The sequence below is a fragment of the Seohaeicola zhoushanensis genome (assembly GCF_014656415.1).
Lineage (GTDB): Bacteria > Pseudomonadota > Alphaproteobacteria > Rhodobacterales > Rhodobacteraceae > Seohaeicola_A > Seohaeicola_A zhoushanensis.
Genome location: NZ_BNCJ01000002.1, coordinates 333,742 through 389,724, shown reverse-complemented (window position 1 = coordinate 389,724; position 55,983 = coordinate 333,742). Strand labels below are relative to the sequence as shown.

The 55,983-nt window shown below is 67.8% G+C and carries 52 protein-coding genes (2 of these 52 cut by a window edge); 33 read left to right on the top strand and 19 right to left on the bottom strand.

Going from position 1 to position 55,983, the window contains the following annotated elements; all coding sequences use genetic code 11:
* The 10 genes from IE266_RS05900 to IE266_RS05855 all read left to right on the top strand — a co-directional run.
* On the top strand, window positions 1-1,369 hold the 3' portion of the coding sequence (locus IE266_RS05900; RefSeq protein WP_189679108.1) for a replicative DNA helicase. The gene continues 128 nt to the left of window position 1, outside the view; 1,369 of the gene's 1,497 nt are visible here — the last part of the coding sequence; the start codon falls outside the window, past its left edge; the stop codon is at window positions 1,367-1,369.
* 33 nt (window positions 1,370-1,402) lie between these two features.
* Window positions 1,403-2,233 carry a DUF1194 domain-containing protein gene (locus IE266_RS05895; protein ID WP_229863906.1) on the top strand — a complete coding sequence of 277 codons (831 nt, stop codon included), beginning with the start codon at window positions 1,403-1,405 and terminating at the stop codon, window positions 2,231-2,233.
* A gap of 188 nt (window positions 2,234-2,421) precedes the next feature.
* Window positions 2,422-3,453, top strand: coding sequence for an alanine racemase (alr, locus tag IE266_RS05890; RefSeq protein ID WP_189679107.1), 1,032 nt, complete (start codon window positions 2,422-2,424; stop codon window positions 3,451-3,453).
* A complete protein-coding gene (locus IE266_RS05885; RefSeq protein WP_189679106.1) occupies window positions 3,453-4,238 on the top strand; it encodes an MlaE family ABC transporter permease in 786 nt (261 codons plus the stop codon). Before alr ends, IE266_RS05885 begins: the two co-directional genes overlap by 1 nt.
* Window positions 4,235-4,984, top strand: coding sequence for an ABC transporter ATP-binding protein (locus tag IE266_RS05880; protein WP_189679105.1), 750 nt, complete (start codon window positions 4,235-4,237; stop codon window positions 4,982-4,984). The genes IE266_RS05885 and IE266_RS05880 overlap by 4 nt, the downstream gene beginning before the upstream one ends.
* Window positions 4,985-5,173: 189 nt before the next feature.
* A complete protein-coding gene (locus IE266_RS05875) occupies window positions 5,174-5,602 on the top strand; it encodes a paraquat-inducible protein A (RefSeq protein ID WP_189679104.1) in 429 nt (142 codons plus the stop codon).
* Between the two features lie 18 nt (window positions 5,603-5,620).
* On the top strand, window positions 5,621-6,985 hold the full coding sequence (gene radA / locus IE266_RS05870) for a DNA repair protein RadA (RefSeq protein WP_189679103.1): 1,365 nt from the start codon (window positions 5,621-5,623) through the stop codon (window positions 6,983-6,985).
* 37 nt (window positions 6,986-7,022) lie between these two features.
* Window positions 7,023-7,580 (top strand): CvpA family protein, encoded by a 558-nt coding sequence (locus IE266_RS05865; RefSeq protein WP_189679102.1) that lies wholly within the window; start codon window positions 7,023-7,025, stop codon window positions 7,578-7,580.
* 151 nt (window positions 7,581-7,731) lie between these two features.
* Entirely contained in the window at window positions 7,732-9,189 is a 1,458-nt protein-coding gene (gene purF / locus IE266_RS05860; protein WP_189679474.1) for an amidophosphoribosyltransferase, read from the top strand.
* A gap of 247 nt (window positions 9,190-9,436) precedes the next feature.
* Window positions 9,437-9,682, top strand: a complete 246-nt coding sequence (locus tag IE266_RS05855) for a conjugative transfer relaxase/helicase family protein (RefSeq protein WP_189679101.1) — start codon at window positions 9,437-9,439, stop codon at window positions 9,680-9,682.
* Between the two features lie 3 nt (window positions 9,683-9,685).
* On the opposite strand, the gene IE266_RS05850 is transcribed toward IE266_RS05855, so the two are convergent.
* On the bottom strand, window positions 9,686-10,708 hold the full coding sequence (locus IE266_RS05850; RefSeq protein ID WP_189679100.1) for a methionine synthase: 1,023 nt from the start codon (window positions 10,706-10,708) through the stop codon (window positions 9,686-9,688).
* 229 nt (window positions 10,709-10,937) lie between these two features.
* On the opposite strand from IE266_RS05850, the gene IE266_RS05845 reads away from it, so the two are divergent.
* From IE266_RS05845 to IE266_RS05830, 4 genes are all read left to right on the top strand, one after another.
* Window positions 10,938-11,585, top strand: coding sequence for an SDR family oxidoreductase (locus IE266_RS05845; RefSeq protein ID WP_189679099.1), 648 nt, complete (start codon window positions 10,938-10,940; stop codon window positions 11,583-11,585).
* Between the two features lie 64 nt (window positions 11,586-11,649).
* Window positions 11,650-12,432 carry a 5'/3'-nucleotidase SurE gene (gene surE / locus IE266_RS05840; RefSeq protein WP_189679098.1) on the top strand — a complete coding sequence of 261 codons (783 nt, stop codon included), beginning with the start codon at window positions 11,650-11,652 and terminating at the stop codon, window positions 12,430-12,432.
* On the top strand, window positions 12,429-13,076 hold the full coding sequence (locus IE266_RS05835) for a protein-L-isoaspartate(D-aspartate) O-methyltransferase (RefSeq protein WP_189679097.1): 648 nt from the start codon (window positions 12,429-12,431) through the stop codon (window positions 13,074-13,076). The genes surE and IE266_RS05835 overlap by 4 nt, the downstream gene beginning before the upstream one ends.
* 66 nt (window positions 13,077-13,142) lie before the next feature.
* Window positions 13,143-14,315, top strand: a complete 1,173-nt coding sequence (locus IE266_RS05830; RefSeq protein ID WP_189679096.1) for a peptidoglycan DD-metalloendopeptidase family protein — start codon at window positions 13,143-13,145, stop codon at window positions 14,313-14,315.
* 25 nt (window positions 14,316-14,340) lie between these two features.
* Here IE266_RS05830 and IE266_RS05825 read toward each other — a convergent pair whose 3' ends face one another.
* The gene (locus IE266_RS05825; RefSeq protein ID WP_189679095.1) at window positions 14,341-15,066 is read right to left on the bottom strand and encodes a prephenate dehydrogenase/arogenate dehydrogenase family protein; all 726 of its coding nucleotides are present in this window, start codon (window positions 15,064-15,066) and stop codon (window positions 14,341-14,343) included.
* A gap of 286 nt (window positions 15,067-15,352) precedes the next feature.
* On the opposite strand from IE266_RS05825, the gene IE266_RS05820 reads away from it, so the two are divergent.
* A complete protein-coding gene (locus IE266_RS05820; protein ID WP_189679094.1) occupies window positions 15,353-17,698 on the top strand; it encodes a Tex family protein in 2,346 nt (781 codons plus the stop codon).
* A 70-nt stretch (window positions 17,699-17,768) separates the two neighbouring features.
* On the opposite strand, the gene IE266_RS05815 is transcribed toward IE266_RS05820, so the two are convergent.
* Window positions 17,769-18,944 (bottom strand): acetyl-CoA C-acyltransferase family protein, encoded by a 1,176-nt coding sequence (locus tag IE266_RS05815; protein WP_189679093.1) that lies wholly within the window; start codon window positions 18,942-18,944, stop codon window positions 17,769-17,771.
* Window positions 18,945-19,075: 131 nt separating this feature from the next.
* Here IE266_RS05815 and IE266_RS05810 point away from each other — a divergent pair, with 131 nt between their 5' ends.
* Entirely contained in the window at window positions 19,076-19,642 is a 567-nt protein-coding gene (locus IE266_RS05810; protein WP_189679092.1) for a helix-turn-helix domain-containing protein, read from the top strand.
* A 108-nt stretch (window positions 19,643-19,750) separates the two neighbouring features.
* Here IE266_RS05810 and pbpC read toward each other — a convergent pair whose 3' ends face one another.
* From pbpC to IE266_RS05795, 3 genes are read right to left on the bottom strand one after another with little or no spacing between them, the layout of a single operon-like run.
* Window positions 19,751-21,802 (bottom strand): penicillin-binding protein 1C, encoded by a 2,052-nt coding sequence (pbpC, locus tag IE266_RS05805; RefSeq protein ID WP_189679091.1) that lies wholly within the window; start codon window positions 21,800-21,802, stop codon window positions 19,751-19,753.
* Window positions 21,795-22,352, bottom strand: coding sequence for a putative glycolipid-binding domain-containing protein (locus tag IE266_RS05800; protein WP_189679090.1), 558 nt, complete (start codon window positions 22,350-22,352; stop codon window positions 21,795-21,797). The genes pbpC and IE266_RS05800 overlap by 8 nt, the downstream gene beginning before the upstream one ends.
* Window positions 22,349-27,784, bottom strand: a complete 5,436-nt coding sequence (locus IE266_RS05795) for an alpha-2-macroglobulin family protein (protein WP_189679089.1) — start codon at window positions 27,782-27,784, stop codon at window positions 22,349-22,351. The genes IE266_RS05800 and IE266_RS05795 overlap by 4 nt, the downstream gene beginning before the upstream one ends.
* A 158-nt stretch (window positions 27,785-27,942) precedes the next feature.
* Between IE266_RS05795 and IE266_RS05790 the strand changes: the two genes are divergently transcribed.
* Window positions 27,943-30,141: a response regulator gene (locus tag IE266_RS05790; RefSeq protein ID WP_189679088.1), complete on the top strand. Its 2,199-nt coding sequence runs from the start codon at window positions 27,943-27,945 to the stop codon at window positions 30,139-30,141.
* On the opposite strand, the gene yaaA is transcribed toward IE266_RS05790, so the two are convergent.
* From yaaA to IE266_RS05775, 3 genes are all read right to left on the bottom strand, one after another.
* Complete coding sequence (yaaA, locus tag IE266_RS05785; protein WP_189679087.1) at window positions 30,129-30,899, bottom strand: peroxide stress protein YaaA; 771 nt, start codon at window positions 30,897-30,899, stop codon at window positions 30,129-30,131. The two genes, IE266_RS05790 and yaaA, sit on opposite strands and share 13 nt — an antisense overlap.
* Before the next feature lie 131 nt (window positions 30,900-31,030).
* Window positions 31,031-33,073 carry a DNA helicase RecQ gene (gene recQ, locus IE266_RS05780; RefSeq protein ID WP_189679086.1) on the bottom strand — a complete coding sequence of 681 codons (2,043 nt, stop codon included), beginning with the start codon at window positions 33,071-33,073 and terminating at the stop codon, window positions 31,031-31,033.
* Between the two features lie 96 nt (window positions 33,074-33,169).
* Window positions 33,170-33,457 (bottom strand): YggT family protein, encoded by a 288-nt coding sequence (locus tag IE266_RS05775; RefSeq protein WP_189679085.1) that lies wholly within the window; start codon window positions 33,455-33,457, stop codon window positions 33,170-33,172.
* 119 nt (window positions 33,458-33,576) lie between these two features.
* Here IE266_RS05775 and IE266_RS05770 point away from each other — a divergent pair, with 119 nt between their 5' ends.
* The 10 genes from IE266_RS05770 to IE266_RS05725 all read left to right on the top strand — a co-directional run bounded on the left by IE266_RS05770 (window position 33,577) and on the right by IE266_RS05725 (window position 43,534).
* Window positions 33,577-34,944: an MFS transporter gene (locus tag IE266_RS05770; RefSeq protein ID WP_189679084.1), complete on the top strand. Its 1,368-nt coding sequence runs from the start codon at window positions 33,577-33,579 to the stop codon at window positions 34,942-34,944.
* On the top strand, window positions 34,941-35,816 hold the full coding sequence (gene mepA / locus IE266_RS05765; protein ID WP_189679083.1) for a penicillin-insensitive murein endopeptidase: 876 nt from the start codon (window positions 34,941-34,943) through the stop codon (window positions 35,814-35,816). The genes IE266_RS05770 and mepA overlap by 4 nt, the downstream gene beginning before the upstream one ends.
* Window positions 35,817-35,912: 96 nt before the next feature.
* Window positions 35,913-36,536 carry a queuosine precursor transporter gene (locus IE266_RS05760; RefSeq protein WP_189679082.1) on the top strand — a complete coding sequence of 208 codons (624 nt, stop codon included), beginning with the start codon at window positions 35,913-35,915 and terminating at the stop codon, window positions 36,534-36,536.
* A gap of 587 nt (window positions 36,537-37,123) precedes the next feature.
* Complete coding sequence (gene arfB, locus IE266_RS05755) at window positions 37,124-37,543, top strand: alternative ribosome rescue aminoacyl-tRNA hydrolase ArfB (RefSeq protein ID WP_189679081.1); 420 nt, start codon at window positions 37,124-37,126, stop codon at window positions 37,541-37,543.
* Window positions 37,544-37,570: 27 nt separating this feature from the next.
* Window positions 37,571-38,317, top strand: coding sequence for an SDR family oxidoreductase (locus IE266_RS05750; protein WP_189679080.1), 747 nt, complete (start codon window positions 37,571-37,573; stop codon window positions 38,315-38,317).
* A 115-nt stretch (window positions 38,318-38,432) separates the two neighbouring features.
* Window positions 38,433-39,449 (top strand): P1 family peptidase, encoded by a 1,017-nt coding sequence (locus IE266_RS05745; protein WP_189679473.1) that lies wholly within the window; start codon window positions 38,433-38,435, stop codon window positions 39,447-39,449.
* Between the two features lie 61 nt (window positions 39,450-39,510).
* Window positions 39,511-39,924: a c-type cytochrome gene (locus tag IE266_RS05740; protein WP_189679079.1), complete on the top strand. Its 414-nt coding sequence runs from the start codon at window positions 39,511-39,513 to the stop codon at window positions 39,922-39,924.
* The gene (gene idi, locus IE266_RS05735) at window positions 39,921-40,472 is read left to right on the top strand and encodes an isopentenyl-diphosphate Delta-isomerase (protein ID WP_229863905.1); all 552 of its coding nucleotides are present in this window, start codon (window positions 39,921-39,923) and stop codon (window positions 40,470-40,472) included. The genes IE266_RS05740 and idi overlap by 4 nt, the downstream gene beginning before the upstream one ends.
* A gap of 53 nt (window positions 40,473-40,525) precedes the next feature.
* A complete protein-coding gene (locus tag IE266_RS05730) occupies window positions 40,526-41,785 on the top strand; it encodes a flavin-dependent oxidoreductase (RefSeq protein WP_189679078.1) in 1,260 nt (419 codons plus the stop codon).
* Between the two features lie 498 nt (window positions 41,786-42,283).
* On the top strand, window positions 42,284-43,534 hold the full coding sequence (locus IE266_RS05725) for an AAA family ATPase (protein ID WP_189679077.1): 1,251 nt from the start codon (window positions 42,284-42,286) through the stop codon (window positions 43,532-43,534).
* Between the two features lie 447 nt (window positions 43,535-43,981).
* On the opposite strand, the gene IE266_RS05720 is transcribed toward IE266_RS05725, so the two are convergent.
* Genes IE266_RS05720 through IE266_RS05710 form a run of 3 tightly spaced genes read right to left on the bottom strand, consistent with a single transcriptional unit; the run spans window position 43,982 to window position 46,276 of the window.
* Window positions 43,982-45,094: a CaiB/BaiF CoA transferase family protein gene (locus IE266_RS05720; protein WP_189679076.1), complete on the bottom strand. Its 1,113-nt coding sequence runs from the start codon at window positions 45,092-45,094 to the stop codon at window positions 43,982-43,984.
* Window positions 45,091-45,756: a DsbA family protein gene (locus IE266_RS05715; protein WP_189679075.1), complete on the bottom strand. Its 666-nt coding sequence runs from the start codon at window positions 45,754-45,756 to the stop codon at window positions 45,091-45,093. Before IE266_RS05715 ends, IE266_RS05720 begins: the two co-directional genes overlap by 4 nt.
* 13 nt (window positions 45,757-45,769) lie before the next feature.
* A complete protein-coding gene (locus IE266_RS05710; protein WP_189679074.1) occupies window positions 45,770-46,276 on the bottom strand; it encodes a DUF721 domain-containing protein in 507 nt (168 codons plus the stop codon).
* Between the two features lie 82 nt (window positions 46,277-46,358).
* Between IE266_RS05710 and mutY the strand changes: the two genes are divergently transcribed.
* The 3 genes from mutY to IE266_RS05695 all read left to right on the top strand — a co-directional run bounded on the left by mutY (window position 46,359) and on the right by IE266_RS05695 (window position 49,095).
* Complete coding sequence (mutY, locus tag IE266_RS05705; RefSeq protein WP_189679073.1) at window positions 46,359-47,441, top strand: A/G-specific adenine glycosylase; 1,083 nt, start codon at window positions 46,359-46,361, stop codon at window positions 47,439-47,441.
* 48 nt (window positions 47,442-47,489) lie between these two features.
* Window positions 47,490-48,623 carry an alkane 1-monooxygenase gene (locus IE266_RS05700; RefSeq protein ID WP_189679471.1) on the top strand — a complete coding sequence of 378 codons (1,134 nt, stop codon included), beginning with the start codon at window positions 47,490-47,492 and terminating at the stop codon, window positions 48,621-48,623.
* Between the two features lie 67 nt (window positions 48,624-48,690).
* Complete coding sequence (locus IE266_RS05695) at window positions 48,691-49,095, top strand: response regulator (RefSeq protein ID WP_229863904.1); 405 nt, start codon at window positions 48,691-48,693, stop codon at window positions 49,093-49,095.
* On the opposite strand, the gene IE266_RS05690 is transcribed toward IE266_RS05695, so the two are convergent.
* From IE266_RS05690 to IE266_RS05675, 4 genes are all read right to left on the bottom strand, one after another.
* Window positions 49,092-50,501, bottom strand: a complete 1,410-nt coding sequence (locus tag IE266_RS05690) for an adenylate/guanylate cyclase domain-containing protein (protein WP_189679072.1) — start codon at window positions 50,499-50,501, stop codon at window positions 49,092-49,094. The two genes, IE266_RS05695 and IE266_RS05690, sit on opposite strands and share 4 nt — an antisense overlap.
* Before the next feature lie 137 nt (window positions 50,502-50,638).
* On the bottom strand, window positions 50,639-51,736 hold the full coding sequence (locus IE266_RS05685; RefSeq protein ID WP_189679071.1) for a site-specific DNA-methyltransferase: 1,098 nt from the start codon (window positions 51,734-51,736) through the stop codon (window positions 50,639-50,641).
* Window positions 51,737-51,826: 90 nt separating this feature from the next.
* The gene (gene rnhB / locus IE266_RS05680; protein ID WP_189679070.1) at window positions 51,827-52,459 is read right to left on the bottom strand and encodes a ribonuclease HII; all 633 of its coding nucleotides are present in this window, start codon (window positions 52,457-52,459) and stop codon (window positions 51,827-51,829) included.
* Window positions 52,460-52,581: 122 nt separating this feature from the next.
* Window positions 52,582-53,094: a hypothetical protein gene (locus IE266_RS05675; protein WP_189679069.1), complete on the bottom strand. Its 513-nt coding sequence runs from the start codon at window positions 53,092-53,094 to the stop codon at window positions 52,582-52,584.
* A gap of 174 nt (window positions 53,095-53,268) precedes the next feature.
* Here IE266_RS05675 and IE266_RS05670 point away from each other — a divergent pair, with 174 nt between their 5' ends.
* From IE266_RS05670 to IE266_RS05660, 3 genes are all read left to right on the top strand, one after another.
* A complete protein-coding gene (locus IE266_RS05670) occupies window positions 53,269-53,559 on the top strand; it encodes a hypothetical protein (RefSeq protein ID WP_189679068.1) in 291 nt (96 codons plus the stop codon).
* Window positions 53,531-54,235: a winged helix-turn-helix domain-containing protein gene (locus IE266_RS05665; RefSeq protein ID WP_189679067.1), complete on the top strand. Its 705-nt coding sequence runs from the start codon at window positions 53,531-53,533 to the stop codon at window positions 54,233-54,235. Before IE266_RS05670 ends, IE266_RS05665 begins: the two co-directional genes overlap by 29 nt.
* A 62-nt stretch (window positions 54,236-54,297) precedes the next feature.
* Complete coding sequence (locus IE266_RS05660; protein WP_189679066.1) at window positions 54,298-54,480, top strand: DUF3008 family protein; 183 nt, start codon at window positions 54,298-54,300, stop codon at window positions 54,478-54,480.
* 5 nt (window positions 54,481-54,485) lie between these two features.
* On the opposite strand, the gene IE266_RS05655 is transcribed toward IE266_RS05660, so the two are convergent.
* From IE266_RS05655 to IE266_RS05645, 3 genes are all read right to left on the bottom strand, one after another.
* Complete coding sequence (locus IE266_RS05655; protein ID WP_308434574.1) at window positions 54,486-54,752, bottom strand: DUF2160 domain-containing protein; 267 nt, start codon at window positions 54,750-54,752, stop codon at window positions 54,486-54,488.
* A gap of 125 nt (window positions 54,753-54,877) precedes the next feature.
* Entirely contained in the window at window positions 54,878-55,675 is a 798-nt protein-coding gene (locus IE266_RS05650; protein WP_189679064.1) for a carbohydrate ABC transporter permease, read from the bottom strand.
* Between the two features lie 5 nt (window positions 55,676-55,680).
* Window positions 55,681-55,983, bottom strand: partial view of a carbohydrate ABC transporter permease gene (locus tag IE266_RS05645; protein WP_189679063.1) — the final stretch only. It continues 561 nt past the right edge of the window; only the last 303 of its 864 coding nucleotides appear in the window; its start codon lies off the right edge, out of view; the stop codon is at window positions 55,681-55,683.

Below are 55,983 nucleotides of genomic sequence, written 5' to 3'. Positions count from 1 at the left end.
CGTCGCCTCGATCATCAGCTCAAAGCATTTCCACGAGCCGGTGCATGCCCGCATCTGGGAGATCGCCGCCGCCCGCATCGCCCGCAACCAGCTCGCCTCGCCGGTCACCCTCAAGGCCTTCATGGAGGAGGACGCCGGGCTGAACGAGCTTGGCGGCCCCGCCTATCTCGCCCGTCTCGCCGGCACCGCCATCTCGGCCTTCGCCGTCCGCGACTATGCCCAGATGATCTACGACCTGGCGATCCGGCGCGAGCTGATCGCGCTCGGGCGCGACATCTCGGCCAAGGCCGCCAGCGTCGACATCGCCAGCGAACCGGCGCAGCAGATCGTCGAGGCCGAACAGCACCTCTACAAGCTCTCCGAACAGGGCAAGGCCGAATCCGGCTTCCAGAGCTTCCTCAAGGCCGTCACCGAGGCGGTCAACGTCGCCAACGCCGCCTACCAGCGCGACGGCGGCCTCGCCGGCATCTCCACCGGCCTCGTCGACATGGACGCCAAGCTCGGCGGCCTGCACAAGTCCGACCTGCTGATCCTCGCCGGCCGCCCCTCGATGGGCAAGACCTCGCTGGCCACCAACATCGCCTTCAATGTCGCCAAGGCCTACAAGCGCGGCCGCCTGCCCGACGGCACCGAGGGCGCCATCAGCGGCGGAGTCGTCGGTTTCTACTCGCTCGAGATGAGCGCCGAGCAGCTCGCCGGCCGCATCCTCGCCGAAGCCTCCGAGATCTCCTCGCACAAGATCCGCCAGGGCGACATGACCGAATCCGAATTCCGCCGCTTCGTCGATGCCGCCAAGGCGCTCGAGGCCTGCCCGCTCTACATCGACGACACCCCTGCCTTGCCGATCTCGCAGCTCGCCGCCCGCGCGCGTCGGCTCAAGCGGACCCACGGGCTCGACGTGCTGATCATCGACTACCTCCAGCTGGTGCGCGGCACCGGCCGCTCCGAGAACCGGGTGAACGAGATCAGCGAGATCACCATGGGCATGAAGGCCATCGCCAAGGAGCTCAACATCCCGGTGATCGCGCTCTCCCAGCTCTCGCGCCAGGTCGAAAGCCGCGAGGACAAGCGGCCGCAGCTGTCGGACCTCCGGGAATCCGGCTCGATCGAACAGGACGCCGACGTGGTGATGTTCGTCTACCGCGGCGAATACTACAAGGAACGCGAGAAGCCGGACGAGAACAACATCGAGGCCACCGCCAAGTGGATCGAGGACATGGAACGCCTGCACGGCAAGGCCGAGGTGATCATCGGCAAGCAGCGTCACGGCCCCATCGGCACCGTCGAACTCGCCTTCGAGGCGCAGTTCACCCGCTTCGGCAACCTCGCCAAGGCCTGGCAGACGCCCGAATCCGAACCCGCCTACTGACCGGGCGCCCGGCCGCCGCCTACGATTTCGTGAGTGGACAGGCGCCGCAGGCTCTGGCGCAATGGCGCCATGCTGCGCGCCCTCGCCCTCTGCCTGCCCCTGGCCGCCCTCCCGGCGGCGGCGCAGGAGCGGGTCGAGGTCGACATCGAACTGGTCCTCGCCGTCGATGTCTCCCGCTCGATGAGCCCCGCCGAACTCGAGATCCAGCGCCGCGGCTATGCCGCCGCGCTCGGCAGCGAGGAGGTCTTCGGCGCCATCGGCGGCGGCATGATCGGCCGCATCGCCCTGACCTACGTCGAATGGGCCGGCAGCCATTCCCAGACCGTGATCGTACCCTGGACCCTGATCGAGACCCGCGACCAGGCGCAGGAGGTGGCCGAGACGCTCTCCGGCTTCTTCCTGGAAGGGATGCGCCGCACCTCGATCTCCGAGGCGCTGATCTACGCCGCCGACAGTTTCGAGACCAACCGCTTCGACGGGCTGCGCCGGGTGATCGACGTCTCGGGCGACGGGCCCAACAACATGGGCCGCCCGGTGCTGGCGGCCCGCGACGAGGTGGTCTCGCGCGGCATCACCGTCAACGGCCTGCCGCTGATGACCCAGGACGATTTCTCCGCCCGCTGGGGCATCGAGGATCTCGACGCCTACTACCGCGACTGCGTGATCGGCGGCCCCGGCGCCTTCGTCGTTCCGGTCGAGACCTGGGACCAGTTCGCCGATGCGGTGCGCCGCAAGCTGGTGCTCGAGATCGCAGGCACCGCCCCCGCCGCCCCGCCCGAACGGCTGGTCCCGGCCGCCGGCTACGACTGCCTCGTCGGCGAGAAGCTGTGGCAGCGCAACCAGATCTACTTCAGCGAACCCTGACCCCCACGCGCCGCGCCCCGGCTTCTCTTCTTCATAAATATCTCCGGGGGAGCCGCCGAAGGCGGCGGGGGCAGCGCCCCCATGCGCCATCTCCGGGGGCGCAACCGCCCCGTTTCCGGGCGGAATGCCGCGCCCGCCGCCGCCTTTCCCCCTTGACGCGCCGCGCCCGGATGTCATGAACGGGGCCCATGAGCAGCGGACATCTCACCATCGACCTCGGCGCGCTTGCCGCCAACTGGAAAGCCCTCGCCCAGCTGAGCGCGGGCGAGACGGCGGCCGTCGTCAAGGCCGACGCCTATGGCCTGGGATCGGGCCGTGTCGCGCGCGCGCTGGCCGAGGCTGGGGCGCGGCGCTTCTTCGTCGCCGTCGCCGAAGAGGGCGCGGCGGTGCGCGAGGCCATCGGCAAGGGGCCGATGATCGGCATCCTCTCGGGCCATATGGAGGGCGACACCGCCCTGATCCGCGACCACGACCTGGTGCCGATGCTGAACTCGGTCGACCAGATGCTGCGCCAGATCGAGGCGCTGCCCAACCGGCCCTTCGGCATCCAGCTCGACACCGGCATGAGCCGGCTCGGCCTCGAACCCGGCGAATGGGCCGCGGTGCGCGACCTGGCGATGACCCGCAACCCGGTGCTGCTGATGTCGCACCTGGCCTGCGCGGACGAGCCCGAGCACCCGATGAACCCGCACCAGCTGCAGAACTTCCGCGACATGACCGAGGGGCTGGACGTGCCGCGCTCGCTCTCGGCGACCGGCGGCATCCTGCTCGGGCCCGACTACCATTTCGACCTGACCCGCCCCGGAATCGGCCTCTACGGCGGCCAGCCCTTCGCCGAATCGCGCAGCGTGGTGCGGCTCGACATCCCGGTGATCCAGCTGCGCACCATCGCCCCCGGCGAGACGGTGGGCTACGGCAACATCTGGACCGCCGCCCGGCCCTCGCGGATCGCCACCATCGCCGCCGGCTATGCCGACGGCCTGCCGCGCGCGCTCGGCGGCAAGCTGCGCCTCTACCATGGCGCCATCCCCTGCCCCGCTGTGGGCCGCGTCTCGATGGACCTCATCACCGTCGACGTGACCGACCTGCCCGAGGATCCCGCCTACCTGACCATGCTCGGCCCCCACCAGGGCGTCGACCGCCTGGCGACTGCCGCCGGTACCATCGGCTACGAGATCCTGACCAGCCTCGGCCGCCGCTACTCGCGGGCCTACGTCTGATGGGCCGCCTGCTCTCGCCGCTGGCGCTGATCGGCGCGATGACGCTGCAGGCGATGGCGATGCTCGGGCGGATCTCGCTGTTCACCGTGCAGACCTTCAGCCACCTGTTCCGCCCGCCCTTCTACCCCAAGGAACTGGCCATCGCGCTGCTCAACATCGGCTGGCTCTCGCTGCCCGTGGTCGGCCTCACCGCGATCTTCACCGGCGGCGCGCTGGCACTGCAGATCTATTCCGGCGGCGCCCGCTTCAACGCCGAGGCGGTGGTGCCGCAGATCGTCGCCATCGGCATGGTGCGCGAGCTTGGCCCGGTGCTGGTCGGCCTGATGATCGCCGCCCGCGTCACCTCCTCGATCGCCGCCGAGATCGCCACCATGAAGGTGACCGAGCAGATCGACGCGCTGGTCACCCTCTCGACCCACCCGATGAAATACCTCGTCGTGCCCCGCGTTCTCGCCGCGCTCATCACCGTGCCGCTGCTGGTGGCGGTGGGCGACGTGATCGGCATCGCCGGCGGCTATACCGTGGCAGTCAAGAACCTCGACTTCAACGCCGCCACCTACCTGCAGAACACCGTCGATTTCCTCGAGGCCCGCGACATCATCTCCAGCCTCGTCAAAGGCGCGGCCTTCGGCACCATCGCGGCGCTGATGGGCTGCTTCTACGGCATGAACTCGGACCGCGGCGCGCAGGGCGTGGGCCGCGCCACCAAGACCAGCGTCGAGGCCGCGGCCATCCTGATCCTGGCCGCCAACTTCACGCTCACGGGGGTGTTTTTCTCGGTATGATCCGGTTCGAGAACGTCACCAAGGCCTTCGGCTCCAAGAAGGTGCTGCGCGGGTTGACCCTGAACGTGCCCAAGGGCACCTCGATGGTGATCATCGGCGGCTCGGGCACCGGCAAGTCGGTGACGCTGAAATGCGTGCTCGGCCTGATCGCGCCCGACAGCGGAACCATCCTGGTCGACGGCCAGGACGCCGCCAATGCCGCCGACCGCGACGCCTTCCTCGCCCGCTTCGGGATGCTGTTCCAGGGCGGTGCGCTGTTCGATTCGCTGCCGGTCTGGCAGAACGTCGCCTTCCGCCTGCTGCGCGGCGCGCTGAAGCGCCCCGCCGCCGAGGCCAGGGAGATCGCCATCGACAAGCTGCGCCGCGTCGGCCTGACGGCGGATGTGGCCGATCTCTTCCCGGCCGAGCTTTCGGGCGGGATGCAGAAGCGCGTCGGCCTTGCCCGCGCCATCGCCGCCGACCCCGAGATCATCTTCTTCGACGAGCCGACCACCGGCCTCGACCCGATCATGGCCGGCGTCATCAACGACCTGATCCGCGAGATCGTGACCGAGATGGGCGCGACCGCCATGACCATCACCCACGACATGACCTCGGTGCGCGCCATCGCCGACAATGTCGCCATGCTGCATGACGGCGTCATCAAGTGGACCGGACCCGTGTCCGAGATGGACAATTCCGGCGACCCCTACCTCGACCAGTTCATCCACGGCCGCGCCGAAGGCCCGATCGCGGCGGTGCGCTGACGAATTCCTGCGAGGAATTCGTCCGTTTTCCGGCGCGGAAAACGCCCCCTTCCCCAACCGTTCCGCCAGGCCATAAATCCTCGCAGGATTTTTGGCGTTTTTCCGCGCCGGAAAACGACTCGCGCCCAAGTCTTGCGCCGCCCCCGCCCCGCCATTACCTCCATCCCTGCGCCACCAGCCGGGACCGACATGCTGAAATTCGCCAATCTCGCCCTGCTGGTCGTCTTCCCCGTCGCCTGGTTCGCGCCGCTGCTGCGCGCCGGCATTGACCTGCCGCTCTTCGGCACCGAGGAGGTCTCGGTCATCTCCGGCCTGCAATCCCTCTGGGAAACCGACGTGGCGCTGGCCCTGCTGGTGACCTTCCTGGCCGTCTTCGCGCCGTACATGAAGACCATCGGCCTCGCCCTCATCCACTTCGGCCTGATGCGCCGCAAGGTGCTGCCGGTGCTGGAGATCCTCGGCAAGCTCGCCATGGCCGACGTCTTCCTGATCGCGCTCTACGTGGTGATCGCCAAGGGCATCGGACTGGCCCGGATCGAGGTGGCCTGGGGCCTCTACCTGTTCTCGGCGGCGGTTCTGGCCTCGATCTCGATTAGCCATTTGACCGCGCGCCGCTGAGACGTCACAAACGCGCGCATGGCCAAGCCGAATTCCTATACCTGCACCGCCTGCGGGGCGTCCTATCCGAAGTGGTCGGGGCGCTGCGACGCCTGTGGCGAGTGGAACACCATTGCCGAGGAGGCGCCGCTCTCGGCCGGCCCCGCGGCCACCTCTCTGGGCGCCCGCAAGGGCCGCACCGTCGAGCTGACCACCCTGGCCACGCGCGAGACGCCGCCGCCCCGCACCCAATCGGGCCTCGGTGAACTCGACCGCGTTCTGGGCGGCGGCCTCGTCGAGTCCTCGGCCATCCTGGTCGGCGGCGACCCCGGCATCGGCAAGTCGACCCTGCTGCTGCAGGCCGCCGCCAAATTCGCCGCCAGCGGGCTGAAAACGCTCTACGTCTCGGGCGAAGAGGCCTCGGCCCAGGTGCGGATGCGCGCCCAGCGGCTCGGCCTGGCCGAGGCGCCGGTGATGCTCGCCGCCGAGACCAACCTGCGCGACATCCTGACCACGCTCGACGTCGAACGACCCGGCCTCGTCATCGTCGATTCGATCCAGACCATGTGGTCGGACAATGTCGAGAGCGCCCCCGGCTCGGTCTCCCAGGTCCGCGCCGCCTCGCACGAGCTGACCACCTTCGCCAAGCGGCGCGGCTGCTCGGTCGTGCTGGTCGGCCATGTCACCAAGGAAGGCCAGATCGCCGGCCCCCGCGTGATCGAGCACATGGTCGACACCGTGCTCTACTTCGAGGGCGAGCGCGGCCACCAGTTCCGCATCCTGCGCGCGGTCAAGAACCGCTTCGGCCCCGCCGACGAGATCGGTGTCTTCGAGATGACCGGCTCGGGCCTGTCCGAGGTCATCAACCCCTCGGCGCTGTTCCTCTCCGAACGCGGCGCGCCTTCGCCCGGCTCGGTCGTCTTCGCCGGGATCGAGGGCACGCGGCCTGTGCTGGTCGAGGTGCAGGCCCTCGTCGCCCCATCGCCCCATGCCCAGGCCCGGCGCACGGTGGTCGGCTGGGACGGCGGGCGGCTCGCGATGATTCTCGCGGTGCTCGAAGCGCGCTGCGGCATCCCCTTCGCCGGGCTCGACGTCTACCTCAACATCGCCGGCGGGCTGAAGATCTCGGAACCCGCCGCCGACCTCGCCGTCGCCGCCGCCCTGCTCAGCGCCCGCGAGGACGCCGCCCTGCCCGCCGACACGGTGGTCTTCGGGGAAATCAGCCTCTCGGGTGCGCTGCGCCCCGCCACCCAGACGGAAAACCGGTTGAAAGAGGCGCAGAAACTTGGTTTTAGCTCGGCCATCCTGCCTTCGGGTGGCAAATCCGGCACAGATGCCGGCTTGTCCCTGACGCGGGCCACAGATTTGACAGGATTTGTTGGCGAAGTCTTCGGCGCGGGATAATCTGCGCCAAAAACCGAAAGAAGAGGCAGGCAGAGTCATGGAAGGGTTCACCATAATCGACGGCGTCGTCGCGCTCGTCATCGTGATGTCGGCGCTTTTGGCCTACTCCCGCGGCTTCGTGCGCGAGGCGATGGCCATCGTCGGCTGGATCGCAGCCGCCGTGGTAGGCTTCCTCTTCGCTCCCAAGGTCGAGCCGCTGATCCGCGAGATCCCGGTGGTGGGCGAATTCATCGCCGACAGCTGCCAGCTCAGCATCCTCGGCGCCTTCTTCGTGGTCTTCACCATCGCCCTGATCGTCGCCTCCTTCTTCACCCCGCTGTTCTCGACCATCGTGCGCCGCTCGGCGCTCGGCGGCATCGACCAGGGCTTCGGCTTCCTCTTCGGCGTGGTGCGCGGGGTGCTGCTGGTGGCCGTGGCCTTCTTCGTCTACGACAACGTCATCACCACCCAGACCTACACGATGGTCGACGAAAGCCGCTCGGCCAAGGTCTTCGAGCAGTTCACCGCCGAGATCGAGAAACGCAACCCCGAGCAGGCCCTCGGCTGGATCACCCAGCAGTACGAAGCCCTCGTGGGCAAGTGCGGCCAGCAATAGCCGCGCAACCGTGCAATCCGGCATGATCCCCGCAGGGAGGGGGGGGTCATGTTCAGGATTGTGTGATAGTTTGATGACACCAGCGTCCCGAGCCATTATGTGAGGGCGCGAATCGCACTGGATCCGGAGCCTCCCCTTGTCCCAGCCGCACATGCCCCCCGCACATCCCTTCGACGACGACAAGCTGAAGGAAGAATGCGGGATCTTCGGCATCGTGGGCGTCACCGACGCCGCGAACTTCGTCGCACTGGGGCTGCACGCTCTCCAGCACCGGGGCCAGGAGGCGGGCGGCATCGTTGTCCACCACCCCGAACACGGTTTCAACTCGGCCCGCCGCTTCGGCTACGTGCGCGACAACTTCACCTCGCAGAGCGTGATGGAAACCCTGCCCGGCCCCATCGCCATCGGCCACGTCCGCTACTCCACCGCCGGCTCCAAGGGCGCCACCGCGATCCGCGACGTGCAGCCCTTCTTCGGCGAGCTCTCGATGGGCGGCGTCGCGCTGGCCCATAACGGCAATATCACCAACGCCAACGCGCTGCGACGCGAGCTGATCGAGCGCGGCTCGATCTTCCAGAGCTCCTCCGACAGCGAATGCATCATCCACCTGATGGCGCGCTCGATGGGCCGCTCGATCCCCGACCGCGTCGAAGAGGCACTGCGCAAGGTCGAGGGCGCCTTCTCGGTCGTCGCCATGACCCGCACCAAGCTGATCGGCGTGCGCGACCCGCTGGGCGTGCGCCCGCTGGTGCTCGGCAAGCTGGGCGAGGCCTGGGTGCTCTCCTCCGAGACCTGCGCACTCGACATCATCGGCGCCGAGTTCATCCGCGAGATCGCGCCGGGCGAGATGGTCGTCATCTCCGAGAAGACCGGGGTCGAGAGCCACTTCCCCTTCCGCCCGCAGAAGCCGCGCTTCTGCATCTTCGAACACGTCTATTTCTCGCGCCCCGATTCGATCATCGGCGGCCGCTCGGTCTACGAAACCCGCCGCCAGATCGGCGTGGAACTGGCCCGCGAGGCCCCGGTCGAGGCCGACCTGGTCTGCCCGGTGCCCGACTCCGGCACCCCGGCGGCCATCGGCTTCGCGCATGAATCGGGCATCCCCTACGGCATGGGCATCGTGCGCAACCAATACGTCGGCCGCACCTTCATCGAGCCGACCGAGCAGATCCGCAACATGGGCGTGCGCCTCAAGCTCAACGTCAACCGCGCGCTCATCAAGGGCAAGCGGGTGATCCTGGTCGACGACTCGGTGGTGCGCGGCACCACCTCGCGCAAGATCAAGGAAATGATCCTCGACGCCGGCGCCAAGGAGGTGCACTTCCGCATCGCCTCGCCGCCGACCGCCTGGCCCTGCTTCTACGGCGTCGACACGCCGCAGCGCGACAAGCTGCTCGCCGCCACCATGAGCGAGGACGAGATGCGCGACCACCTCGGCGTCGATTCGCTCAAGTTCATCTCCCTGAACGGCCTCTACCGCGCCGCGGGCGAGGCCTCGGGCCGCAACGACGCGCATCCGCAGTATTGCGACGCCTGCTTCTCGGGCGAATACCCGGTCCGCCCCGCCGACATGCTGGAACAGGGCTTCCAGATGAAGGCGGCGGAATAGGGTCAGCGGCCCAACCGCGCCCGCACCACCTCCACGGCCCGCCCCCGGCGGGCCGTTCGTCATTCCGAACGCCCCGCCGCGTCCCTCCGCCGCAGCCTGTCACGCAAGGCTTCGCCGATGCCGCGAAGGCATTCCGGCAAGGCGCCGCCGTACAGCGGCCCACCCGGCCCGCCCGGCTTTCCTTTCAGCCCAGGTACTGTCATCTGCCCGGCCTTCTGCTGCACTGCAGCGCCACCAGGACCGCAAGATGCCCAAGACCCCGGCCGATATCGCCACCGACAGGAACGCCCTCAAATCCGGCGAAACCGCCCTGCTCGGCACCGTCACCCGCCCCGATACCCGGATCGCCCTCGTCCGTCACCCGAGCGGTCGGATCAGCCGCCTGTCGCTCGGCGACAGGCTTGACGGCAATACCGTCACCGCCATCGGCGACGGTGAACTGCACCTCACCCGCAATGGCAAGACCACCACGCTCAGCCTGCCCAAGGGCTGACCTTCAGGCGCCCAGCTCGGCCCGCAGCAGCGCCGCCCCCGCCCCCAAAGCCGCGATCTTGCCCCGCGCCACGCCCATCGGCATCGGCGCCAGCCCGCAATTGGTGCAGGCCACGATCCGCTCGGGCCGCACGAATTCCATCGCCGCGCGCAGCACGGCGGCCACCTGCTCCGGCGTCTCGACCACCGGCGAGGCCACGTCGATCGCGCCCACCAGCACCTCCTTGTCCGGCAGCAGCCCGATCATCCGCATCGGCACGCGGCTGTTGGCGCATTCGAGCGAGACCTGCCCGATCCGGCTGCCGTTCAGCGCCGGGAAGAAGGCCTCGTACTGGCGCCACTCGTTGCCCAGCGTCGCCTTCCAGTCGGTGTTCTGCTTGATCCCGTAGCCATAGCAGATGTGCACCGCCGTCTTGCATTTCAGCCCCTCGATGGCCCGGTTCAGGCAGTCCACGCCCCAGGTCGCCGCCTCCTCGGTGAAGGCGTTGAAGGCCGGTTCGTCGAACTGGATCACGTCGACCCCCAGCGCCTCCAGCTCGCGCGCCTCCTCGTTCAGGATCTCGGCAAAGGCCATCGCCATCTTCGGGCGGTCGCCGTAATGGGCATCCGCGATGGTGTCGCAGATCGTCATCGGCCCCGGCAGGGTCATCTTCAGCCCCTTGGTCGCCACGCTGCGGCAGAAGGCGGTCGAGCGCGAATGCACCGGCCCCTTGCGCCGCACCGCCGAGACCACCGTCGGCACCTGCGCCTCGTAGCGGTTGTTGCGGATCCCCATCGCGGTCATCCGCTGCCAGTCGATGCCCTCGACCTCCTCGAGGAACCCATGCACGAAATGCTTCCGGAACTGCTCGCCATCGGTGACGATGTCGATCCCCGAGGCCTCCTGGAATTCGATCCATTCCCGCGCCGCGCGGCACTGCCCCTCGAACAGCGCCTCCCCTTCCAGCCGCCAGGGCGCCCAGAGCCGCTCCGGCTCGGCCAGCCAGTCCGGTTTCGGCAAGCTGCCGGCAATCGTCGTCTCGATCATCCTCAAGTCCTCCCTTTCCGGCAGTCTGGCGTGCCCTCCCCCGCCAAGGCAAGCCCCAGCGCGCCGCTCTCGCCGGTTCGCGCCCCGCCCCTGATTTCTTCTCTTCAAAAATACCTCCGGGGGTCCGGGGGCAGCGCCCCCGGCGCTCGTCGCCCGCGCCCTCGCCGGTCCCGGCGCGACGAAACAACCGCTTGACCTCGCGCCCATTCCCGCTCACAGGGTCGCCACCATGACCCAGCTCGCTCTCATCACCGGCGCCTCGCGCGGCCTGGGCGCCGCCCTCGCCGAAGCGCTCGCGCCCACGCATCACATCCTCGCCCTCGCCCGCACCACCGGCGCGCTGGAAGAGCTCGACGACCGTATCCAGGCCGCCGGCGGCAGCGCCACGCTGGCCGTGATGGACGTCACCAACGCCGCGGCGATGCAGACGCTCTGCCGCTCGGTGCATGACCGCTGGGGCAGGCTCGACCTCTGGCTGCACACCGCGATCCACGCCGCACCGCTCAGCCCCGCGGCGCATGTCGATGCCAAGGACTGGGACAAGTCGGTGGCGATCAACGCCAATGCCACCGCCATGCTGATCCCCTATATCGCCCCGCTGCTCGGGCGCGAGGGCCAGGCGGTGTTCTTCGACGACCCGCGCGCGGGCGAGCGCTTCTTCGGCGCCTATGGCGCCACCAAGGCCGCGCAGATTGCCCTGGCGCGCAGCTGGCAGGCCGAGAGCGACCGCACCGGCCCCCGCGTGCATATCGTCGAACCGGCGCCGATGCCGACCGCGATCCGCGCCCGTTTCTTCCCCGGCGAGGACCGCGCCGCCTTGGCCGATCCCAGGGAAGAGGCAGAGCGTCTCCTCAGCCTGATAAACATCAAGATCTAGCGCTCCCTGCTTGCCCTGTCGCGGCCCCTAGCCTATCAAGGCAGAAAACGGGACCAACAGGCGCATGCGCATTCTCATCACCAACGACGACGGCATCAACGCGCCGGGCCTCGAGGTCATGACGGCCATCGCGACCGAGCTTGCCGGCCCCGCCGGCGAGGTCTGGACCGTGGCCCCCGCCTTCGAGCAATCGGGCGTCGGCCATTGCATCAGCTACACCCACCCGATGCTGATCGCCAAGCTCGCCGACCGCCGCTACGCCGCCGAGGGTTCGCCCGCCGACTGCGTGCTTGCCGGGCTGCATGACGTGATGAAGACCTGCCCGCCCGACCTGGTGCTCTCCGGCGTGAACCGGGGCAACAACTCGGCCGAGAACACGCTCTATTCCGGCACCATCGGCGGCGCGATGGAAGCCGCGCTGCAAGGCCTGCCGGCCTTCGCGCTCTCGCAATACATGGGCCCGGCCAACTTCACCGAGGACAACCCCTTCGACGCCGCCGCCGTGCATGGCGCCGCCGTCATCCGCTCGGTGATCGAGGCGATGCCGAACGCCGGCGAGGACTACCGCCTCTTCTACAACGTCAACTTCCCGCCGGTCCCCGCCGCCGGGGTCAAGGGCGTGCGCGTGGTGCGCCAGGGCTTCCGCCGCGGCACCTGCTTCGGCGTCGAACCCCATGCCTCGCCCTCGGGCAAGCGCTTCCTCTGGATCAAGGGCGGCGACCAGCGTGCCGAGACCGCCCCCGATACCGACGCCCACGCCAATCTCGACGGCTACATCTCCGTCACCCCGATGCGCGCCGACCTCACAGCACACGATGCGCTCGATGCGCTTCGGGTCATCGAATGAGCGGCCCGGATCCGGAAACCAAGATGCAGTTCCTCTATGCCCTTCGCTCGCGCGGCGTCACCGACAGCCGCGTGCTCTCGGCCATGGAGAGCATCGACCGCGGCCGCTTCATCACCGGCCTCTTCGCCGAACGCGCCTACGAGGACACGCCGCTGCCCATCGCCTGCGGCCAGACCATAAGCCAGCCCTCGGTCGTCGGCCTGATGACCCAGGCGCTGCAGGTCAGTTCCCGCGACAAGGTACTCGAGGTGGGCACCGGCTCGGGCTACCAGGCGGCGATCCTGTCGCGCCTTGCCCGCCGGGTCTACACGCTCGAACGCCACGCCCGGCTGGTGCGCGAGGCCCAGGCCCTGTTCCAGGCGCTCGACCTCGTAAATATCACCGCGATGATCGCCGACGGCTCCTTCGGGCTGCCCGAACAGGCCCCCTTCGACCGCATCCTGGTGACGGCGGCCGCCGAAGACCCGCCCGGCCCCCTATTGGCGCAATTGAAAATCGGCGGTATCATGGTCGTGCCGGTCGGACAGGCCGAAACCGTCCAGACGCTGATCCGGGTGCATCGCACTGAAAGCGGCTATGATTACGACGAGATCAGGCCGGTCCGCTTCGTTCCGTTGCTCGAGGGCCTCGGGAAAGATGGCTGAGCCGTTTGGGCAAGGCCGAACCGCCACCCCCCGGCCAACAGGGGGGAGCGTATTGAGGATGACGAGATGAGATTTTGCCAGGTCCGTTTTCCCGCCCGCCTGATGGCAGGCGTTGCCTCGCTCGCGTTGCTCGCCGCCTGCGATGAACCGCTCGACTTCGACATGCGTGGCAAGGTGGGCGGCTTCTCGACCGCTCCGGCGGCCCAGTCGGCCGCGCAGAACCGCCCCGCGCCCGACGGGCGCGGCATCATTTCCTATCCGAATTACCAAGTCGCCGTGGCCCGGCGCGGCGATACCGTGTCGAGCGTGGCGAACCGCATCGGCCTCACGCCCGCCGACCTCGCCCGCTACAACGGCCTGACCCCCGGTGACGAGCTGCGCGAGGGCGAGGTTCTCGCCCTGCCCCGCCGCGTTGCCGAATCCTCGGCGGGCGGTGTCGACATCTCGGCCATCGCCGGCAGCGCCATCGACGCCTCGCCCCGTTCCGCCCCCGCGGCGGTGACCACCACCAGCCTGCCGCCCTCGGGCTCGGCTGCCGCCGCCCCGGCCACCGCGGCGCCCAAGTCCGAGCCGGTGCGCCACAAGGTGGTGCGCGGCGAAACGGCCTATACCGTCTCGCGGCTCTACCAGGTCTCGGTCAAGGATCTGGCCGACTGGAACGGCCTCGGCCCCGATTTCTCGATCCGCGAAGGCCAGTATCTGCTGATCCCGGTCAAGGGCGCCACGCCGCCCAAGGTCGCCCCTGCCGTGGTCACCAAGCCCGGCGCCGGCAGCGAGACCCCGGTCCCGCCGAGCGCCGCCAAGCCGCTTCCGAACGAGAAGATCGCCGCCAAGCCGCCCGCCGCCCCGGCGGTCTCGGTCGGCCAGCCGAGCCGCGATCCGCAGGCCTCGGCAGCCATGGCCTACCCGGTCAACGGCAAGATCATCCGCACCTATACCAAGGGCAAGAACGACGGCATCGACATCGCCGCAGCCCCCGGCACGGCGGTGACCGCCGCCGCCGACGGCACCGTGCGCGCGATCACCGCCAGCGCCGACAAGGTCGCCATCGTGGTGATCCAGCACCCCAACAACCTGCTGACGGTCTACGCCAACGTCGACGGCATCGCGGTGAAAAAGGGCGACAGCGTCAAGCGCGGCCAGAAACTCGCCCAGCTCCGCGCCGGCGAGAACGCCTATGTCCACTTCGAGGTCCGCAAGGGCTTCGACAGCCAGGACCCGACGCCCTACCTGAACTGACCGGCGGGCCTTTCGGCCCGCTGCCTCAGATCCTCGCCCGGATCGCGCTTACCAGCCGCTCGCCCATCGGCGCGAAATGGCGGTTTCCGCGGGCGATGGCTTCGAAGACCTCCGGGGCATCATTGGCCACCAGGGCCAGCCCCTCGGCGATCAGGTCGAAGCTCCGCGTGCGGATTGCCGGCCGGTCGCCCAGGCTGGCGACGACCTGGGCCAGCAGGTGCGTCAGCCCCTGCGTCATCGCGACCTGGCGGTCGTGATCCTCGGGCGTGGTGACGATGACCTCCAGCTTCAGCACCCGTTCCAGGAAACGGGCGATGCCGCGCCAGCGCGCGCCGCGCAGCGGGCAGAGCACGATCTGGCTGTTCTCCACCCCGCGCTTCGCGCTCTGCGGCCCGAACATCGGATGGCAGGCCAGGATCTCGGCATGGGGCGGCAGCAGGTCGCTCATCAGGCGCGCCGGCTCTTCCTTGACCGAGCAGACGTCGACAACCAGCTGGCCGGGCCGAAGATGCGGCGCAATCGCGCGCAGCACCTCGTCGAAGGCCCTGAGCGGAACGGCGAGGATCACCACATCGGCGCGGATGTCCTCGATCCGGGCGACAAGGTCGAACCCCAGCGCCGAGGCGGCCTCCATCGCCACGGCCGAGCGATCATGGACCGAGACGCGGGCATAGGGCGCGAGCAGCCGCGCGACGAGCTGCCCGAAGGCGCCGAAGCCTATGATGGTAACCGTGACTTTCGAGCTGGCCATGATCTGATCCTTGGGTAGAGAGGCCAGGGATCACGAGCTTGTTCTGCAGGACCGCTGGCACGTGGCAGCGGTGAACACAGGGTTTACGCCGCTACCTAAGGCAGCGGGTAATACGCAACGTTGAAGATGATCGCGTTCGTGAACATGCGCCCGATTAGTCGCGCTACGGGGTAAAAGTCAAGCGCCGCGCCATCGGCCTCATCCCGCCCGGCCCGCCTCTTCCCGCTTCCCCGCCGCGCGCGCGGCGTCTATGTAGGGCGTCCAGACCAAGGACATGAGGTTTTGCATGGATCGCGCCACCCGCATCAACCAGACCATCGGGACCGAGATCGGCGCCGCCGCCGCGCAGGTCGCCGCCGCCGTACGCCTGCTCGACGAAGGCGCCACGGTGCCCTTCGTGGCGCGCTATCGGAAGGAAGTCACCGGCGGCCTGGACGACACCCAGCTGCGCACGCTCGCCGACCGGCTCGGCTATCTGCGCGAGATGGATGACCGGCGCGATGCAATCCTCAAGTCGATCTCGGAACAGGGCAAGCTGACCGACGACCTCTCGCGCGCCATCGCCGGGGCCGCGACCAAGGCCCAGCTGGAAGACATCTACCTCCCCTACAAGCCCAAGCGCCGCACCAAGGCGATGATCGCCCGCGAGAACGGGCTGGAACCGCTACGCGACGCCATCCTCTCCAACCGCGCCGCCGACCCCGAGGTGCTGGCCGCCGCCTATGTGACCGAGGCGGTGCCCACCGTGAAGGACGCCTTGAACGGCGCGCGCGACATCCTGACCGAGGAACTGGCCGAGAACGCCGGCCTGCTGGGCGACCTGCGGACCTTCCTGCAGAGAGAGGCCATCCTCACCTCGCGCGTGGTCGAGGGCCAGGAGGAGAAGGGCGCCAAGTTCTCCGACTACTTCGCCCATACCGAACGCTGGGCCGACGTGCCCTCGCACCGCGCGCTCGCCATGATGCGCGCCTGGAAGGAGGGCGTCGTCCAGCTCGACATCGGCCCCGACCCCGAAACCGGCCAGCCCCGCTGCGAGGCCATGGTCGCCGCGCGCCTCGAAACCAACGGCACCGGCCCCGGCGACACCTGGCTGCGCACCGTCGCCAGCTGGACCTGGCGCGTCAAGCTCGCCACCTCGATGATGCTCGACCTGATGGCCGACCTGCGCGCCCGCGCCCAGGACGAGGCCATCGCCGTCTTTGCCCGCAACCTCAAGGACCTGCTGCTTGCCGCCCCCGCCGGCGCGCGCCCGACGCTGGGCCTCGATCCGGGCATCCGCACCGGGGTCAAGGCCGCCGTGATCGACGCCACCGGCAAGCTGGTGGCGACCGAAACGCTCTACCCCTTCCAGCCCAAGAACGACCTGCGCGGCGCGCAAGGCGCGATCATGGCGCTGATCGCCAGGCACGGCATCCAGCTCATCGCCATCGGCAACGGCACCGCCTCGCGCGAGACCGAGAAGCTGGTGGCCGACACGCTGGCCATGCTGCCCCCGGGCGTGCAGAAACCCACCAAGGTCATCGTCAGCGAGGCCGGCGCCTCGGTCTATTCCGCCTCGGAACTCGCCGCCCGCGAATTCCCCGACCTCGACGTCTCGCTGCGCGGCGCGGTCTCGATCGCCCGCCGCCTGCAGGACCCGCTGGCCGAGCTGGTCAAGATCGAACCCAAGAGCATCGGCGTCGGCCAGTATCAGCACGACGTCGACCAGCACCGCCTGGCCAGGTCGCTCGAAGCGGTGGTCGAGGACGCGGTGAACGCCGTCGGCGTCGACCTCAACACCGCCTCGGCGCCGCTGCTGGCGCATGTCTCGGGCCTTGGCCCCGGCCTGGCCGAGGCCATCGTCTTCCACCGCGACACCCACGGCGCCTTCGCCTCGCGCCAGGACCTGCTCAAGGTCTCGCGCCTCGGCCCCCGCGCCTTCGAGCAATGCGCCGGCTTCCTGCGCATCCGCGACGGGGCCGAGCCGCTGGACGCCTCCTCGGTCCACCCCGAGGCCTATGACCTTGCCCGCCGCATCGTCGCCGCTTGCGGCCGCGACCTCCGCACGATCCAGGCCGACCCCAAGCTGCTGCGTGGCCTCTCGCCCGACCGTTTCGCCGATGACCGCTTCGGCCTGCCGACGGTGCGCGACATCCTCTCGGAACTGGAAAAGCCCGGCCGCGACCCGCGCCCGACCTTCAAGACCGCGACCTTTGCCGAGGGCGTCAACGACATCAAGGACCTCAAGCCCGGTATGCGTCTCGAAGGCACGGTGACCAACGTGGCCGCCTTCGGCGCCTTCGTCGACATCGGCGTGCATCAGGACGGGCTGGTCCACGTCAGCCAGCTCTCGGACCGCTTCGTCAAGGACCCGCACGAGGTGGTGAAGGCCGGCGACGTGGTGCAGGTCCGCGTGACCGAGGTGGACGTGCCGCGCAAGCGCATCGGGCTGAGCATGAAGAAGGACGGCGGCACCTCGGCGCGCGAGGACCGCGCCGCCCGCGACAGCGACCCGCGCGGCAACCGCCGCGACGGGCCGCGCGGGGCGGGCAAACCGGCAGCGAAGGGCGGTGCTTCGGCCGGCCCGAAGGGTGGCAACGACAGCCCCGGCGCACTTGGCGCGGCGCTGCTCAACGCCTTCAAGAAGAACTGAAAAAGGCCAGGGGCGTCACCGCCCCCGGCCATTGTTTCCCGCAGCGGGGGCCGCGCCCCCGCCCGATGCCTCAAAGACGTTCGATTGCCAGCGCGATGCCCTGGCCACCACCGATGCACATGGTGATGAGACCGCGCTTGCCGCCGATCCGCTCCAGTTCATACAGCGTCTTGATGGTGATGATCGCGCCGGTCGCGCCGACCGGGTGGCCCAGTGCGATGGCGCCGCCGTTCGGGTTCACCTTGCCGGTGTCCAGCCCCAGTTCGCGGTTGACGGCGATGGCCTGGGCCGCGAAGGCCTCGTTGCTCTCGATCACGTCGAAATCCGCTGCCGTCAGGCCGGTCTTCTTGAACAGGTTCTGCACCGCCGGGATCGGACCGATGCCCATCACCTCGGGGCGCACGCCGGCATGGGCATAGCCGATCACCCGCGCCTTCGGCTTCAGCCCGGCCCTGGCCGCCGCATCCGCCGTCGCCAGCACGATGGCGGCCGCGCCGTCATTGATGCCGCTGGCATTGCCCGCGGTCACGCTGCCGTCCTTCTTGAACACCGGGCGCAGGCCCGCCAGCGCCTCGGCTGTGGTGGCCTTCGGGTGCTCGTCAACCTTGAACGGCACCTTCTCGCGTTTCACCATCACCTCGACCGGGGCGATCTGGCTGTCGAAATAGCCCGCCGCGATGGCCGCCGCCGCCCGCTCCTGCGAGAGCAGCGCGAAGGCGTCCTGGTCGGCGCGGGTGATCTGGTGCTCCGAGGCGACATTCTCGGCGGTGACACCCATGTGGCCGGTGCCGAAGGGGCAGTTCAGCGTGCCCAGCATCATGTCGATCGCCTTGACGTCGCCCATCTTCTGGCCCCAGCGAACCGCCGGCATGATGTAGGGGCTGCGCGACATGCTCTCGGCGCCGCCCGCCAGCGCGAACTCGGCATCGCCCAGCATCAGCGCCTGCACCGCCGAGACGATGGCCTGCGCGCCCGATCCGCAAAGCCGGTTCACGTTCATCGCCGGGGTGCTCTCGGGAATGCCCGCCTGCATCGCCGCGACGCGGCTCAGATACATGTCGCGCGGCTCGGTGTTGATGACATGGCCAAAGACGACATGGCCGATCTGCTTGCCCTCGACGCCCGAACGCTCCAGGGCCGCCTCGGTGGCCACGGTCGCCAGGTCGATCGGCGCGGTGCTGGCCAGGGCGCCTCCGAAAGTGCCGATCGCGGTGCGGGCACCGTCCAGGATCACGATGTCGGTCATGTCTTGTCCTCCTAGGTCCATGAGTCGCGGCGGACTATGGCCCTCGCCGCGCCGCAGCGCCAGCCCCATGTCATGCGACGTCGCGTGCCGGGGCGATTGACAAGCGGCGCCCGGCGGCGGATGAATCCGTCATGACGGAAAATACCGACGATATCCTGAACCGCCTGCCCGCCCGCCTCAAGGAGGCGCGCCGCGCCCAGGGCCTTTCGCTCGAAGCGGTGGCCAACCTTTCGGGCGTCTCCCGCTCGATGGTCAGCCAGATCGAGCGCGGCGAGTCGAGCCCGACCATCGCCACGCTCTGGAACCTGACGCGGGCGCTGCAGGTCGATTTCGCCGGCCTGCTCGACGCCGAGGCCGCGCGCGACCGCGTCGATGTGCTGCGCGCGGCAGCCGCTCCGACCATCGACAACCGGGGCGAAGGCTGCCGCATCCGCATCCTGTCGCCGCCCGAAGAGGCCGGCCACCACGAACTCTACGAGCTGATCTTCGCGGCCGGCGGCGTGCTCGACAGCAAGCCGCACGCCCGCGGGGCGCGCGAACAGCTGACCGTGATCGAGGGCGAGCTCACCGTCACCTCGGGCAGCGCCGAGGCGGCGCTTGCCACCGGCGACTCCGCCCGCTACGCCGCCGACGTGCCCCACCGCATCGCCGCCAGGGGCGGCGCGGCGCGGGCCTTCCTGGTGGTCAAGGACGCCTGAAATGGTGTCCTGGAAATCACTCCCAATGAAAATACAATGATTCCAGTTGCTTGCCCCCCGTCCTAGCTGGGACACCCGGCGCGGCGGGGTGAAACCCCGCCCTACGCCTCAGTCGAGCTGCACGGTCACCCGCGACGAACTCCCCGCCCGGTCGATCACCACCAGCGTCGAGAACCCCCGCCCCGGCGCGGCGATCTCGATCTCGCGGCCCTGCGCGCCCGTCGCCACCGGCCGCCCGTTCGCCAGCACCGAGAAAGGCGCCGCCCCGCCCCGCAGCTTCAGCGTCACCGGACCGCCCCCCAGCGCCAGACGCGCCCCGTCTGGCGGGAAGGTCAGCTCGACCCCGCCCGCCGCCGCCTCGAAGGCGGCATCGCGGGGACGGAACCGCTGCAACGGCAGCGGCAGCTCGGCGGCGGTCACGATCAGCGTCGCCGGCGGCGGCGGCGGCAGCCGCTCGAAGCCCTGCTTCAGCCGCCCGAAGGCATCGAACAGCACCGGCGCCGCCAGGTCGCCGCCAAAGGCGCCCGGCACCGGCGTCCCGTCGGGCCGCCCCATCCAGACCCCGATCACATGCCGCCCGTCATAGCCGATCGCCCAGGCATCGCGGTGCCCGTATGAGGTGCCCGTCTTGTAGGCCACCACCCCCGAAGGTGCCCCCGGCGGCGGCGTCAGACCGGCCAGGATATGCCCCACCTGCCAGGCCGCCTCGGGCGAGATTAGCTTCTGATGCAGCGCCCCCGCCGCGCCCAGCCGCGCGTTCAGGCCCACACCCTGCCCGCCCTCGGCCAGCGCGGCATAGAGCTGCACCAGGTCCTCCAGCGTGATCCCCAGCCCGCCCAGCGCAATCGCCAGTCCCGGCTTGCCGCCCGGAATGTGCAGCCGCGCCCCCGACCGCTCCAGCGCGGCGGTGATCCGCGCCGGGCCCAGCACCTCGGCCAGCCGCACCACCGGGATGTTGAGCGACTGCTGCAGCGCCTCGCGCACCCGGATATCGCCGCGGAACTGGCCGTCGAAATTGCGCGGCGCATAGCGCCCGAAGGTCACCGGACCATCGTGGATCAGCGTCTCGGGATGGGCCAGCCCCTGGTCGAAGGCCAGCCCGTAGATCAGCGGTTTCAGCAGCGACCCCGGCGAGCGCACCGCCTGGGTCATGTCGACATAGCCCTCGCGCGCCTCGGCCGCGTAAGCGGGCGAGCCGACGGAGGCGATGATCTCGCCGGTCTGATGATCGACCGCCACCAGCGCGACCGAGACGCGCGGACCGGCACCGCGCACCGCCTCGGCCAGCAGCCGCTCCATCGCCGCCTGCACGGTTGCATCGACCGTCAGGTCGTGGCGCGCCAGGTCCGGGGCCTCGGCCCGCATCCGGTCGCCGAGATGGGCGGCCAGCTGGGGAAACGGCCGCATCGCCGTCGGCACCGGGCTGCGCAGCGCGGCGGCGGCCTCGCCTGCCTCCAGCGCCCCCTGCGCGGCGCTGCGCGCCAGCACCCGGTCGCGCGCCGCCCGCGCCGCCGCCGCGTTGCGGTCGGGGCGGCGGGTTTCGGGCGATTGCGGCAGCGCCACCAGCAGCGCCGCCTCGGCCGGGGTCAGCCGGCGCGGCTCCTTGCCGAACCAGGCGAAGGTCGCGGCGCGCAGCCCCTCGATATTGCCGCCGAAGGGCGCGTGGGTCAGGTAGAGGCGCAGGATCTCGTCCTTGGACAGCCGCCGCTCCAGCGCCAGCGCCACCCGCATCTGCCGCAGCTTGCCGGCCCAGCGCCCAGTCGGCCCGTCCTCGATCAGCCGCGCCACCTGCATGGTCAGGGTCGAGCCGCCCGAGACGGTGTCCCCGTTCACCACCGCCTGCCCGACCGCGCGCAGCAGCGCCAGCGGGTCGACGCCCTGGTGGGTCAGGAACCGCTTGTCCTCGTAGCGCAACAGCATCCCGACATAGGCCGCATCGACCTCGGCGGGGGTCACCGCAAGCCGCCAGATGCCGTTGCCGACCTGGTAGGCGCGCAGTAGCTGGCCGTTGCGGTCGCGCGTCTCGACCGAGGTCTCGGCAAGGACCGGCGGCAGCACGGTGGCGTCAATCCAGGCGTCCGCCGCATCGCGGCTCGCCCCGGCCAGGCCGAGGGCGAGGGCAAGCCCGAAGAACCAGCGGTGGGGCGCCCCTTCAGGCATCGACCCAGCCCTCCCAGAGGCCGGAATACTGGGTGACGAAGCCAGTCGGATGCACCCTCAGCCGGGTGGAATAGCCTGTTGAGTCATAGGCGTAATCATCCTCGTCGATCCGCGTGTAGCTCTGCGCCAGCGGCCGCATGGCGTCGAGCGAAGGCACCAGCCAGGCCGCCACCACCGGCACCGGGATGGGGCCGTCGGGTACCAAACGGCGGATCGGCAGCAGGTTGGTCGCAGGGGTGAAGCAGAGGTCGAGATCGACGCAGCCGCCGGTCTCGGGCTGTAGCACGCCGTTCAGCATCCAGCCCTCCTCTCCGCGCAGCAGGCGCAGGGCGATCTCCTCCTCCCCTCGCCGGCCGGCGATATCCGCGGAGAGGCTGCGCCATTCCCTGTCGCAGCGCACCGCATAGGAGAGTTCGGTTTCCACCTCCTCCTCGCGCCAGGCCGCCTGCCCCGAGAGGAGCCAGCCGTGTTCTGCCGACCCCAGGGTGCAACGGTCGGTGCCCTCGCCGTCGATGCGGCGCCAATGCGCGGTGCAGACCGTCCCGCTCATTCCGTCACGGTCACCCGCCCCGCGTCGCTCCGCGCGCGGTAGGTCGGGCGGTACATGTCCTCGACCGAGGCCGCGGGCTGGTGGAAGCTGCCGGGGCTGACGGCACGGGCGATATAGGCCAGTCGAACCTGTTTGCCACCGCGCAGATCGACCTGGGCGAGGAAGCGGTCCGAACGGAACTCGCTATGGACCGCCTCCGATGGGTCGAGCCAGTCGAGCGCGCCGACATCGCCCGAGCGCAGCAGGTTCGGGTTGTCGATCTCGACCCCGGCGGGCAGCGGGTCGTCGACCATCAGCCGCGCCTCGGCATTCTCGAAGGGCCTCACCTCGATCACCGTGACGAAACGCTCGCCCACCTGGAAGATGGTGCCGTCGAGCGGATCGCCCTCCAAAGTGTAATAGCTGCGCGTGATCGCATAGCCGTTGCCACCGGCCGCCGGCGGCACCTCGGGGATGCCGAAGGTGGTCAGGGTGATGTCGGTCGGCTTGCCGTCGGTGGTGGTGATGCTGGCGCCCTGGCTGGGCGTGTCATCCTCGCGCACCATGACGAATGGACCGTCCACAGCGGCCCCGTTCAGCCGCAGGTTCGACTGGTTCGGCGCCCGGACCAACGCCTGTGCCGCCATCAGCGACCAGGTCGCCTCCTGCGTCGAGAGGCGGTCGGACTGCCCCGTCACCCGGTCGGTCAGGGCCGAGACGTTGATCGCCGTGCTGCCCGCCTCGGTCGCCAGCGCCAGCACCGCCGCGTTGTCGCGCAGGTAGGTGCCATAATCGGCGCGCCAGACTGGCTGTTCCGCCTGGCGGCGCTGGATCAGCTTTGCGGCACGGGCAAACATCGCATCGGCGCGGGTCTGGTCGCCATAGGCCGCCAGCGCCGCGCCCACCTGGGCCGCCGCCATCGGGGTCGAGAAGGCGTCGCCCTTGATGTCGGCGTAATAGCGCAGATCGCCCATCGCCGCCGCCCCCTCGCGTGCCAGCACCATCAGCGCATAGGCGATCTCTTCGCCGCCCTCGTCGAAATCGGCGGCATAGTTGACGTGGTTGCGCAGGTTGTCCATCGCCAGCCGGAAGGCCAGGTCGGGCACCTGGTAGCCCTCGGCGCGCGCGCGGCTCAGGAAATCAGAGGCATAGGCATCCAGCCAGAAGTCGCCCGAATCCGGCCGCCAGAGGCCGAAGGCGCCATTGGCCGACTGCCGCGACAGCACCTTGGCGATGGCCGCCTCGATGCGCTCCTTGACCGCCGGGCCATCCCCCATCCCCGCCGCCTTGGCGACCGACGAGAGATAGAGCAGCGGCATCGCCTTCGAGGTGATCTGCTCGGTGCAGCCATAGGGATACTGGTCGAGCATCGTCAGCAGGCCGGGCGCGTCGAACCGCGCCAGCGGGCCGGCTGAGAGGATCGCCTTGCCGGTGCCGGGTCGCATTCCGGTGAAGACGTCGTTGGTGAAGGCAAAGCTCTGCCCCCCGCCCAGCGCGAACCGCCGGGTCTGCGCGATCACCGGGTCGTTCGAACGCACCGGCATCCGCAGGGTCTGGCGCAGCACCTCGCCGTCGGGGGTGGTCAGCAGCACCTCGATCTCGGGATCGCTGACCGCACCGGCGGTGACGGGCACCTGGAACACCGCCTTGCCACCGGGGCTCAGGGTGAACTTGCCCGGCCCGGCGCCCAGGCTCAGGCCGGCGCCGCCGGCCAGCGCCAGTGTCATCTCGCCGGCCGGGCCATCGGCATGGACCACCTCGAGCAGCATCCGGCTGGTATCGCCCGGCGCAAGGAAACGTGGGACCGTCGCGGTGACGACCACCGGGTCGCGCACCAGCATGTCATGTTCGGCCTGCCCCACGGCCGATTTGCTCCAGGCCACGGCCATCAAGCGCACGGTCCCGTTGAAGGGCGGCAGGGCGATGTCGATGCTGGCCTCGCCATTGGCGTCGACCTCGACCACGCCGCTGAAGCTGGCCATCAGGTCCTGCGTCGGCGGCGGCGATTGCAGCCGCGCGCCCATGTCGCCGTCCCCGCCCGAGCGCACGGTGCCCATGGCCCCGTTCATCCCGTCGATGAGCCGGCCATAGACGTCGCGGATCTCGACGCCCAGACGGCGCTGGCCGAAGTAATGGCCCTGCGGGTTCGGGCTCTTGAAGCCGGTGAGGTTCAGGATCCCCACGTCGACGGCGGCGAGCGTCAGATAGGCCTGTTCGCCCGCCTTGCCGCCCTCGACCCTGACCTTGACCGACTGGGTCTGGCGCGGCTCGGCGACTTCGGGCGTTTCGATCGTCACCCGCAGCGCCTTGTCGCCGGGGTTGATGCGGGCATGGGCCAGCCCGAGGCTGCGCGCCGGGTTCTGCCCGGCGACGACATCCATCGGCCGGATCACCGTGGCGCTGACATAGGCGCCGGTCCCCCAGTCGGCGGTGACCGGCACCGGGATCAGGCTTTCGCCCGCCGGCACCTCGACCGCCTGGCGCGAGATCACGCGGTTGGACATGACCGTGACCAGCGCCACCGCCGCCTCGCGCGGGACGATGCGCAGCTGTGCGGTATCGCCAACCGCGTAGTCCGGCTTGTCGAGCGACATCTCCAGCCGGTCCGGCGTCGCCGAGCTGTCGCCCGCCGCATACCAGCCGGCGTAAAAGTCGAAGGCGGCCGAAGTAAAGTCACCGTCCACCCGTTCCACCACCAACTCGTATTGCCCCCATTCCACCGGATTCTGCACCGTCAGCGAGGCCGAACCGATCGTGCCCTCGCCACTGGCGACACGGGTGCGGCGCACGGTCGGCTCCCAGTTCCAGTCGCCATACAGTTGGTACCACTGGTAATGGGTGCGGACGCGGTTGAGCGTCCATTTCACCTGCATCGGCACCTGTTTCAGATCGGGGCCCAGCGCGATCACCTCGAAGGCCGCTTCCGACCCTTCGGCCACCACGTCCTCGAACAGCGGCTTGATGCCGATCACCGGGCCATCCGGGCGCACCGGCGCGATCAGGCGGCGTTCGACCGGGCGGGCGGAACCGTCCGCCACGCGGGTAACGAACCGCGCCTCCATCGGGAAACCGGTCGCCTCGATCTGCGGCAGGTCGACGTAGAGGGTCGCGTTGCCCCCGGCATCGGTGCGCTCGCCGCCGAAATAGTCGGACCGGGGCGAGGTATCGGCGTCATAGCGGCCAAAGCTGTAGCCCGGCCACTCGGCGACGCTGCGCACGGCGGCAAGGGTCACGTTGCCCTCGACCGAAAGGTCGGCGCCCGGCGCGCCGAACAGATACTTGGCAGCGACAGTCAGCGGCGCCTGATCGCCCGCCATCAGCGGCGCATCGGGCAGCGAGAGGGTGAAGTCAATCCGCTCGGGCAGGAAGTCCTCGACCAGCACGGTGGTGCTGGCCAGCGCCGGCGCATCGGGGTCGGTCTTGATGTCAAGCCGCCAGGACCCGCGCGGAACCGTCGTGCCCACCGGAATGTCGAAGACATGCCCCCCCTGCACCCCGCCGCCCGAGATCAGGCGGCGGTATTCCACCCCGTCGGGGCGGCTCAGAATGGCGATCAGCGGCAGCCCCTCGATGGCCTGCACGGTGCCGTCGCGCGACAGCACGGTGGCGTGGATGGTCTCGCCGGCGCGATAGGCGCCGCGGTCGGTGGTCAGGAACACATCGACTGGCCCGGCGGGCGCGCGGCCCTCGACGCCCCGGTCTGACAGGTCAAAGGCCGGCTCGGTCAGGCTCAGGAAACCGATGTCGCTGTCGCCCATGTTCGCCAGCACCAGCGCCGGCGCCGCGCCCGAAGTGCCGCGCGTCAGCCCCGGCTCGAAATGCGCAAGGCCCTCGGCATCGGTCACCGCCTTGCCCAGCACCGCGTTGGCGCGCGAGACCAGCGTGACCTCGACCCCCGCACGCGCCTGCGCGTCCGACAGGCCGCGCACCGTCACGTCCAGCCCCTCGGTGCCCGACAGCGTCGAGAGGCCGAGATCCGACAGCACGAACCACTGCGTCGCCCCCGGTTCCTCATAGGGATCGGCCCCCGGCACGCTCGCACTCAGCGCATAGATCCCCGCCGGCTGCCCGGCAATCGCCTCGCCCATCGGCAGGCGGGTGGTCATGTCGCGGTTGAGCTCGGTCGAGACCTCGGCGGTGCCGCTCCAGACGTCCTGCGCGATGTTGCCGGCGAAATCCTCTTCCTGCCAATAGGACAGCGGCCGCCCGAAATAGCCGCCCTGGAAAGCGCGCAGCAGGTTGCGGTCGCTGACCCGGCGCAGCTTCAGGTCGAGCTTGGTCAGGTTGACCGTCTCGATCGGCAGCGCCGCGTCGGCCGACTTGGGCAGCACATAGGCCCGGCCGGGGAACCGCACGGCGGGCGAGCGGTCGCGCACGTATTGGGTGATCTCGACGTCCTTCCACAGCGTCTCGCCATCGCCCGCGGGCAGGCCGCGCCGGAAGGTGATCCGATAGCGCTCCCCATGCTCCACCCCCTCGACGCAAAGCTGGTTGCCATCGGCCGAGACCGCCAGCCCCGACGACTCGGAGCGCACGAAGGGTTCGTAATCCACCCCGATCTTCGCCAGCGGCTCGGAGAACTGGGCGCAGATGCGCGGCGCGGCGGTGTCGCTCTCGACCGTGGTCTCGGTGATGCGGAAGCCGTATTTCCCCACCGCCTTCTCAAGCGCCTGTTCGATGTCGTCGCGCGCTTGCTCCTCCGAGGCCAGCCGCAGCGCCGGGATCATGTCGCGCCCGCGTTGCAGGCCCTCCAGCCCCTCGGACATGGTCAGCAGCGCCGAGGCCCGCAGCGCCGGGCTTTCGGCACGCAGGTAGGCATTGGCCGCCGATTGCACCGCGCGCCGCAGGTTGTCGCGCCGGTCCGAGCCGTTGTTCGTCCGGATCGCCACCAGCAGCCGGGCGTAATCGGCCCAGAGATCGGCGCGGTCGCTCGCCGCGACGGCGGCCCCGGTCCAGCCCATCGCCTGCGCCGTATTGCCTGCCGTCTCGCGCGCGCGGGCGGTGGCCAGCAGCGCATCGAGGTCGATCCCGCCGCCCTGGTGCCGCAGCCCGATGTTGCGGGCGATGGCCTCGGCATCCGCGAGATCCGAAGTGCCGAGGAAGCCAAGCCGGGCCGCCCGTTGGGCCGCCGCCGCGCGCACCGCCGGCGCGGTGGCGATTTTCTCGGCCGAGAGCGCCCCGACATAGGGCTTCCGGTCGGTCACGCCCCGCTTGGGAAAGCAGGCGTTCGACCGGGAGTTGAAGGTGAAGGCGGAACAGGCGGCATTCGCCGAACAGGCCCGTTCGCACGATTGCAGGGTCGTGTCGAAGACCGCGTCGAGGTCGGCGCCATAGAAGTCGATGTCACGGGTGACGACATAGCGGAACTCGGGAACAGCGCTCTGCGCCGAGACCGAGGCAGCCGTGACCAGGGAAAGAACAAGGGTGAAAAATGTTACGCGAAAACGAGTCATGAATGCCTCCTGCAGTTGCCGCGCAGGGTCGCACGAGCGGGCCGAAGCTGGCAACCGTTTCCCCCGGACAGCGCAACTTAAGCGGTTGTTTACCGTCCGTGGCGAAGGTGAGGCCGGGCCGCCCGGCGCGCCCGTTCACCCGAGGGGGGCCCAGGGCCATGAGCCTTGCCAACAAACTCGCCGAAGAGCGCCGCGCGCGCCTCGCCGCCGAGCGGTTGCTCGAACTCAAGCAGGCCGAACTCTCGGCCGCGAATCGCAAGCTCGGCCGCCACGCGCTGGCGCTGACCCGGCAGATCGGTGAGACTCAGGCCGAGGTTGCCACCGTCAGGGACGAAAACGCGCGGGTGAAATCCGACCTCACCGTCGCCCAGGAAAAGATCCAGATCGCCGAGCGGCGGCTCTGGCATTCGATCCAGACCATCGAGGACGGCTTCGCCTTCTTCGACGCCGACGGGCTGATGATCGGCGCCAATACCGCTTGGGTCGGCGCCTTCGACGGGCTGGAGGAGGTGGTGCCCGGCGTCTCCTACGCCCGCCTGCTGCAACTGCTGACCGACGAGGGGTTGGTCGATACGGAAGACCTGACGCCCACCGAATGGCGCGCCATGATGACCGAACGCTGGATGTCGCCCGCCCCCGATCCCATCGTGGCGCGCTGGTGGAACGACGAATACATCAAGCTGATCGACCAGCGCGGCCAGGACGGCGACGTGGTGAGCCTTGCGCTCAACATCACCGCCGCCGTGCATTACGAAACCAACCTCAAGACCGCCCGCGCCCGTGCAGAGGCGGCCAACCGCGCCAAGTCGGCCTTCCTCGCCAACATGAGCCACGAGATCCGCACCCCGATGAACGGCGTGGTCGGCATGGCCGAACTGCTGCTCGACACGCCGCTTGACGAGGAACAGCGGCTTTACGCCAGCACGATCCGAAGCTCGGGCGAGGCGCTGCTGGTCATCATCAACGACGTGCTCGACTACTCCAAGATCGAGGCCGACAAACTGGTACTGCACCCCACCGACTTCGACCTCGAACGCTGCGTGCACGAGGTGGTGCTGCTGCTGCAGGCCAGCGCCCGCGACAAGGGGCTGGCGATCCTCGTCGACTATGACCTTTTCCTGCCGACCCGCTTCCGCGGCGATCCCGGCCGCATCCGCCAGGTCCTGACCAACCTCGCCGGAAATGCGGTCAAATTCACGCGCGCGGGGCAGGTTCTGATCCGCGTGACCGGTGTGCCCGACCAGGCGACGGGCCTCTGCGAAATCCACGTGACGGTCGAGGATACCGGCATCGGCATCGCTGCCGACAAGATCGAGCACATCTTCGGCGAGTTCAACCAGGCCGATGACGAGCAATCGCGAGAGTTCGAGGGCACCGGCCTTGGGCTGGCCATCACCCAGCGCCTGATCGCGCTGATGGGCGGCAGGGTCTGGGTCGACAGCACCGAAGGCAAGGGGTCATGCTTCGGCTTCCAGGTGCAACTGCCCGCGCTCGACATGGCAGAAGGGCCACCGCTCCGCTTGCCCACGCACATGCGCAAGGCGATGGTGGTCGCGGAACAGCTCGCCACCCGCCGGATCATAGCGGGCCAGCTCACCCAGCTCGGCCTCGAGGTCATTGCGGCCTCCGGCAGCGCCGAGGCGCTCGACCGGATCGACTCCTCGGTCGACCTGATCGTCGCCAAGCACGCCATGAGTGGGATGGACGGGCTGGAACTGGCCGAGGCACTGCGCGCGGCGGGCTGGGACAGCCTGCCCTTCCTGCTGATCTCGGCCAACCCGGTCAGCGCGCAGAACGACCCGGCCTTCCCGCTGGTGCAGGGCATGCTGCAATACCCCTATTCCCGCGCCGGCCTCTTTTCCAGCCTCTCCGCCCTTGCCGGAGAACCAGCCGTGACGGCGGAACAAACGAATGAGCCCCCCCGCGCCATGCCTGCCCCGGACCCCGAGCTGCGGCTGATGCGGGTTCTGGCAGCCGAGGACAACCGCACCAACCAGCTGGTGCTCGCCAAGATGCTGAAACACTGCCGGATCGACCTGCATTTCGCCGCCAACGGGCAGGAAGCGGTGCAGGCCTTCCGCGAAATCGCCCCGGACCTCGTCCTGATGGACATCTCCATGCCCCGGATGGACGGCCGGGCCGCCACTCGCGAGATCCGCGACATCGAGGCCGAAAGCGGTGGCCATGTCCCCATTGTCGCGCTCACCGCCCATGCGATGGAGGGCGACGACGAGACCATCCTCGAAGCCGGGCTCGACCACGTGCTGACCAAGCCCCTGCGCAAGGCGCCGCTGCTCGAACGCATCGCCGCCGCCGCGCCACCCGACGCGGCGCCGCCGTTCGATCAGCTCGAATAGGGGCGCACGAAGACCGGGCGGTCGGGCGTCGACTGCTCGCGGTCGAGCGCGTAGCCGCCGCTGTCGAAATCGGCCAGCGCCGCAGGGTCGGTCAGCCGGTGCTGGATGACATAGCGCGCCATCGCGCCCCGCGCCCGCTTGGCAAAGAAGCTGACCACGCTGGCCTTGCCATCCTTGTCTTCCAGGAACACCGGCGTCACCACCCGCAGTTTCAGCGCCTTGAGATCGACGGCGCCGAAATACTCCTGGCTCGCGCAGTTCACCAGCACATCGGTGCCAAGCGCCTCAGCCTGGGCCCTCAACGCCTTGGCCGGCGCGTCGCGCCAGTAATCATACAGGTTCGCCCCCCGCCGCGTCTTCAGTCGGCTGCCCATCTCCAGCCGGTAGGGCTGGATCGCGTCGAGCGGGCGCAGGATGCCGTAGAGCCCCGAGAGGATGCGCAGATGCTCCTGCGCCCAGGCCATCTCCTCGGCATCGAGCGAGGCCGCGTCGAGCCCCTGGTAGGTATCCCCGGCAAAGGCCAGCGCGGCGGGGCGGGTGCTGCCGCCCTCGGGCGCCTCGGCGAAATCGCGGAAGCGGTCGCGGTTCAGCCGGGCAAGATCGGCGCTCAGCCCCATCAGCGCCCGCAGCGCCTCGAGCGTCAGCCCGCGTGCCGTCTTGGCCAGGCGCACCGCGTCCTCGGCGAAATCCGGCGTGGTCATCGCCACGTCACGTTCCGTCCAGTCCAGCCGCTTGGCCGGAGAAATCACCACCAGCATTCCAAATCTCCTGTCTTCGGGACGGAATTAGCCCGCGATGGCGCGGGCATCAACGTTTGAAGCCCGCACCCGAGCGGCAAAAAATTCCAGGAATTTTTTGCCAAAGTTTTCCTGGAAAACTTTGGCACCCTTCATCGCGCCCCGCTCAGCACCTCGAGGAACGCGGCGCCAAAGCGTTCCGCGCGGCGCTCGCCCAGCAGCCGTTCCAGCGCGCGGGCATCGCATTCGCCCAGTTGCGCCACCTTGGCCAGTTCCGAGGCGGTGCAGCTCATCACCTTGTCGATACCACCCTCGCCCCGCGTCAGTTCCGCCTGCACCGCCAGCAGCCGGTCGAACACCGCTCCCGCGTCGCGCCCGGCCAGCTTGCGGCGCGCCGGATGCACCACCTCGGCCGCGCCAGTAATGACCTCCAGGAAGGTCGCGCCATAGCGTTCCAGCTTCTTCGCCCCCACCCCGGCGATCCGCGCCATCTGGTCAAGCGTCTGTGGCCGGGTCTCGGCCATCTCGACCAGGGTGCGGTCGGGGAAGATCACGTAGGCCGGCACCCGCGCCGCCTCGGCCAGCGCCCGCCGCTTGGCCTTGAGCGCCGAAAGCAGCGGCGCGTCCTCGTCCGAGACCATGGCCCGCACCGCCGGCGTCCGCGTGGCCGCGCGCGAGATCGCCTCCTTGCCCAGCGTGATCCCCGCCTCGCCGCGCAGGATGGGCCGCGCCGCCTCGGTCATCCGCAGCGCGCCGTGGCGGTCCGGATCGGGGCGGACCAGGTCATGTCCCAGCATCTGCCGGAAGATCGCCGCCCACTGGCGCTTGTCATACTCCTTGCCCACGCCGAAGGTCGGCAGCAGGTCATGCCCTCGCGCGCGGATCTTGTCGGTGGCGGTGCCGGTCAGGATGCCGGTCAGATGGCCGGCGCCGAACCATTCCTCGGTGCGCAGGATCGCCGAGAGCGCCTTGCGCACCGCCGTGGTGCCGTCAAAGGTCTCGGGCGGGTTCTCGCAGAGATCGCAGTGGCCGCAGGGCTCCGCACTTTCGCCGAAATAGCCGAGCAGCACCTGGCGGCGGCATTTCAGTGCCTCGGCAAGGCCCAGCAGCGCGTTCAGCCGGCCATGGTCGGCGGCGCGGCGTTCCGGCGGGGCCTGCCCCTCGTCGATCTGGGACCGGCGCAGGCGGATGTCGTCGGGGCCGAACAGCGTCATCGTCTCGGCCGGGCCGCCATCGCGGCCTGCGCGTCCGATCTCCTGGTAATAGGCCTCGATCGACTTCGGCAGGTCGGCATGGGCCACCCAGCGGATGTCCGGCTTGTCGACGCCCATGCCGAAGGCCACCGTCGCCACCACCACCAGCCCGTCCTCGCGGGCAAAGCGGGTCTCGACGATGCGGCGGTCCTCGGCCTCCATGCCGCCGTGATAGGCGCAGGCGTTGTGGCCCTCGTCGCTCAGCGCCTTCGCCAGCGCCTCGGTCTTGGCGCGGGTGCCGCAATAGACGATGCCCGACTGGCCCCGGCGCGCGGCGGCATAGCTCAGGATCTGGGCGCGCGGGTTGTTCTTGGCGGCAAAGGCCAGGTGGATGTTTGGCCGGTCGAAGCCATGCAGGAAGCTCTGCGGCGCCTCGCCGTCGAACAGCTTCTGGACGATCTCGACGCGGGTTTCCTGGTCGGCGGTGGCGGTAAAGGCCGCCAGCGGCACGTCCAGCGCGCGGCGCAACTCGCCGATGCGCAGGTAGTCGGGGCGGAAGTCATGGCCCCAATGGCTGACGCAATGCGCCTCGTCCACCGCGATCAGCCGCACGCCGATGCGCTTGAACATCGCCACCGCGCCGCCGCCCGCCAGCCGTTCCGGCGCGAGGTAGAGCAGCTTGAGGTCGCCCCGCTCCAGCGCCTCCCAGACCGCCGCCGTCTCCTCGGGCGTATTCCCCGAGGTCAGCGCCCCCGCGCTCACCCCCGCCTCCTGCAGGCCGCGCACCTGGTCGCGCATCAGCGCGATCAGCGGCGAGATCACCACCGTGACCCCCTCGCGCAGCAGCGCCGGCAATTGGAAGCAAAGCGACTTGCCGCCGCCCGTCGGCATGATGGCCAGCACGTTACGGCCCTGCGTCACGGCATTGACGATATCTTCCTGCCCAGGGCGGAAACCGTCGAATCCGAATACGTCGCGCAACAGCGCCTGCGGGTCGGGCATGTCCGGGCGGGCCTTGAATCGATTTTTTATGTGTCTGCTCCAGAGAGCAATGTCACATACTAAGATTTGGTGAACAAGGCCCCGATGGCGGCAAATCTAGTAGAAGGCCGCCACGTTATTGACGAGGATCATGCGCAGCGCGATCACCGCCAGCAGCACCACCAGCGGTGCGAGGTCGATGCCCTGCATCCGCGGCAGGATCCGGCGCACCGGCGCGTAGAGCGGTTCGAGGATGCGCTGCAGGGTGTACCAGAGCTGGGCCACGAACTGCTGGCGCAGGTTCAGCACCTGGAACGAGATCAGCCAGCTCATGATCACATGGGCGATCACGAAGAACCACACCACGTCCAGGACCAGCATCAGGATGTCGAACAGCGACTTCATCGATCGTCTTCTCCTCTCGAACCTCCACCCACCTAAGACCGCCTGTGCAAAAGGGCAAGTGCGCGCTTGCCTGCATGGCCGTTCCCCTGTCTTATCGGCGCAAAACCAAGGGGACAGGCATGGCGGACATCTCGCAGAAGAAGCGCATCTGGGGCTGGTGGTTCTTCGACTGGGCCAGCCAGCCCTATCACACGCTGCTCGTCACCTTCGTCTTCGGCCCCTACTTCGCGGCCATCGCGGCGCAGCATTACCTCGCCACGGGACTGGCCGAGGAAGCGGCAAAGGCGCAGGCGCAGAGTACCTGGGCGGTGGGGATGCTGATCGCCGGCCTCATCATCGGCATCGGCGCGCCGATCATCGGGGCGATGGCCGATATCGCCGGGCGGCGGATGCCCTGGATGGTGGCCTTCTCGGTCATGTATGTGGCCGGCAGCGGCGCGCTCTGGTGGACCTATCCCGACGCCTCGAACCTCTGGGCCATGTTGGCCTGTTTCGTCATCGGCTTCATCGGGGCGGAATATGCGCTGATCTTCATCAACGGGCAGCTCCCCGACCTTGGCACCGACGAGGAGGTCGGCAAGATCTCGGGCTCGGGCTTCGCCTTCGGCTATCTCGGCGGGCTGCTCTCGCTGGTCCTGATGCTGCTGCTTTTCGTGGAACAGGGCAACGGCAAGACGCTGATCGGCATCGATCCGATCCTCGGCCTCGACGCCGCCGCGCGCGAGGGCACCCGCAGCGTCGGACCCTTCTCGGCGCTTTGGTACGCGGTCTTCATGGTCCCCTACTTCCTGTGGTACCGCGACCGCCCGCGCACCGGGCAGCGCGCCACGCTGGGCCGGGCGCTTGGCACGGTGGTGGCCTCTGTCTCCAAGCTGCGCCATCGCGGCAGCCTGGCCGCCTATCTCGGCTCGTCGATGTTCTACCGCGACGCGCTGAACGGGCTCTATGCCTTTGGCGGCACCTATGCGGCGCTGGTGCTGGACTGGCAGCTCACCGCCATCGGCATCTTCGGCATTGTCGCGCTGATCTCCTCGGCGCTGTTCTCCTGGCTCGGTGGCAAGCTCGACACACGGCTTGGGCCGAAACCAGTGATCCTGGCCTCGATCCTGGTGCTCATGGCGGTCTGCACCACCATCGTCGCCATGTCGCGCGAGCAGATTTTCGGCATTCCCCTCGGCCCCGAGTCCAGGCTGCCCGACGCCATCTTCTTCGGCTGCGGCGTGCTGATCGGCGGCCTGGGCGGCGTGCTGCAATCGGCCAGCCGCTCGATGATGGTGCGCCATACCGACCCCGACCTGCCGACCGAGCACTTCGGCCTCTACGGCCTTTCGGGACGCGCCACCGCCTTCCTGGCCCCCTCGCTGATCGCGCTGGTCACAAGCATGAGCGGGAGCACGCGCATCGGCCTCTCTCCGGTCATCGGCCTTTTCGCGCTCGGGCTGATCCTGCTAGTCTGGGTGAAACCGGAAGGAGACCGCGACAGATGAAACTTGCCCGAATGGCCGCCTGCCTGCTGACCACCCTCGCGCTGGCCCTGCCGGTGCAGGCGGAACCGCTCGCCAAGCAGCTTTTCGGAGCCAAGACGACACCGTCGCGGCAGAAATCCGCGGCCTATGGCAGCTATTCCAAGGGCTGCATGGCCGGCGCGGTGGAACTGCCGGAAACCGGACCGACCTGGCAGGCGATGCGGCTTTCCCGCAACCGCAACTGGGGCAGCCCCGAGATGGTCTCCTTCATCCAGGATCTCAGCGGCTTTGCCGCGCAACAGCCGGGGTGGCAGGGGCTGTATATCGGCGACATCAGCCAGCCGCGCGGCGGGCCGATGGTCTCGGGGCATGCCAGTCACCAGCTCGGACTCGACGCCGACATCTGGATGCTGCCGGCCTCGCGCATCAACCTGACCCGGAAGGAACGCGAAGCGGTCTCGCCGATCGACGTGACCCGCAACAAGGAAGCCTTCACCAACGGCAACTGGAGCCGGGCGCACCACCAGATCCTCAAGGCTGCCGCCTCGGACCCGCGCGTCGCGCGGATCTTCGTCTCGGCCGGGATCAAGCTGCAGATGTGCAACGACGAAAGAGGCGACCGCAGCTGGCTGCGCAAGATCCGGCCCTGGTGGAAGCACAACTATCACTTCCACGTCCGCCTCGCCTGCCCGCGCGGGATGCGCGGCTGCGTCGATCAGGATCCGCCACCCGCCGGGGATGGCTGCGATGACGCCCAGCAGTGGGTGAACGACATCCTGAACCCGCCGCCGCCGAAAAAGCGCGACCCCAACGCACCCAAGCCCAAGCCGCGCCGCGAATACGTGATGGCCGACCTGCCCAAGCAATGCATGGGCGTGCTGCGCGCCGACTGAGCCCTTGCGCGCAAGCCCGCGAAGGTCTAGACGCCTTGTCGCCCGCCGCACCGGCAGGCCAAGTCGCCGCAACCTTGTCAAAAACGGGCATCAGACATGAACCGCGCTTATCTTCCCGGCATCCTTGCCATGGCCGCCATCGTGGTGGCCTCGAATATCCTCGTCCAGTTCCTCTTCGGCCAATGGCTGACCTGGGGCGCCTTCACCTACCCCTTCGCCTTCCTGGTCACCGACCTGATGAACCGCCTCTACGGCGCCGGACCCGCGCGCCGCGTGGTGGCCGCCGGCTTTGCCGTCGGCGTGGTCTGCTCGCTGATCGGCACCCAGATTGTCGGCGAGTTCGGCCCGCTAGTGACGCTGCGCATCGCCATCGGCTCGGGCACCGCCTTCCTCGTCGCCCAGATGATGGACGTGGCGATCTTCTCGGCCCTACGCGAGAGCCGCTGGTGGCGCGCGCCGCTGGCCTCGACCCTGGTGGGCGCCTCGCTGGATACCGCGCTGTTCTTCTCGATCGCCTTCGCCAGCCAGCTGACCTGGATGGAGCAGGGCAACGACGTCTCCTGGGCCAACGAGGCACTGCCTCTCATGGGCCTTGGCCCGGTGGTGCCGCTCTGGGTTTCGCTCGCCACCGCCGACTGGCTGGTCAAGCTGAGCCTCGCTATGGTTGCGCTGGTCCCGTTCAGGATCATCGTGCAGCGCCTGCGGCCCGAGACCGCCTGACACCCTCGCCCAGGCGCAGCACGCCGGGGCGAAACCGCCCGCGGGGCCTGTGGATTATTCCTGAAATTGCCTCTTCGGACGGCTTTTGACAAAATCCCCTGCCCGGAAGCCCGACGCGAACACTGACCCCAAGAGGCACAACGGATAGTGGGCCCCCTCGGTTCCGTCCCTCTTTGTGGTGATTCCTTTTCGCCCTCCGGCCGCACTTCTGGCCTCCGAAACGGCCAATCCGGGCCAGTTTGGTTTCCGTAGCGTTAAATTGCACAGTTTTTGTGCAGCATCTCGGCAACGCTGGAGCCCTTTGCCCCCGCCTTCCGAAAAATCAATTGACCGTTAACGGAAACATGCGACCATCGCAGTTAGTGGCAACAACAGAAAAGGAGGTGATCCAGTGTCGAGAAAGGTATTGGAGCAAGGCGTCGGAACAGTTCGGGAGACGGCCTCCTGAGGCAACCCTTGGCGGCGCCGCCGCCCGAGCTGACCAGCTTTAGGTCTAACCGACCTTCCTCCTAAGAACTTTCGATAAGGGCCGTCCGACCACTCGGGCGGCCCTTTTTGATTGCCCCGACGCAGACTACAATCACCCCATGCTGCACGTATCCGACACCGTCGCCATCCAGGACTGGGAACTGACCGAAAGCTTCATGCGCGCCTCCGGGCCGGGCGGGCAGAACGTCAACAAGGTCTCGACCGCCGTCGAACTCCGCTTCGAGGCCGAGCGGTCGCCCAGCCTGACCCCTGCCGTCAAGGCCCGGCTGAAACGGCTGGCGGGGCGGCGCTGGACCCAGGACGGCGCGCTGGTGATCCAGGTCGACACCACCCGCAGCCAGGCCCAGAACCGCGACATCGCCCGCGAGCGGCTGGCCGAACTCATCGCACGCGCGCTGATCGCCCCGAAGAAGCGCATCGCCACCAAGCCAACCAAGGGCTCGATCCGCCGCCGCCTCGACGCCAAGACGCAGCGCGGCGAGATCAAGGCCTTGCGCAGCAGGGTCCGCGACCCCTAGGAATGGGCGAACACTTCGGAGGACAGCATGAGACTGGAAGGCAAGACCGCCATCGTGACCGGCGGCGCATCGGGCTTCGGCGCGGGCATCGTCAGGAAATTCGCGGCCGAGGGCGCGCGCGTGATGATCGCCGACATCAACGGCGACGCGGCGGCGGGCCTTGCGCGCGAGCTTGGCGACATGACCCTGGCGCAAACCGTGGACGTCGCCAGCGGCGCCTCGGTCGATGAAATGACCCGCGCGGCGCTCGCCGCCTTCGGCCAGGTCGACATCCTTGTAAACAACGCGGGCGTCACCCACCTGCCCAGCCTGCTGGAAGAGGTGAGCGAGGCCGATTTCGACCGGGTCTATGCGGTCAACATGAAATCGGTCTACCTGACCGCTCGCGCGTTGGTCGGCCACATGAAAGGCCGCACGACCGGGGCCATCCTCAACGTCGCCTCGACTGCCGGCCTCTCGCCACGTCCGAAGCTGAATTGGTACAATGCCTCGAAGGGCTGGATGATCACCGCGACCAAGACCATGGCCGTGGAACTCGCCCCTGCCGGCATCCGTGTCAACGCGATCTGCCCGGTGGCCGGCGAGACGCCTCTGCTCAAGTCCTTCATGGGCGAGGACACCCCCGAGATGCGCGCCAAGTTCCTCTCGACCATTCCGATCGGCCGCTTCTCGACCCCCGAGGACATGGGCAATGCCGCCTGCTTCCTCTGCTCGGATGAGGCCGGCATGGTCACCGGCGTGGCGATGGAAGTCGACGGCGGGCGCTGCATCTGACGGCGCGTCTGTGGTGACGGCGGACCGGGGCACTACCGCCGCCATTGTCTCTCGGACCAATGGCGAGACAATGGCGACCCCCGGAGATATTTGGAAAGAGAAGAAGGGCAAGGGGATGAAACCGGGCGAGCGCAATCTGATAACCGACGTCGCCGGCCTGAAGGTCGGCAATGCCTCGAATGCGACGCTGAAATCCGGCGTCACCGTGCTTACGGCAGACGCGCCCTTCACCGCTTCGGTCCATGTGATGGGCGGCGCGCCCGGCAGCCGCGAGACCGACCTGCTGGCCCCCGACAAGTCGGTGGCGGCGGTCGATGCGCTGGTGCTCTCGGGCGGCTCGGCCTATGGGCTCGACGCCTGCTCGGGCGTGGTCGACGGGCTGCGCGCGCGCGGGCGCGGCTTCCGCATCGGCCCGGCGGTGATCCCGCTGGTGCCGGGCGCCATCATCTTCGACCTGCTGAACGGCGGACGGAAGGACTGGGCCGAGAACCCCTATCGCGCGCTTGGCCGCGCCGCCTTCGAGGCGGCGGGCGAAGACTTCGACATCGGTACCGCCGGCGCAGGTACCGGCGCACTCAGCGCGATGCTCAAGGGCGGACTTGGCTCGGCCTCGCTGGTGCTCGAGAACGGCATCACAGTCGGCGCGCTGGTCGCCGCCAACCCGGTCGGCGCGGTCACGACGCCGGGCGACCGCCACTTCTGGGCCGCCCCCTTCGAGATCGACGGCGAATTCGGCGGCCTTGGCCCCGACCCGCGCGGCGGGCTGGGACGCGAAACCGAAAGCCGCAAGATGCAGGCGATGCGCAACCAGTCGAACGAGCGCGCCAATACCACCATCGCCATCGTCGCCACCGACGCCGCGCTGACCAAGGCGCAATGCCAGCGCCTCGCCACTGCGGCCCATGACGGCATCGCCCGCGCCGTGGTGCCCGCCCATACGCCGGGCGACGGCGACCTGGTCTTTGCGCTGTCTACCGGCGCACGCCCGCTGGAGGATGGCGGCGAACGGGCGCTGGCGCTGATCGGTCATGCGGCGGGCCTCTGCCTGGCCCGCGCCATCGCCCGCGCCATCCACCAGGCCCGCCCCGAACCCGGCGATCTGTTGCCCTGCTGGTCCGACGCGGCAATCTGACCGTTGAAACCGGGGCGCCGCCTTCGTTAGAACGGGGCACCCCATAGTTGGAGAAGCCCGAATGAACCGTATCGCAGCCACTCTGATCGCCGCCCTGATTGCCTCGCCCGCCCTCGCCGAAGGCGACGCCGCCAAGGGCGAGAAGGAATTCAACAAGTGCCGTTCGTGCCACGAGATCGTGTCGGACGCGGGCGAGGTCATCGTCAAGGGCGGCAAGACCGGGCCGAACCTCTTCGGCGCGCCAGGCCGCAAGGCGGGCAGCGTCGAGGGCTTCAACTATGGCGCCGACCTGGTTGCCGCCGGCGAGGCCGGGCTGGTCTGGGACGAAGAGTCCTTCGCCGCCTATACCCATGATCCGACCGGCTTCCTGAAAGAGCACACCGGCAATTCCAAGGCCAAGGCCAAGATGACCTTCAAGCTGAAGTCCGGCGGTGAAGACATCTATGCCTATCTCGTGAGCCTCGGGTCGAAGTGATCGATCCGGCCGAGGCCTCGGCGCTGATCCCGGCCTGGGTCGACGGCGTTCTGACACCCACCGGCAAGCTCGAGGCGCATACCAGGGGCCTGCGCCACATGGCCGTCTCGGTCTTCGTGCTGCGCGACGGCGAGGTGCTGCTGCAGCGCCGGGCGATGGGCAAATACCATACGCCCGGCCTCTGGGCCAACGCCTGCTGCACCCACCCCCACTGGGACGAGGCGCCCGAGGTCTGCGCCCGCCGCCGGCTCGACCAGGAGCTGGGGATCCGCGGCCTGGACCTCGACCACCGCCATCAGCTGGAATACCGCGCCGAGGTCGGCGGCGGCATGGTCGAGCACGAGCTGGTCGATGTCTTCGTCGCCGAGGCTGGGCCGGGGCTGCGGCTCGATCCGGACCCCTCCGAGGTGATGGAGACCCGCTGGGCCGGCTTCGCCGCCCTGCGGGACGAGGTGGCCCGCGCGCCCGAGACCTTCACCCCCTGGCTGCGGATCTACCTCGCCGACCACGCCGCCGAGATCTTTGGCGGAACCTTCGCGGCGGGCTAAGGCTTGCGCCCGGCCCATCCGGGTGGTTCTAGTGACCCTCGGGAGGACTTAGCATGACCGTATTGATTGCCGGAGGCGGGATCGCCGGGCTGACCATGGGCCTGACGCTGCACCAGATCGGCGTGCCCTTCCGCCTGTTCGAGAGCGCCGCCGAGATCCGGCCGCTGGGTGTCGGCATCAACCTCCAGCCCAACGCCGCGCGCGAGCTCTATGACCTCGGGCTGAAGGAGGGGCTGGAGCGCATCGGCGTGCGCACCCGGCAGATCGGCTTTCATACCAAGCACGGGCTGCGGATATGGGAGGAGCCGCGCGGCACCTGGGCCGGCTATGCCTGGCCGCAGTATTCGGTGCATCGCGGCGCGCTGCAGGTGATGCTCTACGAAACGCTGCTGGAACGGGCCGGACCGGCCTGCATCGAGACCGGCGCGCGGGTAGCGGGGTTCGCGCAGGACGAGGACCGCGCCGAGCTGATGCTGGCGGACGGGCGGCGCATCGACGGTGACCTGCTGATCGCCGCCGACGGCATCCGCTCGGCGATCCGGGCGCAGATGGTGCCGGACGAGGGCGAGCCGATCTGGAACGGTCAGGTGCTCTGGCGCGGCACCACGCCGGCCGACGCCTACTTCGGCGGCGGGGCGATGGTGATGATCGGGCACGACTCGCTGAGGCTGGTGGCCTATCCGATCAGCGAACCCGACCCGGCGACCAACATCGCCACCATCAACTGGATCGCCGAGAAACGCTTCGACCGCTCGGGCGGCTGGCGGCGGCAGGAGTGGAACCGGACGGTGGCGGCGGCGGACATCCTGCCGGACTTCGCGGACTGGCGGTTCGACTGGATCGACGTGCCGGCGCTGATCGGCGGGGCGGCGGAGATCTTCGAGTATCCGATGATCGACCGCGACCCGCTGGATCGGTGGAGCCATGGCCGGGTGACCCTGATGGGGGACGCGGCGCATCCGATGTATCCGGTCGGGTCGAACGGGGCGAGCCAGGCGATTGTCGACGCGCGGGTGATCGGGGCGAAGCTGCTGGCGCAGGGGATCGGGCCCGCGGCGCTGGCGGCCTACGAGGCGGAGGTGCGGCCGGTCACCACGGCGATCACCGGGGCGAACCGCAAGGGCGGCGGGCCGGACGGGGTGCTGCAGCGGGTCGAGGACCTGTGCGGGGGGATGTTCGAGGATATCGAGGAGGTGATCCCCCATGCCGATCTGGCGGCGCATTCGGCGAAATACAAGTCGATCGCGGGCTTCTCGATCGAGGCGCTGAACGCCCGGCCGGCCCTGATTCCGGCGGGGGCCAGGGTGGGCTGAAACAGGGCGGATTTGAGTGTCCCAGCTAGAACGGGGGATCAAGATATTGGAATTGCTTGATTTTCGTTGGGAGTGAATCTGGGACAGTGGTTTTCGGGGGTGGTAAGATCCCCCTTCCCCGACCTTGGCAACGGATCGTGTGGGGTTGTGGTGAGCGCCTTGCCGGAGGGATCGGTATTGACCGGGGCTTTTGATGGCAACCTGTGAAAGTGCCGGCGAAGCAGACGACGCCGCACGAGGGTTAGCCAGCCCAAGCGGCTGTTCGCAGCCCTTTCGCGACATTCGTTCGAGGCGCAGTATGTCGCGGGGCGCTGACACTATGGGCGGGAAGCGGAAATTCGCTGCGCCGATCACCGGATGACCGCTCTTGGAAGCTCCGTAAGAAGCAAATCGTCACGCGCTTCTGTGCACGAGATTGAAATCTTACCACATGGTCTTCGACGAGACTTGATGATAGTAGATTTCGTGACGGATATTCAAAAGTAGAGAACCAAGATCATGTCGCTTTTCTCCGGAACGCCCAAGCCAGAAGAGGTCTTTACTCCACGTTCATCCGACGTAAACCGCCGATCGTATATTCCGCGTCCAGATCTGGAAGAGGAACTCGCGGAGGGGCTAACTGAAAGTCAGCATCTGATCATTTTTGGAGAAAGCGGCAACGGCAAGTCATGGCTCTATAAAAGAGTTTTTGAAACTGAGCGCGTCTCTTATGAAGTCATCAACCTTGTTCAAGCCTCAAGACTGGGATCTCTCGGCGCCGCTTTCCAGGATAGACTCTCAAGGAATGAAGAACTCGAGAAGGAGGCTTATGAGCTGGTCAAATCAGGCGGCATCAAGCCGCAAGGTGTCGGCGTCGATTTCGAAGGGACTTGGACCTATGTAAAGGGCAAGAAAGAGCCTTTCGAAAGGCTTTTGGCTTACATTAGAAAGAAGGCTGGCAGGGGCAAGGCAGTAATCGTCTTAGATAATTTCGAGCAGATTTCCAGTGACGCGGATTTGTGCAAGCAAGTCTCGAATTGCATTATCCTCTTGGACGACCCCACCTATTCTCAGTATGAAGTTAAGATTGTAATTGTCGGAACCCCTGCTGGGATAGATGAAATACTTTCAAAAAGTGATAATCTTCAAACGATTTCAACGCGACTTAAAGAAATTCCGGAAGTTGAGCGGATGACGCCCAACGAAGCCAAGTCTTTAATGCGTTTAGGCCTTGAGAGTGCGTTGAAGCTGAAAGTGATAGGTAATAGCGACATTTTCTATGATCGGATGCTAAAGGTAACTGACAGAATTGCACTCGAGCTTCAAGAGTTGGGCTTAAAGATCGCAAAGGAGGCTCGAAAGAAGGATGGGAAAATAGATCAAGTTGTCTTCGACAGAGCGACTACTAAGTGGGCAAAAAATTCTATTCGCTCTACCTGTGCCATGTTGGCGGATCGTCTAAACTCAAATGAAACCAAGGCGGCAAGGCGGAACCAATGTCTATACGCTTGCGGTGAGATTACTAAAGACACCTTTACCTACAAGGATGTAGAAGCAAAGATTAGAGAGCTATTCCCTGAAACCACCAAAAATGTGGCCCTCAATGTATCCGGAGAGTTATCAAAACTTTCGAAGGATGAGAATCCACTGCTAAGGCGCATTGAGAGCCAAAAGTCTTACAGGCTTTCAAGCCCAAAAGTGCGAATGGCTATACGGACCATGCTGGCTATCAAAGAGGGTAAAGTCGTCCGCGTAATTAATGACATATAGAAATTAGGCAGCAGAAAGTCATCCCGCCTCGTTTTTGCATCATTGGAGCGACAACGCGCGAGGTGGTTAATGGTCTGTTCCAGCTGTAGATGAGTGGCGTCAGATGATCCGGCTCAAGGTCCGTTGCGTCCGCGTTGCTGACCTCTGCGCGCAAGGCCATGCTGCGTAATGCGTGAATGACTGGTCCGGTGAAGCTGCACCGCAGCGCTGGTGATCTTGGCGAGCGGCCGGTATGGGCCGATTGCTTCAAGTCTCTCCCGAGCCGGACGCCAGGCAGTCAAGTCCCCGTCCTGCGCATTGCCGCCACCAGCCATGGCGTAGCAAACCGTAAGCGGCCTTCAAGCGGCCATTGCGCTTCAACCCCTCACCACGCCATCCACCGCCCCCCTCCCCCGAGGGGGAGGGGAAGCGCCCCTGAGAGCGTGCGGCGTGGGTGGTGCCCCGCCTCTATTCGTCCTCGCCGAGCTTCGGCGCCGGGCGGTGGAGGGACAGTTCGGCGTCGGAGAAGCGCAGGGGGGTGCGAATGCCGGGCACGCCGTCGAGCGTGATCTGCATGCCGCGCGCCACCACCTGCGGGTCGGCCAGCACCTCGGAGAGGTCGTTGATCGGGCCTGCCGGCACGCCCTGCGCCTCGCAGCCGGCCAGCAGGTCGGCCTTGCTCCATCCCGCCGTGGCGCCGTTGAGGCGGGCGATCATCACGCGGCGGTTGGCAATGCGGTCCTTGTTGTGCAGGAACTCGGGCGCCTCGGCCATGTCGTCGAGGCCGAGCAGCCGGCAGAGCCGCTGGTATTGCCCGTCGTTGCCGGTGGCGATGATGATGAAGCCGTCGGCGCAGTCGAAGACCTCGTAGGGCGTCAGGTTCATGTGGGCATTGCCCATCCGCCCCGGCGCGACCCCGGTGGTGAGGTAGTTCAGCGCCTGGTTGGCGGTCACCGCCACCGCCACGTCGAGCAGCGCCATGTCGATGTGCTGGCCGCGGCCGGTGGTGGCGCGCTGGTGCAGCGCGGCGAGGATGCCGACCACCGAGTAGACCCCGGTGAAGATGTCGGTGATCGCGACGCCGGCCTTCTGCGGCTGCCCCTCGGGCGCGCCGGTGATCGACATCAGCCCGGACATGCCCTGGATGATGAAGTCATAGCCCGCGCGATGGGCATAGGGGCCGGTCTGGCCGAAGCCGGTGACCGAGCAGTAGATCAGCCGCGGGTTGACCTCTTTGAGGCTGTCGTAGTCGAGGCCGTATTTCTTGAGGCCGCCGACCTTGAAGTTCTCGATCAGGATATCGGCGTCCCTGACCAGCTCGCGCACGCGGGCCTGGCCCTCGGGCGAGGCGAGGTCGACGCGGATCGAGGCCTTGCCGCGGTTGGTCGAGTGGTAATAGGAGGCCGAGACATCCTCGTCCCGGGTCACGAAGGGCGGGCCCCAGGCGCGGGTGTCGTCGCCTTTCGGCGACTCCACCTTGATGACCTCGGCGCCGAGGTCCGAGAGCGTCTGACCGGCCCAGGGGCCGGCCAGGATGCGGGCGAGTTCGACGACCTTCAGGCCGGCCAGCGGTGCGCTCACTTGGCGAGCTCGGCGTCGATCACGGCCTTGAACTCGTCATAGGGCATGTTCTTGACCAGCTGCCCGTTGACGATGAAGCTGGGCGTGGCGTTGATCTTGTCCTTCTCGGCGTTCTCCTGGAACCAGGCGACCAGGGTCTCGGCCATGGTCTTGTCGGTCATGCAGGCTTCGAGCTTGTCGTTCTCGATGCCGGCGAGGCGGCCGATCTTCTTGAGTTCCTCGACGATCCCGTTCGGCTCGGCGGCGCGGGCCCAGGTGGACTGGCCCTTGTAGAGCAGGTCGGCGATGCCGAAGAATTTCTCCGGGCCGCCGCAGCGGGCGATCATCGAGGCCCAGAGGCCATACTTGTCGAAGTAAACATCGTGGTAGACCAGCTTGACCTTGCCGGTGTCGATGTAATCGGCCTTGAGGCGCTTGAAGCCGTCCTGGTGGAAGGCGGCGCAATGCGGGCAGGTGAACGAGGCGTATTCCACGATCGTCACCGGGGCGTCTTCCTGGCCGATGGACATTTCGACCACGCTCGACGTGTCGACTTCCGAGGCCGAAGCGGCGCCGATCGGGGCGGTCAGCTCGGTCGAACCGGGGGTCGATGTGTTCAGCGCGAAATAGCCCAGGCCCGCGGCGAGCACCACCGCACCCAAAAGTCCAAGTTTACGGGTCATGCCCCTACCTTTCTCAGCGTTTCGTGTTGCTTAATACGTTACGGCCCAGCCGTTCAAGCGCCGCGCGCAGGCCTTCGTCCTGGACCGGGGCGACGGCCTCGTGCGCCTCGCGCGCCGCCACCGGGTCTTCCGGTTTCTCGACCGGCCTGGGCGCCGGGTCGAAGGCGACCTGCCCCTCGGCAAAACCGGTGGGGGCGGTCTGGGTGATGCGCACCCGGCTGATGGCGTTGTAGCCGTAGACCGCGTTGATCCTGGCGCGGATCTGTTCCTTCTGCATTTCCAGCATCGGCGCCTGCGCCCCGGTGGTCAGCACCGTCAGCGTCGCGCCAAAGCCGCCCCGGCCATAGCCGACGTTCACCGGCCGGGCGATGGCCGCGATGTCGGCGCCGACGATCTCGGCCCAGTGGGTCAGCACGCGCGACACGGCAAAGCCCCGGCTTTCGCCGGCACGACGGATCTGGCCGTCGAGAAGGGCCGCGGTGCGCTTGAAGCCGCGCGTGGTGGACTGACGCTGTGCCATCTGTGGATTCCGCCGGTGGTTGGCTTATTGTAAGGACCGGGTGGGCGGGTGCCAGTGAAACCGCCCGGGCGGGACATAAATAATGCGTGACACCTTTGAAACCAGCGCCATAGGCGCGGCCCTGCTCGAGTGGTACGACACCCATGCGCGCGCCCTGCCTTGGCGTGTCGGCCCGGCCGAGCGCCGCGCGGGGGTGGAACCAGACCCCTATCGCGTCTGGCTGTCGGAGATCATGCTGCAACAGACCACGGTGGCGGCGGTGAAGGACTATTTCCACCGTTTCACCCGGCTCTGGCCGACGGTGGGCGACCTGGCCGCTGCCGAGGATGGCGCGGTGATGGGGGAATGGGCGGGGCTTGGCTATTACGCCCGCGCGCGGAACCTGCTGAAATGCGCGCGGGTGGTGGCCGCCGAGCATGGCGGCGTCTTCCCGCGCGATCACGACACCCTGCTGGGGCTGCCCGGCATCGGCCCCTATACCGCCGCCGCGATCTCGGCCATCGCTTTCGACGCGCCCGAGACGGTGATGGACGGCAATGTCGAACGGGTGGTGGCGCGGCTTTGGGATATCCACACGCCCCTGCCCACCGCCAAACCCGAGCTTTACGGCCTGGCCGAAGCCCTGACGCCGCAGCAGCGCCCCGGCGACCATGCCCAGGCGATGATGGACCTCGGCGCGACGATCTGCACGCCGAAGAACCCGGCCTGCGGGATCTGCCCGCTGCGCGCGCCCTGCGCCGCCCGTGCCGCCGGCACCGCGCCGCTGCTGCCGAAGAAGGCCGAGAAGAAGCCCAAGCCGGTGCGGCGCGGCATCGCCTATATCGCGCGGCGCGCGGATGGCGCGCTGTTGCTGGAGCGGCGGCCGGACAAGGGGCTGCTGGGCGGGATGCTCGGCTGGCCGGGGTCGGACTGGGGCGAGCGCGCGCTCGACGCGCCGCCGATCCGCGCCGAATGGCAGGTGCTGCCGGGCGAGGTGCGCCATACCTTCACCCATTTCCACCTGATCCTGGAGGTGCGCCATGCCACGGTTGCGCCCGGAATGCTCCCCGAGAGGGGCGCATTCCTGGAACATGGTGAATTCCGGCCTTCGGATCTTCCGACCGTGATGCGCAAGGCCTATGATCTGTGGCGCGGCGGTGCGGACGGTCGCGGAAGGAACGGTTAACCAGAGACCCCTAGGAACATGGCGATCAACCGACAGCTGGAGTTCGACATGACCTCGCCGGAAAAGCTGGCCCGCTGGCAAAGCGTGCTGCCCTTCGCCACCTCCTTCCTCCTGGTGCCGCTGCTCTGGTTCGGGGCGATGATGGGCGGGCTCTGGGTGCTGCTCGTCGTCGTGGTGACCTGGAACGCCTATACCGCGCTGGACAAGGTGCTGGGGCTGAACCTGGAGAATGCCGACCCCGAGACGGCCGAGGACCAGTTGACCTGGTACAAACTGCTCACCTGGGCCTGGGTGCCAGTGCAATTCGTCACCCTGTTCAGCCTGATCTGGTACGCGACGCGGGCCGACCACCTTGGCACGCTGGAACGGATCGGGCTGTTCTTCGGCGTCGGCGTCGTCACCGGGACCATCGGGATCAACTACAGCCACGAGCTGATGCACCAGAAGGCGCGGGCCGAACGCTGGCTGGGCGACATCCTGCTGGCGATGGTGATGTATTCGCATTTCCGCTCGGAGCACCTGCTGGTGCATCATCTGTACGTCGGCACGCCGCGCGACCCGGTCACAGCGCGCTATGGCGAGGGGTTCTGGCGTTTCTTCGGGCGGGTGCTGGTGCAATGTGCCAAGTCCGCCTTTCGGGCCGAGAAGGCGCAGCTGGCGCGCAGGGGCCTGCCCTGGACCGACCGCTCCAACCCCTTCTTCCGCTACTGGGTGTTGCAGGCGGTGTTCATCGCGCTGGCCTTCGCGCTTGGCGGCTTTGCCGGGGTCGGGCTGTTCCTGCTGCAGGCCTTTGTCGCGGTCTTTCACCTGGAGATGGTGAATTACGTCGAGCACTACGGCCTGTCGCGCAAGCACCTGGGCAATGGCAAATATGAACACGTGCTGCCCCGCCATTCCTGGAACGCGGCGCAGAAGGCGTCGAACTGGCTGCTCATCAACCTGCAGCGCCATTCCGACCATCATTACAAGCCGAACCGCCGCTTTCCGCTGTTGCAGAACTATACCGAGGACGAGGCGCCGCAGCTGCCACATGGCTATGCCGTGATGACCACGCTGGCGCTGATGCCGCGCCTCTGGCGGCGGGTGATGAACCCGAGGGTGCGGCGCTGGCGGGCGATGTATTACCCCGAGATCACCGACTGGACGCCCTACAACAAGGGCGCCACGCCGCTGCCGCGCTGAGGCCGTTCAGCAGTTCTTAACGGCTTGCTGGCAGAACGGGGCATCGCCCGGATCGAGGAGAGCATCTTTGCCCCAGACCAGCGGCAATGCGTCCGTGCGCACCTGCCTGATCGTCGAGGACAGCACGTATGATCAGCGGATGATGGCCCGCACCGTTCGCGCGGTGATGTCGCCGGTCGAGGTGCGTTTTGCCGCGACGCTGGAGGAGGCGCGGCTGGCGCTGGCGACCATCCGGGTCAGCTTCATCCTGCTCGACAACAACCTGCCCGACGGCAAGGGCGCCAATTTCGCGATGGAGCTGGCGCAGGATGCCCGTTACGGCAGGATCCCGGTGATCATCGTGTCGGACTGGCCCTCGCCCTTCATGTGGGAGAAGGCCGCGCTGGCCGGGGTGCGCAAGGTGCTGATGAAATCGGACTTCACCGCCTCTGCCTTCACCTCGGCGCTGCCGAGGCAGATCACGCTGCATTAGTTCGGTCTGAGCGCCGCCTCGGGGCGGGACAGTGTCCAGACCGTCACCATCTCGTCCAGGCCCCGCACGGCCTGCGGTTCCTGCCGGAACAGCCCTTCGAGCGCCGGGTCGCCCGGCCCCGCCTGCCCCTCGGCGCGGATGCGCATCTGGTCGCTCAGGGCTATTTCGGCGACCAGCGGGCGGGTCAGCTTCTCGATCCGGCTGGCCACGTTGACCGTATTGCCGAGCACCGCGAATTCCAGCCGGTTGGCGCCGATGTCGCCCAGCACCACGGGGCCGAAGTGAAGCCCGAAGCTGCCCATGATCGCCGGTTCGCCCGCCGCCACGCGTTCGGCGTTCCAGCGCGCCAGTGACTCGCGCATCGCCCGCACGCAGCGCAGGGCGCTGATCGCGTCCAGCTCCGAGGGCACCGGCGTGCCGAAGGTCGCCATCATCCCGTCGCCGAGATACTTGTCGAGCGTGCCGCCGTGGCGGAAGACCTCGGCCTCCATCCGGGCGTGGAAGTTGCGCAGGGTGGCGATGACCTCCTGCGGGTCATGGGTGGCCGCGTAATGGCTGAAGCCCACGATATCGACGAAGAGCACCGCCGCGTCGTGGGTTCGGGTCTGCTTGAGCGGCTCGTCGTTCTGGGAGAGCTGCTCGACCACGTTGGGCGAGAAATAGCGCGACAGGTTCTCGCGCTCGCGTTCGAGCTGGGCGGTGCTGAGCAGCAGCCGGCTGAAGCGGCGCACGGTCATCGCCAGGATGAAGCTGACCAGCAGGAAGATCACGATCTCCTGCACCCTGAGGTCGACCTGCAGCGCGTTCGGGTCGAGCATCCGCGCCATGATCGGATGGTCGACCAGCGCGTCCTGCACCGCTGTGCCCAGCGCGGGGATCTGGCGCCCGAAGAGCCAGACGGCCAGCGCCACCAGCCCCCAGAGCGCCGAGGTCCACCAGCCGAAGGCCAGGATGGTGCGCCAGGAATAGGCCAGCGTGCCGGCGGCGAGCAGCACGTAGAAGTAGTCGAAGCCGCCGAAGCGGTGGATCATGGCCGAGGGCCAGTCCTCGGGGGCGAAGGGGTTGGGCACCGCGATGATGAAGGTCATCAGCAGGATGTCGAGCATCAGCACGCCAAGTTCGCGCCGCGACCGCCCGACCACGCCGACCCGGCGCTGCAGCCAGCCGACGCCGGCCATCGCCAGCAGCAGGACCTCGTAATAGAGCATGTCCCAGCGCGGGTTCAGGAAGGGCAGCATCACCGCCACCACCGCCAGCGCGATCCAGCGTGCCCGCACGGCAAGCTCCAGCCCCTCGCGCTTGTGCCGCTCCAGCACCGCCTCGGTGTGGCGGTTCAGCGTGCCGGTGTCGATGATGGGTTCGTCGAGATCCCGGAAGATCGAGAAGGGATTGGGTATGCGTGCCATCCGACGCCCCTGCGCTGCTGCGTTCCTCTAGATAGGCATCCCGCGGCGGCATTCCATAGAAAAAAGCCCCGCCGAACAGGCGGGGCCAGGTGAGTGCCACGTGTCAGGCCACAGGCACCGGCGGTAAACTGTCCGTATCAGTTCATTTCCGAGCGGATCTGCTGGCGCAGCACGTCGATCGGGACGTTCATGCCGTCCTTGCGGAAGCTCCAGTAGGTCCAGCCGTTGCAGCTGGGCGCGCCTTCGAGATGGGCGCCGACCTGGTGGATCGAGCCGCGCACGTCCGAGCCGATCAGCGTGCCGTCGGCGCGCACCTTGGCGACCTGGCCGCGCGGCGAATAGAGCGCCTCGCCGGGGCGCAGCAGGCCGCGCTCGACCAGCTGGCCGAAGGGGACGCGGGGTTCGGCACGTTTGGAGGTGGTGACCGTCAGCGCCTCGCGGTCGAACTTGCGCACCTTGGCGATGCGGGCAGCGGCGGCCTCGCGGTAGGCGGCCTCGCGTTCGATCCCGATGTATTCGCGGCCCAGCATCTTGGCCACGGCGCCGGTGGTGCCGGTGCCGAAGAACGGGTCGAGCACCACGTCGCCCGGGTTGGTGGTGCCGACCAGCACGCGGTGCAGCAGTGCCTCGGGCTTCTGCGTCGGGTGGGCCTTGTCGCCGTTGGCGTCCTTGAGGCGTTCATGCCCGGTGCAAAGCGGGATCACCCAGTCCGAGCGCATCTGCACGCCTTCGTTCAGCGCCTTCAGCGCCTCGTAGTTGAAGGTATACTTGGCACCCTCGTCGCGGCTGGCCCAGATCAGCGTCTCGTGCGCGTTGGTGAAGCGTTTGCCGCGGAAGTTCGGCATCGGGTTCGACTTGCGCCAGACCACGTCGTTGAGCAGCCAATAGCCCGCGTCCTGCAGCGCCGTGCCGACGCGGAAGACGTTGTGATAGGAGCCGATCACCCAGATCGCGCCGTTCGGCTTCAGGAGCCGCCGCGCCGCCTTGAGCCAGGCGCGGGTGAACTGGTCGTAGGCCTCGAAGCTGGAGAACTGGTCCCAGTGGTCGGTGACCGCGTCGACATGGCTGTTGTCGGGGCGATGCAGGTCGCCCTTCAACTGGAGATTGTACGGAGGATCGGCAAAGATCAGGTCCACCGACGCCGCCGGCAGGCTGTTCATGACCTCGACGCAATCGCCGTCAAGAATCGAGTTCAGGGGGAGCGCGGCTGCGCTCTTGTCTTTGGTCTTCGTCATCTTCTGCCTCTGTCCCGGACGCTTTGTTGCGCTCTCGTGGTTGGGCTCAGGATGATTCATGACCGAATCGGCGTCAAATTCTTTTTTGAATCAATCAGTTATGGTTTGGCCTTGATACAAGATATTGTGGACAGGTTTGAACGAACGCCTATGATGTGGGGTAACACCCAAGTCGCTCAGTGCCTGAGTGTGACATTTTGTTGGGTATCCGGCATTCTTCTCCCAGCCGTAGCCCGGATGCTGTTGCGCCAAATCCACCATGATGGCGTCGCGCACCGTCTTGGCCAGGATCGAGGCGGCGGCGACCGAGAGCGAGCGCGCATCGCCCTTGACCACAGCCTGCGCGGGTATGGTCAGCCCGGCGGGCAGCAGGTTGCCGTCGATCAGCAGGAAGTCGGGTGCAGGGTCGAGCAGGGCGACGGCGCGCAGCATCGCGAGATGGCTGGCGCGCAGGATGTTGATCTCGTCGATCTCGGCGACGCTGGCATGGGCGACGCCGACCTGCGCGCAGTCCCGGATCGCCTCGGCCAGGGCATCGCGGCGGCGGGCGGTCAGCTTCTTGGAGTCGTTCAGCCCCGCCGGCAGACGCGCGAAGTCGAGCACCACCGCCGCCGCCGTCACCGGCCCGGCCAGCGGGCCGCGGCCGACCTCGTCGACCCCGGCGATGCGGAGGAAGCCGCGCTCCATCGCGGCGCGTTCAAGGCTGTCGTCAGGTGTGCTCATGCCCCTTGCAGAGCGCAATCCGCCCGCCGGCGCAAGGGGCGGCGCCTTTGGGCAAAGGAAAAGGGAGGGCCCGCGGACCCTCCCCTTCCGACGGCGCATACCGGCGCGCCATCTCCGCAGGCTTAAAACCGTGCCGTGCGGTATCCCTTCTGGCTCAGGCAGAACGGTTCGTAGCCGATCCGCGAACGGCCCCGATCGGTGTGGAAGCCGTATTGGCAGACGTTGGGCAACGAGTTGGCATAGGCGTAGGTGTTGTTCATGCAGGCGTGGCCGAAGAGCTGGACGGTCCGCCCGTCGACGCGGAAGTTGCGCAGGCAGCTTTGAGGCAGGTCATAGCGCGAGACCTGCGGCGGCAGCGGGCGCGGGTAGGTCGGGCGGGTCGGGTGCGAATAGATCGGCGGACGCCCCGGCTGGCCGTAGATCGGGGGGCGGCCCGGTTGGCCATAGATCGGCGGCGCGGGGTAATGGGTGGTCGCCCGGTCGTTCTTGTCGTCGATCGCCTTGGCGATCAGCGCGAGCGCGGTGAACCCGATCAGAGCCTTGGCGATGTCGTCACCATCCGCACGGGCGGGGGCACTGAAGCCGGCAACCGCAACGGCGGCCGAGACGATGAGCGTGATGAACTTGCGGTGCATGGGACGTTCCTTTCGAGGTTGGCATGTCGGTGTCCGATCACTCTCGACCGGCGATGTCCCAACCCTGGCCCCAGGTGCTCCGGACAGGCAATATCGCCCCCCTGTTATCCGATATCAGCGGCGCAAAGGCCTGTTGTCATTGAATATCCGGGCCCGCCGGCGCAGAGTGGCGGCATGAAGCACATCATGCGAAATCTCATCCTCGCCGCCGCGATGGCATTGGCCCAACCGGCCTTTGCGGCGGACTGCTATGCCGATTACAAGGCCAAGCAGGGCAACCCGATGCGCCTGCATTACGGGGTCATGCAATTGCAGGGGGCGTGCCAGAAAAGCGCGGCCCAGGCCGAAGTCTCTGCCCGTCTCGCCGCTCAGGGCTGGACGCTTCTGAACGTGGTTTCGGTCTTCGGCCCCGAGGGGCTGGACCAAAGGAGGGCCAATGCCGGAGAGTTCTTTCTCCGCTTCTGAGGCGCGGCGGTCCGGCAACCGGACCGTCACCCTCGGGATTGCGGCCATCGTGCTGATCCTGGCCGCCGCCGGGGCGATGCTGCTGCTCGCCCTGCCCGACGCCAATGCCTTCAACGCGCGGGTCGAACAGCTGTTCATCGAGAACGACGCGCTGACCGGGCAGGCCGAGATCAAGCTGCTTGAGATCCTGGCGCAGTCGGGCACGGCCTTTTCCGAGACGCTGTCGGGCTATCGGATGATCATCTTCGTGCTGATGCTGTTTGCCACCGCCGCCGTGGTGGCTGCGCTGGTGCTGCTGGTCATGCTGGTGGCGATGAACCGCCAGATGGGCGAGATCGAGCGGCAGGGGATCCAGGTCAACTCGCTGCTGATCAGCCGGGAAGAGAACACCGTCTATCTCAACAACTTCGGCTTCAAGCTGACGGCGGCGGCGATGGAGACTCTGGCGGTGCTGGCCGAGGCGCGGCTGGACGACGACGTGTTGTCGGGGGCCGAGATCGAGTCGGTGATCTCGGGCAAGGACGCCGCCGATTGCGACGAGGCGGCGGGCGCGACCCGGATCAAGCGGCTGCGCGACACGCTGGGCAACCAGATGGTGAGCGAGTTGCTGGTCAAGAACATCGCCCGGCGCGGCTATATGCTGGCGATCGACAAGGATGTGATCCGGATGATCTGACCCGGCGGGAACCCCCGCCGGGCACTGCCGGTTGTTCTCCTGTCAAAATCGGGAGAGAGACCATGAAAGCCCAGTCCAAGGCCCAGCAGCGCGCCGCCGGCGCGGCCCTGTCCGCCAAGCGCGGCGAGACGGACAAGAGCGAGTTGCAGGGGGCGTCGCGGGATATGTTCGACTCGATGACCGAGGCGGAGCTGGAGGAGATGGCCTCGACCCCGCGCAAGGGCAAGCCCGAGCGCAAGGGCTGAGGCGGTCAGACCTTCCAGAAGCAGAACACGCCCCAGAGCACGGCCAGAGCCAAAGGCGTCCACAAGAGTGCGTCGGTCAGGCCGAGCCAGGCCAGGAAGATGTAGACGGACCCCAGCAGCGTGATGAACAGCCGGTCGCCCCGCGTGGTGGTCAGCCCGAGGATGCCGCGCCGTTCGGCCCCTCCGGGCCAGCGGATTTCCAGCACCACCAGCACCGCCATCGCGGCGAAGATGCCGATGAAGAGGGCGGCAGTGGCCGCCGTCCAGGCCATCCAGGTCCCGCCCCAGAGCGGATCGGTCCAGGAAAAGCCCTTGGGCTCGGCCTGCTTGGCGACATTGCCCCAGCCCTGGGCAAAGGCGGTGCCGGGCAGCAGCAGGAAGGTCAGGAGATAGCGCATCACACCCTCCCCAGGGCAAAGCCCTTGGCAATGTAGTTGCGCACGAACCAGATCACGATGGCGCCGGGAATGATCGTCAGCGTCCCCGCCGCTGCCAGCAGCCCCAATTCGTAGCCCGCCGAGGAGGCGGTCTTGGTCATCGTCGCGGCGATCGGCTTGGCGTAGACGGCGGTGAGGGTCTTGGCGAGCAGCAGTTCGACCCAGGAGAACATGAAGCAGAAGAAGGCCGTCACCCCCACCCCCGCCTTGATCGTCGGCAGGAAGATCGTGGTGAAGAAGCGCGGAAAGGAATAGCCGTCGACATAGGCTGTCTCGTCCAGCTCCTTGGGCACGCCGCCCATGAAGCCTTCGAGGATCCAGACCGCGAGCGGGATGTTGAACAGGCAATGCGCCAGCGCCACCGCGATATGGGTGTCGAACAGGCCGACCGCCGAGTAGAGCTGGAAGAAGGGCAGAGCGAAGACAGCCGCCGGGGCCATGCGGTTGGTCAGCAGCCAGAAGAACAGGTGCTTGTCGCCCAGGAAGCGGTAGCGCGAGAAGGCATAGGCCGCCGGCAGCGCCACCACCACCGAGATCACCGTGTTCAGGGACACGTAGAGGATCGAGTTGATATAGCCCCAGTACCAGGTCGGATCGGTGAAGATCGTCCGGTAATTTGCCAGCGTGAAGGTCTGCGGGAAGAGCGAGAAGCCCGAGAGGATCTCGTTCGTGGTCTTGAAGCTCATCGCCACCAGCCAGTAGATCGGCAGGAGCAGGAAGAGGATGTAGACCAGCGGGATGAGGTGGCGTTTCTGCATGGGGCTCACCTTTGGTCGTCGCGCGTCATCAGCGTGTAGAACAGCCAGCTGACGAAGAGCGTGATGGCGAAGTAGATCAGCGACATCGCCGCCGCCGGGCCGAGGTCGAACTGGCCGAGGGCGATCTTGACGAGGTCGATACTGAGCAGGGTCGTCGAGTTGCCGGGGCCGCCGCCGGTAAGGGTGAAGGGCTCGGTATAGATGTTGAAGCTGTCCATGAAGCGCAGCAGCACCGCGATGGTCAGCACGGTGCGCATCTTCGGCAGCTGGATGTAGCGGAAGACCTTCCAGGGGCTGGCGCCGTCGAT

What these genes read in the sequence shown, in the direction of transcription:
- alr (WP_189679107.1), top strand. Translation starts at nt 2,422, where the DNA reads ATGAGCAGCGGACATCTCACCATCGACCTCGGCGCGCTTGCCGCCAAC.
- IE266_RS05885 (WP_189679106.1), top strand. Translation starts at nt 3,453, where the DNA reads ATGGGCCGCCTGCTCTCGCCGCTGGCGCTGATCGGCGCGATGACGCTG.
- IE266_RS05880 (WP_189679105.1), top strand. Translation starts at nt 4,235, where the DNA reads ATGATCCGGTTCGAGAACGTCACCAAGGCCTTCGGCTCCAAGAAGGTG.
- IE266_RS05875 (WP_189679104.1), top strand. Translation starts at nt 5,174, where the DNA reads ATGCTGAAATTCGCCAATCTCGCCCTGCTGGTCGTCTTCCCCGTCGCC.
- radA (WP_189679103.1), top strand. Translation starts at nt 5,621, where the DNA reads ATGGCCAAGCCGAATTCCTATACCTGCACCGCCTGCGGGGCGTCCTAT.
- IE266_RS05865 (WP_189679102.1), top strand. Translation starts at nt 7,023, where the DNA reads ATGGAAGGGTTCACCATAATCGACGGCGTCGTCGCGCTCGTCATCGTG.
- purF (WP_189679474.1), top strand. Translation starts at nt 7,732, where the DNA reads ATGCCCCCCGCACATCCCTTCGACGACGACAAGCTGAAGGAAGAATGC.
- IE266_RS05855 (WP_189679101.1), top strand. Translation starts at nt 9,437, where the DNA reads ATGCCCAAGACCCCGGCCGATATCGCCACCGACAGGAACGCCCTCAAA.
- IE266_RS05850 (WP_189679100.1), bottom strand. Translation starts at nt 10,708, where the DNA reads ATGATCGAGACGACGATTGCCGGCAGCTTGCCGAAACCGGACTGGCTG.
- IE266_RS05845 (WP_189679099.1), top strand. Translation starts at nt 10,938, where the DNA reads ATGACCCAGCTCGCTCTCATCACCGGCGCCTCGCGCGGCCTGGGCGCC.
- surE (WP_189679098.1), top strand. Translation starts at nt 11,650, where the DNA reads ATGCGCATTCTCATCACCAACGACGACGGCATCAACGCGCCGGGCCTC.
- IE266_RS05835 (WP_189679097.1), top strand. Translation starts at nt 12,429, where the DNA reads ATGAGCGGCCCGGATCCGGAAACCAAGATGCAGTTCCTCTATGCCCTT.
- IE266_RS05830 (WP_189679096.1), top strand. Translation starts at nt 13,143, where the DNA reads ATGAGATTTTGCCAGGTCCGTTTTCCCGCCCGCCTGATGGCAGGCGTT.
- IE266_RS05825 (WP_189679095.1), bottom strand. Translation starts at nt 15,066, where the DNA reads ATGGCCAGCTCGAAAGTCACGGTTACCATCATAGGCTTCGGCGCCTTC.
- IE266_RS05820 (WP_189679094.1), top strand. Translation starts at nt 15,353, where the DNA reads ATGGATCGCGCCACCCGCATCAACCAGACCATCGGGACCGAGATCGGC.
- IE266_RS05815 (WP_189679093.1), bottom strand. Translation starts at nt 18,944, where the DNA reads ATGACCGACATCGTGATCCTGGACGGTGCCCGCACCGCGATCGGCACT.
- IE266_RS05810 (WP_189679092.1), top strand. Translation starts at nt 19,076, where the DNA reads ATGACGGAAAATACCGACGATATCCTGAACCGCCTGCCCGCCCGCCTC.
- pbpC (WP_189679091.1), bottom strand. Translation starts at nt 21,802, where the DNA reads ATGCCTGAAGGGGCGCCCCACCGCTGGTTCTTCGGGCTTGCCCTCGCC.
- IE266_RS05800 (WP_189679090.1), bottom strand. Translation starts at nt 22,352, where the DNA reads ATGAGCGGGACGGTCTGCACCGCGCATTGGCGCCGCATCGACGGCGAG.
- IE266_RS05795 (WP_189679089.1), bottom strand. Translation starts at nt 27,784, where the DNA reads ATGACTCGTTTTCGCGTAACATTTTTCACCCTTGTTCTTTCCCTGGTC.
- IE266_RS05790 (WP_189679088.1), top strand. Translation starts at nt 27,943, where the DNA reads ATGAGCCTTGCCAACAAACTCGCCGAAGAGCGCCGCGCGCGCCTCGCC.
- yaaA (WP_189679087.1), bottom strand. Translation starts at nt 30,899, where the DNA reads ATGCTGGTGGTGATTTCTCCGGCCAAGCGGCTGGACTGGACGGAACGT.
- recQ (WP_189679086.1), bottom strand. Translation starts at nt 33,073, where the DNA reads ATGCCCGACCCGCAGGCGCTGTTGCGCGACGTATTCGGATTCGACGGT.
- IE266_RS05775 (WP_189679085.1), bottom strand. Translation starts at nt 33,457, where the DNA reads ATGAAGTCGCTGTTCGACATCCTGATGCTGGTCCTGGACGTGGTGTGG.
- IE266_RS05770 (WP_189679084.1), top strand. Translation starts at nt 33,577, where the DNA reads ATGGCGGACATCTCGCAGAAGAAGCGCATCTGGGGCTGGTGGTTCTTC.
- mepA (WP_189679083.1), top strand. Translation starts at nt 34,941, where the DNA reads ATGAAACTTGCCCGAATGGCCGCCTGCCTGCTGACCACCCTCGCGCTG.
- IE266_RS05760 (WP_189679082.1), top strand. Translation starts at nt 35,913, where the DNA reads ATGAACCGCGCTTATCTTCCCGGCATCCTTGCCATGGCCGCCATCGTG.
- arfB (WP_189679081.1), top strand. Translation starts at nt 37,124, where the DNA reads ATGCTGCACGTATCCGACACCGTCGCCATCCAGGACTGGGAACTGACC.
- IE266_RS05750 (WP_189679080.1), top strand. Translation starts at nt 37,571, where the DNA reads ATGAGACTGGAAGGCAAGACCGCCATCGTGACCGGCGGCGCATCGGGC.
- IE266_RS05745 (WP_189679473.1), top strand. Translation starts at nt 38,433, where the DNA reads ATGAAACCGGGCGAGCGCAATCTGATAACCGACGTCGCCGGCCTGAAG.
- IE266_RS05740 (WP_189679079.1), top strand. Translation starts at nt 39,511, where the DNA reads ATGAACCGTATCGCAGCCACTCTGATCGCCGCCCTGATTGCCTCGCCC.
- IE266_RS05730 (WP_189679078.1), top strand. Translation starts at nt 40,526, where the DNA reads ATGACCGTATTGATTGCCGGAGGCGGGATCGCCGGGCTGACCATGGGC.
- IE266_RS05725 (WP_189679077.1), top strand. Translation starts at nt 42,284, where the DNA reads ATGTCGCTTTTCTCCGGAACGCCCAAGCCAGAAGAGGTCTTTACTCCA.
- IE266_RS05715 (WP_189679075.1), bottom strand. Translation starts at nt 45,756, where the DNA reads ATGACCCGTAAACTTGGACTTTTGGGTGCGGTGGTGCTCGCCGCGGGC.
- IE266_RS05710 (WP_189679074.1), bottom strand. Translation starts at nt 46,276, where the DNA reads ATGGCACAGCGTCAGTCCACCACGCGCGGCTTCAAGCGCACCGCGGCC.
- mutY (WP_189679073.1), top strand. Translation starts at nt 46,359, where the DNA reads ATGCGTGACACCTTTGAAACCAGCGCCATAGGCGCGGCCCTGCTCGAG.
- IE266_RS05700 (WP_189679471.1), top strand. Translation starts at nt 47,490, where the DNA reads ATGACCTCGCCGGAAAAGCTGGCCCGCTGGCAAAGCGTGCTGCCCTTC.
- IE266_RS05690 (WP_189679072.1), bottom strand. Translation starts at nt 50,501, where the DNA reads ATGGCACGCATACCCAATCCCTTCTCGATCTTCCGGGATCTCGACGAA.
- IE266_RS05685 (WP_189679071.1), bottom strand. Translation starts at nt 51,736, where the DNA reads ATGACGAAGACCAAAGACAAGAGCGCAGCCGCGCTCCCCCTGAACTCG.
- rnhB (WP_189679070.1), bottom strand. Translation starts at nt 52,459, where the DNA reads ATGAGCACACCTGACGACAGCCTTGAACGCGCCGCGATGGAGCGCGGC.
- IE266_RS05675 (WP_189679069.1), bottom strand. Translation starts at nt 53,094, where the DNA reads ATGCACCGCAAGTTCATCACGCTCATCGTCTCGGCCGCCGTTGCGGTT.
- IE266_RS05670 (WP_189679068.1), top strand. Translation starts at nt 53,269, where the DNA reads ATGAAGCACATCATGCGAAATCTCATCCTCGCCGCCGCGATGGCATTG.
- IE266_RS05665 (WP_189679067.1), top strand. Translation starts at nt 53,531, where the DNA reads ATGCCGGAGAGTTCTTTCTCCGCTTCTGAGGCGCGGCGGTCCGGCAAC.
- IE266_RS05660 (WP_189679066.1), top strand. Translation starts at nt 54,298, where the DNA reads ATGAAAGCCCAGTCCAAGGCCCAGCAGCGCGCCGCCGGCGCGGCCCTG.
- IE266_RS05655 (WP_308434574.1), bottom strand. Translation starts at nt 54,752, where the DNA reads ATGGCCTGGACGGCGGCCACTGCCGCCCTCTTCATCGGCATCTTCGCC.
- IE266_RS05650 (WP_189679064.1), bottom strand. Translation starts at nt 55,675, where the DNA reads ATGCAGAAACGCCACCTCATCCCGCTGGTCTACATCCTCTTCCTGCTC.